The organism is Pantoea sp. CFSAN033090 (assembly GCF_001264395.1).
In the GTDB taxonomy this organism is placed as follows: Bacteria; Pseudomonadota; Gammaproteobacteria; order Enterobacterales; family Enterobacteriaceae; genus Pantoea; species Pantoea agglomerans.
This window is the reverse complement of record NZ_LGYX01000018.1, coordinates 1-45,816: the sequence shown is the minus strand read 5'-3', so window position 1 is coordinate 45,816 and position 45,816 is coordinate 1. Positions and strand designations below refer to the sequence as shown.

At 54.6% G+C, this 45,816-nt stretch carries 43 protein-coding genes; 27 read left to right on the top strand and 16 right to left on the bottom strand.

Translation table 11 applies throughout. The features are described 5' to 3' along the window. Positions 1 to 222: 222 nt before the first annotated feature. Positions 223 to 1,503: a glutamate-1-semialdehyde 2,1-aminomutase gene (hemL, locus tag AFL22_RS16155; protein ID WP_010254062.1), complete on the bottom strand. Its 1,281-nt coding sequence runs from the start codon at positions 1,501 to 1,503 to the stop codon at positions 223 to 225. Between the two features lie 203 nt (positions 1,504 to 1,706). Here hemL and erpA point away from each other — a divergent pair, with 203 nt between their 5' ends. Then, on the top strand, positions 1,707 to 2,054 hold the full coding sequence (gene erpA, locus AFL22_RS16150) for an iron-sulfur cluster insertion protein ErpA (protein WP_010254064.1): 348 nt from the start codon (positions 1,707 to 1,709) through the stop codon (positions 2,052 to 2,054). Positions 2,055 to 2,084: 30 nt separating this feature from the next. On the opposite strand, the gene AFL22_RS16145 is transcribed toward erpA, so the two are convergent. The 3 genes from AFL22_RS16145 to mtnN all read right to left on the bottom strand — a co-directional run bounded on the left by AFL22_RS16145 (position 2,085) and on the right by mtnN (position 3,942). Continuing rightward, positions 2,085 to 2,336: a hypothetical protein gene (locus tag AFL22_RS16145; RefSeq protein ID WP_010254068.1), complete on the bottom strand. Its 252-nt coding sequence runs from the start codon at positions 2,334 to 2,336 to the stop codon at positions 2,085 to 2,087. Between the two features lie 123 nt (positions 2,337 to 2,459). Beyond that, positions 2,460 to 3,251, bottom strand: a complete 792-nt coding sequence (btuF, locus tag AFL22_RS16140; protein WP_022625449.1) for a vitamin B12 ABC transporter substrate-binding protein BtuF — start codon at positions 3,249 to 3,251, stop codon at positions 2,460 to 2,462. Continuing rightward, positions 3,244 to 3,942 (bottom strand): 5'-methylthioadenosine/S-adenosylhomocysteine nucleosidase, encoded by a 699-nt coding sequence (gene mtnN / locus AFL22_RS16135; RefSeq protein ID WP_010254075.1) that lies wholly within the window; start codon positions 3,940 to 3,942, stop codon positions 3,244 to 3,246. The genes btuF and mtnN overlap by 8 nt, the downstream gene beginning before the upstream one ends. Positions 3,943 to 4,034: 92 nt before the next feature. Here mtnN and dgt point away from each other — a divergent pair, with 92 nt between their 5' ends. From dgt to AFL22_RS16120, 3 genes are all read left to right on the top strand, one after another. Then, positions 4,035 to 5,525 carry a dGTPase gene (dgt, locus tag AFL22_RS16130; RefSeq protein WP_010254077.1) on the top strand — a complete coding sequence of 497 codons (1,491 nt, stop codon included), beginning with the start codon at positions 4,035 to 4,037 and terminating at the stop codon, positions 5,523 to 5,525. A gap of 134 nt (positions 5,526 to 5,659) precedes the next feature. After that, on the top strand, positions 5,660 to 7,105 hold the full coding sequence (gene degP, locus AFL22_RS16125; protein ID WP_033756626.1) for a serine endoprotease DegP: 1,446 nt from the start codon (positions 5,660 to 5,662) through the stop codon (positions 7,103 to 7,105). 184 nt (positions 7,106 to 7,289) lie between these two features. Then, positions 7,290 to 8,447, top strand: coding sequence for a CdaR family transcriptional regulator (locus AFL22_RS16120; RefSeq protein ID WP_052271759.1), 1,158 nt, complete (start codon positions 7,290 to 7,292; stop codon positions 8,445 to 8,447). A gap of 60 nt (positions 8,448 to 8,507) precedes the next feature. Here AFL22_RS16120 and AFL22_RS16115 read toward each other — a convergent pair whose 3' ends face one another. The 4 genes from AFL22_RS16115 to map all read right to left on the bottom strand — a co-directional run bounded on the left by AFL22_RS16115 (position 8,508) and on the right by map (position 13,548). Beyond that, the gene (locus tag AFL22_RS16115; protein WP_010254085.1) at positions 8,508 to 8,900 is read right to left on the bottom strand and encodes a DUF3461 family protein; all 393 of its coding nucleotides are present in this window, start codon (positions 8,898 to 8,900) and stop codon (positions 8,508 to 8,510) included. Between the two features lie 224 nt (positions 8,901 to 9,124). Further along, entirely contained in the window at positions 9,125 to 9,949 is an 825-nt protein-coding gene (dapD, locus tag AFL22_RS16110; RefSeq protein ID WP_052271760.1) for a 2,3,4,5-tetrahydropyridine-2,6-dicarboxylate N-succinyltransferase, read from the bottom strand. 83 nt (positions 9,950 to 10,032) lie between these two features. After that, the gene (gene glnD / locus AFL22_RS16105; RefSeq protein WP_052271758.1) at positions 10,033 to 12,687 is read right to left on the bottom strand and encodes a bifunctional uridylyltransferase/uridylyl-removing protein GlnD; all 2,655 of its coding nucleotides are present in this window, start codon (positions 12,685 to 12,687) and stop codon (positions 10,033 to 10,035) included. Positions 12,688 to 12,753: 66 nt separating this feature from the next. Beyond that, entirely contained in the window at positions 12,754 to 13,548 is a 795-nt protein-coding gene (gene map, locus AFL22_RS16100) for a type I methionyl aminopeptidase (protein WP_010254092.1), read from the bottom strand. A 318-nt stretch (positions 13,549 to 13,866) separates the two neighbouring features. On the opposite strand from map, the gene rpsB reads away from it, so the two are divergent. From rpsB to AFL22_RS15995, 21 genes are all read left to right on the top strand, one after another. Then, entirely contained in the window at positions 13,867 to 14,592 is a 726-nt protein-coding gene (gene rpsB / locus AFL22_RS16095; RefSeq protein WP_008925636.1) for a 30S ribosomal protein S2, read from the top strand. A gap of 181 nt (positions 14,593 to 14,773) precedes the next feature. Then, positions 14,774 to 15,625, top strand: coding sequence for a translation elongation factor Ts (tsf, locus tag AFL22_RS16090; RefSeq protein WP_010254097.1), 852 nt, complete (start codon positions 14,774 to 14,776; stop codon positions 15,623 to 15,625). Positions 15,626 to 15,782: 157 nt separating this feature from the next. Then, a complete protein-coding gene (pyrH, locus tag AFL22_RS16085; protein WP_010254099.1) occupies positions 15,783 to 16,508 on the top strand; it encodes a UMP kinase in 726 nt (241 codons plus the stop codon). Positions 16,509 to 16,651: 143 nt separating this feature from the next. Further along, a complete protein-coding gene (gene frr / locus AFL22_RS16080) occupies positions 16,652 to 17,209 on the top strand; it encodes a ribosome recycling factor (protein WP_010254103.1) in 558 nt (185 codons plus the stop codon). 111 nt (positions 17,210 to 17,320) lie between these two features. Beyond that, positions 17,321 to 18,517 (top strand): 1-deoxy-D-xylulose-5-phosphate reductoisomerase, encoded by a 1,197-nt coding sequence (gene ispC, locus AFL22_RS16075; RefSeq protein WP_022625453.1) that lies wholly within the window; start codon positions 17,321 to 17,323, stop codon positions 18,515 to 18,517. A 181-nt stretch (positions 18,518 to 18,698) separates the two neighbouring features. After that, positions 18,699 to 19,451 (top strand): (2E,6E)-farnesyl-diphosphate-specific ditrans,polycis-undecaprenyl-diphosphate synthase, encoded by a 753-nt coding sequence (gene ispU, locus AFL22_RS16070; protein ID WP_010254107.1) that lies wholly within the window; start codon positions 18,699 to 18,701, stop codon positions 19,449 to 19,451. Positions 19,452 to 19,469: 18 nt separating this feature from the next. Beyond that, on the top strand, positions 19,470 to 20,327 hold the full coding sequence (cdsA, locus tag AFL22_RS16065) for a phosphatidate cytidylyltransferase (RefSeq protein ID WP_010254111.1): 858 nt from the start codon (positions 19,470 to 19,472) through the stop codon (positions 20,325 to 20,327). 12 nt (positions 20,328 to 20,339) lie between these two features. After that, positions 20,340 to 21,686 carry a sigma E protease regulator RseP gene (rseP, locus tag AFL22_RS16060; RefSeq protein WP_010671861.1) on the top strand — a complete coding sequence of 449 codons (1,347 nt, stop codon included), beginning with the start codon at positions 20,340 to 20,342 and terminating at the stop codon, positions 21,684 to 21,686. 51 nt (positions 21,687 to 21,737) lie between these two features. Continuing rightward, positions 21,738 to 24,149 carry an outer membrane protein assembly factor BamA gene (bamA, locus tag AFL22_RS16055; RefSeq protein WP_010254119.1) on the top strand — a complete coding sequence of 804 codons (2,412 nt, stop codon included), beginning with the start codon at positions 21,738 to 21,740 and terminating at the stop codon, positions 24,147 to 24,149. A 110-nt stretch (positions 24,150 to 24,259) separates the two neighbouring features. Beyond that, positions 24,260 to 24,757 carry a molecular chaperone Skp gene (gene skp, locus AFL22_RS16050; protein WP_010254125.1) on the top strand — a complete coding sequence of 166 codons (498 nt, stop codon included), beginning with the start codon at positions 24,260 to 24,262 and terminating at the stop codon, positions 24,755 to 24,757. Positions 24,758 to 24,760: 3 nt separating this feature from the next. Next, on the top strand, positions 24,761 to 25,786 hold the full coding sequence (gene lpxD, locus AFL22_RS16045; RefSeq protein WP_010254128.1) for a UDP-3-O-(3-hydroxymyristoyl)glucosamine N-acyltransferase: 1,026 nt from the start codon (positions 24,761 to 24,763) through the stop codon (positions 25,784 to 25,786). Between the two features lie 152 nt (positions 25,787 to 25,938). After that, positions 25,939 to 26,394 carry a 3-hydroxyacyl-ACP dehydratase FabZ gene (gene fabZ / locus AFL22_RS16040; protein WP_003852639.1) on the top strand — a complete coding sequence of 152 codons (456 nt, stop codon included), beginning with the start codon at positions 25,939 to 25,941 and terminating at the stop codon, positions 26,392 to 26,394. A 3-nt stretch (positions 26,395 to 26,397) separates the two neighbouring features. Beyond that, entirely contained in the window at positions 26,398 to 27,186 is a 789-nt protein-coding gene (gene lpxA, locus AFL22_RS16035; RefSeq protein WP_010254134.1) for an acyl-ACP--UDP-N-acetylglucosamine O-acyltransferase, read from the top strand. Between the two features lie 3 nt (positions 27,187 to 27,189). Further along, positions 27,190 to 28,338: a lipid-A-disaccharide synthase gene (lpxB, locus tag AFL22_RS16030; RefSeq protein ID WP_010254138.1), complete on the top strand. Its 1,149-nt coding sequence runs from the start codon at positions 27,190 to 27,192 to the stop codon at positions 28,336 to 28,338. Then, positions 28,331 to 28,957, top strand: a complete 627-nt coding sequence (rnhB, locus tag AFL22_RS16025) for a ribonuclease HII (RefSeq protein WP_022625455.1) — start codon at positions 28,331 to 28,333, stop codon at positions 28,955 to 28,957. The genes lpxB and rnhB overlap by 8 nt, the downstream gene beginning before the upstream one ends. 31 nt (positions 28,958 to 28,988) lie before the next feature. Continuing rightward, positions 28,989 to 32,471 (top strand): DNA polymerase III subunit alpha, encoded by a 3,483-nt coding sequence (gene dnaE / locus AFL22_RS16020; RefSeq protein ID WP_033756640.1) that lies wholly within the window; start codon positions 28,989 to 28,991, stop codon positions 32,469 to 32,471. Positions 32,472 to 32,483: 12 nt separating this feature from the next. Further along, a complete protein-coding gene (accA, locus tag AFL22_RS16015; protein WP_010254150.1) occupies positions 32,484 to 33,440 on the top strand; it encodes an acetyl-CoA carboxylase carboxyl transferase subunit alpha in 957 nt (318 codons plus the stop codon). A 169-nt stretch (positions 33,441 to 33,609) separates the two neighbouring features. Further along, positions 33,610 to 35,760 (top strand): lysine decarboxylase LdcC, encoded by a 2,151-nt coding sequence (locus AFL22_RS16010; protein ID WP_033756642.1) that lies wholly within the window; start codon positions 33,610 to 33,612, stop codon positions 35,758 to 35,760. A gap of 64 nt (positions 35,761 to 35,824) precedes the next feature. Next, positions 35,825 to 36,214 carry a VOC family protein gene (locus tag AFL22_RS16005; protein ID WP_010671867.1) on the top strand — a complete coding sequence of 130 codons (390 nt, stop codon included), beginning with the start codon at positions 35,825 to 35,827 and terminating at the stop codon, positions 36,212 to 36,214. Positions 36,215 to 36,266: 52 nt separating this feature from the next. Beyond that, positions 36,267 to 37,586 (top strand): tRNA lysidine(34) synthetase TilS, encoded by a 1,320-nt coding sequence (gene tilS / locus AFL22_RS16000; protein ID WP_052271757.1) that lies wholly within the window; start codon positions 36,267 to 36,269, stop codon positions 37,584 to 37,586. Next, complete coding sequence (locus AFL22_RS15995) at positions 37,586 to 37,894, top strand: cytochrome c (RefSeq protein WP_052271756.1); 309 nt, start codon at positions 37,586 to 37,588, stop codon at positions 37,892 to 37,894. The genes tilS and AFL22_RS15995 overlap by 1 nt, the downstream gene beginning before the upstream one ends. 40 nt (positions 37,895 to 37,934) lie before the next feature. Here the strand turns inward: AFL22_RS15995 and rof are convergent, their stop codons facing one another. Both rof and AFL22_RS15985 read right to left on the bottom strand, forming a co-directional pair. Next, entirely contained in the window at positions 37,935 to 38,195 is a 261-nt protein-coding gene (gene rof, locus AFL22_RS15990; protein ID WP_010254167.1) for a Rho-binding antiterminator, read from the bottom strand. Further along, positions 38,182 to 38,382: a YaeP family protein gene (locus tag AFL22_RS15985; RefSeq protein ID WP_010254172.1), complete on the bottom strand. Its 201-nt coding sequence runs from the start codon at positions 38,380 to 38,382 to the stop codon at positions 38,182 to 38,184. Before AFL22_RS15985 ends, rof begins: the two co-directional genes overlap by 14 nt. Positions 38,383 to 38,599: 217 nt before the next feature. Here AFL22_RS15985 and arfB point away from each other — a divergent pair, with 217 nt between their 5' ends. Then, complete coding sequence (arfB, locus tag AFL22_RS15980; RefSeq protein WP_010254175.1) at positions 38,600 to 39,010, top strand: alternative ribosome rescue aminoacyl-tRNA hydrolase ArfB; 411 nt, start codon at positions 38,600 to 38,602, stop codon at positions 39,008 to 39,010. 232 nt (positions 39,011 to 39,242) lie between these two features. Here the strand turns inward: arfB and proS are convergent, their stop codons facing one another. The 6 genes from proS to metN form a co-directional block, all read right to left on the bottom strand. Continuing rightward, positions 39,243 to 40,961: a proline--tRNA ligase gene (proS, locus tag AFL22_RS15975; protein ID WP_022625458.1), complete on the bottom strand. Its 1,719-nt coding sequence runs from the start codon at positions 40,959 to 40,961 to the stop codon at positions 39,243 to 39,245. An 89-nt stretch (positions 40,962 to 41,050) separates the two neighbouring features. Continuing rightward, the gene (gene tsaA / locus AFL22_RS15970) at positions 41,051 to 41,755 is read right to left on the bottom strand and encodes a tRNA (N6-threonylcarbamoyladenosine(37)-N6)-methyltransferase TrmO (RefSeq protein WP_052271755.1); all 705 of its coding nucleotides are present in this window, start codon (positions 41,753 to 41,755) and stop codon (positions 41,051 to 41,053) included. Next, entirely contained in the window at positions 41,752 to 42,150 is a 399-nt protein-coding gene (rcsF, locus tag AFL22_RS15965; RefSeq protein WP_010254182.1) for an Rcs stress response system protein RcsF, read from the bottom strand. The genes tsaA and rcsF overlap by 4 nt, the downstream gene beginning before the upstream one ends. Before the next feature lie 128 nt (positions 42,151 to 42,278). Beyond that, positions 42,279 to 43,094 carry a MetQ/NlpA family lipoprotein gene (locus AFL22_RS15960; protein WP_010254184.1) on the bottom strand — a complete coding sequence of 272 codons (816 nt, stop codon included), beginning with the start codon at positions 43,092 to 43,094 and terminating at the stop codon, positions 42,279 to 42,281. A 34-nt stretch (positions 43,095 to 43,128) separates the two neighbouring features. Further along, positions 43,129 to 43,782: a methionine ABC transporter permease MetI gene (locus AFL22_RS15955; RefSeq protein ID WP_003852613.1), complete on the bottom strand. Its 654-nt coding sequence runs from the start codon at positions 43,780 to 43,782 to the stop codon at positions 43,129 to 43,131. Continuing rightward, positions 43,775 to 44,806 (bottom strand): methionine ABC transporter ATP-binding protein MetN, encoded by a 1,032-nt coding sequence (gene metN / locus AFL22_RS15950; RefSeq protein ID WP_010254188.1) that lies wholly within the window; start codon positions 44,804 to 44,806, stop codon positions 43,775 to 43,777. The genes AFL22_RS15955 and metN overlap by 8 nt, the downstream gene beginning before the upstream one ends. Before the next feature lie 189 nt (positions 44,807 to 44,995). Between metN and gmhB the strand changes: the two genes are divergently transcribed. Continuing rightward, complete coding sequence (gmhB, locus tag AFL22_RS15945; protein WP_031591190.1) at positions 44,996 to 45,556, top strand: D-glycero-beta-D-manno-heptose 1,7-bisphosphate 7-phosphatase; 561 nt, start codon at positions 44,996 to 44,998, stop codon at positions 45,554 to 45,556. Positions 45,557 to 45,816: the final 260 nt, after the last annotated feature.

Below are 45,816 nucleotides of genomic sequence, written 5' to 3'. Positions count from 1 at the left end.
GGTAGCTGACACGCTCGGCCCGCGCTATTACGCACCTCATCCTTGAGGTGCGCCCGTAAACGGGCCAACGCTTTGCGTTGTTCAAAAGCGCTCCCGGCGCTGTTGTCCCTGGCGCGGGACGCTTTCCTCCTCTGCCCGTGTTCCCTGCGCGTTGAGTTTTATGTTGCTGTGAGATCCTGGACCGGGTGCTGCTGCCGGTCTTTGCCTCTAACGCTGCCGCAATTACAGCTTCGCGAAACAACGACGCGCGGCGTCGACAGTGCGCTGAATATCCTCTTCGCTGTGCGCCAGCGACATAAAGCCCGCTTCATAGGCTGAAGGCGCAAAGTAAACGCCCTCTTCAAGCATCAGGTGGAAGAAGGTTTTAAAGCGCTCCACATCGCAGCGGGTCACATCGGCGTAACAGGTCACACTGTCAGCATCGGTGAAGAAGAGACCGAACATCCCGCCAACATGGTTAATCACCAGCGGGATATTTTGCTGTTGTGCTGCTTCACGCAGACCCTCTGCCAGCTTGCGGGTCAGGGCATCCAGCTTCTCATGGGTGCCCGGCTGCGCGATCTGCGTCAGGCAGGCGAAACCCGCCGCCATGGCGATTGGGTTACCAGAGAGCGTTCCCGCCTGATAAACCGGACCGGTCGGGGCCAGCGCTGCCATCACTTCGCGACGGCCACCGAACGCACCGACGGGCATTCCGCCACCAATGATTTTCCCAAGGCAGGTCAAATCAGGGCGCACATTGTAATGAGCCTGCGCGCCACCCAGCGCGACACGGAAACCGGTCATCACTTCATCAATAATCAGTAGTGCGCCGAACTCATCACACAGTGAACGCAGACCCGGCAGGAACTCCGGCTGAGGTGGGATGCAGTTCATGTTGCCAGCCACCGGCTCAACGATGATGGCCGCAATCGACTCGGGATATTGCTCAAAAGCGCTGCGCACTGAGTCGAGATCGTTAAAGGTGCAGGTCAGGGTATGTTTAGCGAAATCGGCCGGTACGCCCGGCGAGTTCGGCTGACCCAGTGTTAACGCACCGGAGCCGGCTTTCACCAGCAGATGATCGGCGTGGCCGTGGTAGCAGCCTTCAAACTTGATGATTTTATCGCGGCCGGTAAAGCCACGCGCCAGGCGGATAGCGCTCATGGTCGCTTCGGTGCCGGAGTTGACCATCCGCACCATCTCCATGCTCGGCACCAGCTCACACACCAGCTGCGCCATGGTCACTTCCATTTCGGTCGGTGCGCCAAAACTTAAGCCGCGCTGTGCCGCTTCAATCACGGCGTTACGAATCGCCGCGTTGTTATGACCCAGCACCATCGGACCCCATGAGCCGACATAGTCGATATAGGCTTTGCCGTCAGCGTCATAGAGATAGGCGCCATCAGCGTGTTCAATAAACAGCGGAACGCCGCCCACACCGGTAAATGCGCGTACTGGCGAGTTTACCCCACCCGGGATCAGGCGTTGTGCCTCGGCAAACAGTTGTTCGGACTTACTCATTTTCGGCTCCAGCGGTTCAGAAAAATATTGCGCCATTCTACGGAAGAGGGGCAGCAGACGAAAGGTGGATTCGCCCCCTGTGCCCTTAACAGGAGTGAAAGCGGCACAGAGTGCGAAGGGCAGAGCTTGATTGCGCTGAGGTGCTGGCTGATAATAGTGTAATTAAGGTCGTTTTCTGACCTGGGCGTTTACCGGAGTAAAACATGAGTGATGAAGTAGTAGCACTGCCGTTGCAGTTTACCGACGCCGCAGCCACCAAGGTGAAGAACCTGATTGCCGACGAAGAGAACCCGGCGCTGAAACTTCGCGTCTATATCACCGGTGGCGGTTGCAGTGGTTTCCAGTACGGCTTCACCTTTGATGACCAGATGAATGATGGCGACATGACGATTGAAAAGCAGGGCGTCTCACTGGTGGTTGATCCGATGAGCCTGCAATATCTGGTGGGCGGTTCAGTGGATTACACGGAAGGTCTGGAAGGCTCACGCTTTATCGTGACCAACCCGAATGCCAAAACCACCTGTGGCTGTGGCTCTTCCTTCAGTATCTGATAATGCAGGCCGTCATACAGACGGCCTCGTTTACCATTCTATTGTGACCAGCCGGTTACTTTGCTTCACACTTCCCTGCGATTGAATCTGGCCGTTTGTTACGCGCGGCTGCGCGCTTGCCTGTCTGCCGCAGTTGATCTGCGGCGCGGGCTGGCCGTTAGCCGTGTTGATTTCACAGCGTGAATAGATGACAAGTCTGGCGCCAATAGAGCCATTTATCGATCCTGCAAAGGCAGAACCGGCGATCGACAGCCCTATGGCCAGCAGCAGTGCTCTGGTCATATAAGGTTCCTGGTGTTTTAAAAAAGCGCCGGAGCGCTAAAAGGACGGCGAGCATACGTGGCGCGTTCGTCTCTGGTATTGATCAACGGCAAAAATCGCAGTGACTTTAATCAATTCGCCGATTTATTCATCGGGATGCAGGGCCGCACAGAGTTGCTGCGCGGCCAGCAGCAGTCGCGGGCCTGGCCGGCTAAGCCAGTCCTCGTTGATGGCAATCACCGGTACATCCAGCTGCGGTCGCCAGAACACCCGGATGTTTTCCGCCTGCTGCGCACTGCCACCCGTCACAACGGCCTGAGGATGGCGCATCAGCACCTGCTCACGGCTGACCTGCGGCCAGCTGACGCGGCTGTCAGCAAAGATGTTCCTGCCGCCACATAACGTAATAATTTCATTCTGCAGCGTGGCTCTGGCGGCGGTAAACAGGGGCTGCTGACCAAATTGCAAAAAAAGCGGAACCGCAGTCAGATGAGCATAGCGCTGACGCAGCGCGGCTTCCTGCTGACGTAACTGGCGGGCAGCGCGAGTTGCCTGCTCCGGTCTGGGGCTCCAGTGGCCCAGATCGGCCAGCGCCGTGAACATCTCATCCAGCGTCAGCGGATCAATCCATTTAACCGGCACGCCGAGCTGCTGTAGCTGGTCAATCTGCCGCTGCGGATTACCGCCTCGCCAGGCTAACACCAGATCCGGCTTAAGCTGCAGAATACGTTCAGCCTTGATGCCCTGCCAGTTTGCGACCTGCTCAATCTGTTTCGCCTGCGGCGGATAGTCGGACCAGGCGCTGACCGCAATCGGGGTAATCCCGGCAGCAAAGGCGAGTTCGGTAAGGTGAGGGGAGAGGGTAATCACGCGTGGCGGTGAAGCCAGCAGGCTGCCGCTCAGCAGCAGCCAGCAGAGGAGTAGCGTTTTAGCCACGCGCCAGATGCGCCAGCAGGTTCTCCACCATCAGCGAAGATTGCTTCGCCGCAACGCTTAAGAACTCATCAAAGCTGAGGTGAGATTGCTTATCGGCCACGTCGGAAATGGCGCGGACTACTACAAAAGGCACCTGGAATTGATGACAGACATGGCCGATAGCGGTGGCTTCCATCTCAACGGCAATCGCCTGTGGGAACAGATTACGAATGCGCGCCAGCGGTTCGGCACCATTGATAAAGGCATCACCGCTGACCACCAGACCGCGTACGGCATTCAGATCCAGCTGCTGAATACAGGCTTCTGCAGCGGCGATAAGCTTGCTGTCTGCCACAAACGCGGCCGGACAACCCGCCATCTGACCCGGCTCATAACCAAAAGCGGTGACGTCAGCATCGTGATAACGCACTTCTTCTGACACCACGATATCACCGACGCTGAGCGACGGCGCTAAACCGCCAGCCGAACCGGTGTTGATCACCACATCCGGCTTGCAGAGCTGCAGCAGCAGCGTGGTACCCAGCGCTGCAGAGGTTTTACCAATGCCCGATTTCAGCAGAGCCACCTCAACGCCCTGCAGGGTGCCGGTATAAATTTCACAACCCGCCAGCGACAGCGTTTGACGGTTTTCAATTTTGTCGCGCAGCAGTGTGACTTCCTGCTCCATCGCGCCAATAATGCCTGCTTTCATAGTGAGTTCCGCTAATGTAAAGAATCAAAATTTAGGGCATAGTCTACCATGGCATTCAGGGGATTAATTCACGAAAAAATAAGGGGTAATCCATGTCAGCGATCAATTTCAGGAAGAAGATCAGCTTCTCGCGCCCTTATAACAGCCGCAAGGAACCGGAAGGCGAATATTACATTACGCGCCATTTTGAGAGCGATCGCGGACGGATTATAAACTCCGCCGCTATCCGGCGTTTGCAGCAAAAAACGCAGGTGTTTCCGCTGGAGCGTAACGCTGCCGTTCGTTCCCGCCTGACGCATTCGCTGGAGGTGCAGCAGACCGGGCGTTACATCACCAAAGAGATTCTGCAAACCCTGAAGATGCAGGGCGGGCTGGCGCAGTATGGTCTTGATGAACTGGAAGGCGCGTTTGAAAGTCTGATTGAGATGGCCTGTCTGATGCATGATGTCGGTAATCCACCTTTTGGCCATTTTGGCGAGGCGGCGATTAATGACTGGTTTGAAGAGAACCTCTCTGCCGAGCTGGTTGATCCGCTGGTGGCCGGCGTGGAAGGAGAAGCACAGCGTAAAGCCTTTGATCAACTCAACGCCATGATCCGCCAGGATCTCTGTCACTTTGAAGGCAATGCGCAGGCGATCCGGATGGTGCATACGCTGCTGCAACTGAATCTCAGTTATTCTCAGGTCGCCTGCATCCTGAAATATACCGCGCCTGCCTGGTGGCAGGGGGAAAAGCCCGCCGAATTTAGCGTACTCATGAAGAAGCCTGGGTTTTATCTCTCTGAGCAGGATTATATTGCCGACCTGCGTGCTGCCACCAATATGGAAGAACACCACCGTTTTCCGCTGACTTATATAATGGAAGCTGCGGATGATATCTCCTATTGTATTGCCGATTTGGACGACGCTGTAGAAAAAGATATCTTTAATGTTGAAAGTTTGTATGAGTTTCTCAATAAAGCCTGGGGGCCGGTTAAAAATAATGACGCTTTCAGCCGGACTATTGGCGAAGCCTGGCGTGAAGCCTGCAGTAAAAAACGCCGAAGCCGCAGCGATCAATTTTTTATGTCACTCCGCGTAAATGTTCAGAGCGTACTGGTAAGCTATGCGGTGAAACGTTTTGTTGATAATCTCCCTGCTATATTCGATGGAAGTTTTAACCATGCACTACTGGAAGATGAGGGTGAAGAGGGCCGCTTACTGCAATTGTTTAAAACCGTTGCGCGCCAGCAGGTCTTTAATCATTCTGAAGTAGAGCAGCTGGAGTTGCAGGGTTACCGGGTGATTAAAGGGCTGCTGGAGATCTATCAGCCGCTGATGCGCCTTAATTACGAAGCCTTTACCACGCTGATAAATGAAGATTTCCTGCGTCAGCATCCGATCGAAACCCGGCTTTTTCATAAGCTCTCGGGTAAACACCGTAAAGCCTATTTGCATAAGATGCGTAATCTGGTTGTAGAACATAAATATCAGCGTCTGTTGTGGGAACGTTATTATCGCTTCCGGCTCATTCAGGATTATATCAGTGGTATGACCGATCTCTATGCCTGGGATGAGTACCGGCGACTGATGGCGGTAGAATAAGCCGCCAATTGTAAAGAGCGCGAATAAATTTTTACTTTTGCCTTAAACTTTTAAAGGAACTTCGCGCTAAAACATTTATCTCACCTTTCGACCACAGCAATGGTCTGAACAGTAATCTTATTGAGAAACGAAAAATGAAAAAAAAGACCTTAATGTTAAGTGCGCTGGCGTTGAGCCTGAGCATGGCGCTCGCCCCTGTTACTGTTTCTGCTGCGCAAACGGCCTCTTCCGATAGCCTGCAACAGCCAAGTCTGGCACCGATGCTGGAGAAGGTGATGCCGTCTGTGGTCAGTATCAGCGTCGAGGGGACCACCACGGTGAAAACCCCGCGTATGCCGCAGCAATTTCAGCAATTCTTTGGCGACAATTCGCCATTCTGCCAGGATGGTTCCCCGTTCCAGGGTTCACCGATGTGCCAGAACGGCGACGGTGCAGGCGGTAACGGCGGCGCGCCAGTGCCTGATACCCAGCAGGAAAAATTCCGTGCTCTGGGATCGGGCGTCATCATTAACGCTGAAAAAGGCTATGTGGTAACTAATAACCACGTCGTGAATAATGCCACCAAAATTCAGGTACAGCTCAGCGACGGTCGTCGCTATGACGCCAAAGTCATCGGTAAAGATCCCAGCTCTGACATTGCCCTGATTCAGCTGCAGGAAGCCAAAAATCTTACCGCAGTCAAAATCGCTGATTCTGACAACCTGCGCGTCGGCGATTATACCGTGGCGATCGGCAACCCTTATGGTCTGGGTGAAACGGTCACCTCAGGTATCGTCTCCGCGCTGGGACGCAGTGGCCTGAACGTGGAAAACTACGAAAACTTTATCCAGACAGATGCGGCCATTAACCGGGGCAACTCCGGTGGTGCGCTGGTTAACCTCAACGGTGAACTGATCGGGATTAACACCGCCATTCTGGCGCCCGATGGCGGCAACATCGGTATCGGCTTTGCTATCCCCAGCAACATGGTGAAAAACCTGACGGCACAGATGGTCGAGTTTGGTCAGGTGAAACGCGGCGAGCTGGGCGTGCAGGGGACTGAGCTGAACTCCGAGCTGGCAAAAGCGATGAAGGTCGACGCACAACGTGGTGCCTTTGTCAGCCAGGTGCTGCCAGACTCAGCGGCCGCCAAAGCCGGTATTAAAGCGGGCGACGTCATTGTCTCGATGAACGGTAAACCGCTGAGCAGCTTTGCTTCGCTGCGTGCGGAAGTGGGCTCACTGCCGGTTGGCACCACCCTGAAACTGGGGCTGCTGCGTGACGGCAAACCGGTCGATGTCTCTGTTAAGTTGCAGCAGAGCAGCCAGTCAAAAGTGCAGTCCGCGACCATCTACACTGGCATTGAAGGCGCCGATCTCAGCAATATCGAAGCGGGTACCAAAGGTGTCCGGGTTGATAACGTGAAACCGGGCAGTGCTGCGGCGCGTATCGGCCTGAAAAAGGGCGATGTGATCCAGGGTGTTAACCAGCAGGTAGTGACCAACCTGGGTGAGCTGCGCAAAGTTCTCGACAGCAAGCCGTCCGTTCTGGCGCTGAATGTGAAACGCGGCGACAGCAGTATCTATCTGCTGATGCAGTAAGCGAACAGCAACGGATGAAGAGGCGGACTGCGGTCCGCCTTTTTTATGTCCACTTTCTGCCTCGTCAGAGTGTGATGCTCACCGCAAATTCGGCAAATGACGGCCTGGCTCTGTGCAATTGCACAATGTTCTGCGTGCTGTGCATGCGTATTCTGTTTCTCCCCCCTCTTTTCAGGAGTAATGGATGGCTACCTATCACCTTGATGCCCGGCTGGCACAGGATATCGTGGCGCGCACCATGAAAATTATTGACAGCAATGTCAACGTGATGGATGCGCGGGGCCGGATTATCGGCAGCGGTGACCGGGAACGTATTGGGGAGTTGCACGAAGGTGCACTGCTGGTGCTCTCTCAGGGGCGCGTTGTCGACATCGATGAGGCCGTGGCTAAACATCTTCATGGTGTGCGGCCTGGCATTAACCTGCCGCTGCGCATCGATGGTGACATCGTTGGAGTGATCGGCCTGACCGGTGAGCCGCTGGCGCTGCGGCATTATGGCGAGCTGGTCTGCATGACCGCGGAGATGATGCTGGAGCAGGCCCGGCTGCTGCATATGCTGGCGCAGGACAGCCGTCTGCGTGAAGAGCTGGTACTGAACCTGATCCGCAGCGATACCCTCTCGCCACAGCTGACCGAATGGGCGCAGCGGCTCGGGATCGATCTCAATCAGCCGCGTGTGGTCGCCGTAGTGGAAGTGGATAGTGGTCAGCTCGGCGTCGACAGCGCGATGTCCGAGCTACAGCAGTTGCAAACGCTGCTGACCACGCCGGAGCGGGACAATCTGATCGCGATTGTGTCACTGACCGAAATGGTGGTGCTGAAACCGGCCCTTAATGGGCATGGGCGTCACGATCAGGAAGATCATCGCCGCCGCGTAGAGCAGCTACTACAGCGGATGAAAGAGAGCGGTCATCTTCGGATGCGTATCGCGCTGGGCAACTTCTTTACCGGACCCGGCAGCATCGCACGCTCTTACCGGACGGCGCGCACCACGATGATGGTGGGCAAGCAACGTATGCCCGAGGTGCGCAGCTATTTTTATCAGGATGTGGTACTGCCCGTGCTGCTCGACAGCCTGCGGGGTGGCTGGCAGGCCAATGAGCTCGCCCGGCCACTGGCGAAGCTCAAGAGCATGGATAACAACGGCTTGCTGCGCCGCACGCTGATCGCCTGGTTCACCCATAACGTCCAGCCGAGCGCCACCGCGCGTGCGCTGTTCATTCATCGTAATACGCTGGAATACCGGCTGAACCGGATTTCTGAACTGACCGGACTGAATCTTGGCCATTTTGATGACAGGCTGTTGCTCTATGTCGCTTTGCAACTGGATGAGCAGGGCTGAAGTGCAGATTTGCGGCATAAAAAAGGCCAGCAATGCTGGCCTCTCTGGTCGGGCAGGAAATTAACGACCGTTACGGGTTAATTTTTCCAGATCCGATTCAATTTCAGTGATCTTGTGAGAAACCACGCTTTCCAGGTGACGCAGGTCATCCAGAATTTTGCGTTTCAGATCCACTTCAACCTGATCGCGCTGGCAAATCTGGTCCAGTTCATCGATGACATAACGCAGATTCGGGCTGATTTCCTGAACTTCTTTGTAGCCCTGGGTCGCGTGATCGGCAACAACCGTTTTGCGCTGGCGCGGATATTTGAATTTGACGCTCTTCGCGAAAAACTCACCTTTATCTTTGCGGAAGTAGATTTTCAGAATGTCGTTATTGGCTTCCTGACGCAGGCTATAGCGGTCAATGTCGTCCGGGTTACTGATACCTAAGCTTTTCAGATTGTCATACATAGCGTTGTTTCCATCAAAAGTGAGAAGCGCGCAGACTTGTTCATGACGTCCGTCAACTGTAGACATAAATAAGCGGGATGAACATTGCGCGACAGGATTTAACTGGCGCGGATTATGACCTGGATAAAAACTAAACGCACCAGTTAATTCGCGACGCGAAGCATGTTGTTCAGGAATCACTGTAAAGAAAAGATGACGGGCTGGAAACCAGCCCGTCGCTTAAATCAGTCGATGGTGCGCAGCAGCTCGTTAATACCTGTTTTGCCAAGCGTTTTCGCATCCACTTTCTTCACGATTACGGCACAGTAGAGGCTGTAGCTGCCATCTTTAGAGGGCAGGTTACCTGAGACCACCACGGATCCCGCAGGAACACGGCCGTAATGCACTTCGCCGGTCTCGCGGTCATAGATTTTGGTGCTCTGACCGATGTAAACGCCCATTGAGATCACGGAACCTTCTTCAACAATCACGCCTTCAACGATTTCAGAGCGCGCGCCAATGAAGCAGTTATCTTCGATGATGGTCGGGTTCGCCTGCAGCGGCTCCAGCACGCCACCGATACCCACGCCGCCAGAAAGGTGAACGTTTTTACCAATCTGTGCACAGGAGCCAACGGTCGCCCAGGTGTCCACCATGGTGCCTTCATCCACAAAGGCGCCAATGTTGACGTAAGAAGGCATCAGCACCGTGTTGCGGGCGATATAGGCACCCTGACGCACAGCCGCAGGCGGCACGACGCGGAAACCGGCTTCTTTGAAACGCGCTTCATCCCAGCCTGCAAACTTCATCGGCACTTTGTCGTAAAAGCGGGTTTCTGCACCTTCCATCATCTGATTGTCATTGATGCGGAAAGAGAGCAGTACGGCTTTCTTCAGCCACTGATGCGTTACCCACTCGCCGTCGATCTTCTCAGAAACGCGCAGTGCACCGCTGTCCAGCAGGGCGATCACCTGGTTGATGGCATCACGGGTTTCGCTGTCGACGCTGGCGGGTGTGATGTCAGCGCGACGTTCGAAGGCGGATTCAATAACGCTCTGTAACTGTTGCATATTTTTTTCCTGATCTGTCATGTGCGATGCCGGGCAATACCCCGACACAAGTAAAGAGATTAATGTTTACAAATCGAGTCTGGTCACACTTTATCGTTTGGATTAAGGGCCTCTGTCAACCGTTGTCGCAACGCTTTTCGCATTTCTTCGTCCAGTGCCTGACGTTCGCTGTTGGCCAGAATAAACAAATCTTCGACCCTCTCGCCGATGGTGCTGATGCGTGCGCCATGCAGTGAGACCCCGAGATCGGCAAAGACTTCACCGACCCGCGCCAGCAGGCCTGGCTGATCCAGCGCCACCAGTTCCAGATAGCTGCGACGATCGGTATGCGTCGGCAGGAAATTGACCTCGGTATCGACGCTGAAATGCCTGAGTTTGGCCGACGGACGGCGGGTACGCGGCGGCGCCCACTCTGACTGGGTTATCGCCTGCTCCAGCGCCTGAATGATCATCGGATGGCGATCCGGAGAGAGCGGGCTGCCATCCGGCTCCAGCACAATAAAGGTATCCATCGCCATGCCGTCGCGGCTGGTAAAGATTTGCGCATCGTGCACGCTGAGATTACGGCGATCGAGTTCACCCGCAACGGCGGCAAACAGGTGCGGGCGATCGGGACTCCAGATAAAGATTTCGGTCCCGCCGCGCGTGGCCTGCGGACTGACCAGCACCAGCGGTTTTTTCAGGTCGTGAACCAGTAAGTGGCGGGCATGCCAGGCGATCTGATTCGGCGTATGGCGCAGGAAATAGTCAGCGCGGCAGCGATTCCAGATCTGGTGCAGACGCTCTTCATCAATGTTGTCCATCCGAAGCAGCGCCAGCGCCTGCAGGCGATGATGACGCACCCGCTCTCGCAGATCCGGACTGTTTTCCATGCCGCGTCGCAACTGCTTCTCGGTGGCGAAAAAGAGCTCACGCAACAGGCTCTGCTTCCAGCTGTTCCACAGACTTTCATTGGTGGCACAGATATCGGCTACGGTCAGGCAAACCAGATAGCGCAGCCGGTTCTCATTCTGCATCACCTCGGCGAACTGCTGTATCACCGTCGGGTCCTGAATATCGCGCCGCTGTGCTGTCACCGACATCAGCAGATGATGACGCACCAGCCAGGCCACCAGCTGAGTTTCTCGCGAGTTGAGACCGTGCATTTCAGCAAAGTCGAGCGCATCCTGCGCGCCGAGAATAGAGTGATCGCCGCCGCGCCCTTTGGCAATGTCATGCAGCAGCGCGGCCATCAGCAACAGCTCCTGTTGCGGCAGGCGCGGCCATAACTCGACGCACAGTGGATGCTGCGGGCGGGTGCTTTCATTGGCAAAACTTTCCAGCTTCTGCAACACCCGAATGGTGTGCTCATCTACGGTGTAGGCGTGAAACAGATCGAACTGCATCTGTCCGACGATATGGCCCCACAGCGGCGTATAAGCCCACAGCACGCTGTAGCGATGCATCGGCACCAGCGCCCGGCTGACCGCGCCGGGATGGCGCAGAATCGACATAAAGGTGCGGCGCGCTTCCGGGATCTGACACAACGGCTGTTTAAGATGACGACGCGCATGGCGCAGGTGACGCAGGGTGGTGGAGTAGATCCCTTTGATGCTGTCGTTACGCACCATGACGTAGAACATGCGCAGAATCGCCTGCGGCTCTCGCCAGAACAGCGTTTCGTCGCGCAGGTCGATCAAATCGCCACGCAGCTGAAAATCGTCATCGATAGGCCTGGGCTTTTCGCTGGTGGAGAGCGCCAGAATCGCCTCATCAAACAGCTGCAGCAGCATCTGATTCAGTTCGCCGATACGCCGCGTGACCCGATAGAAATCTTTCATCATCCGCTCGACCGGCTCATTGCCCTCGCCCTGATAATTCAGGCGTTGTGCCACGCTGAGCTGGCGATCGAACAGCAGGCGATTATCGTAACGGGGCAGGGAGAGGTGCAGGGCAAAGCGGATGCGCCAGAGAAATGCCTGACATTCGTTGAGTTCGCTGCGCTCCGCGTCGGTGAGGAAACCAAAGCCGACCATCTCATCCAGCGTGGTGGCGCCAAAATGGCGTCGGGCGACCCACTGCAGCGTATGGATGTCCCGCAGGCCACCGGGGCTGCTTTTAATGTCCGGTTCAAGGTTATAGCTGGTGCCGTGGTAACGCTTGTGGCGCTCCTGCTGCTCTTCAATTTTGGCGGCGAAAAAGCAGGATGAGGGCCAGAAACCATCGCTGAAGATGTTTTTCTGTAATTCCAGAAACAGCGCCACATCGCCGGTCAGCATGCGTGACTCAATCAGATTGGTGGCAACGGTCAGGTCAGATAACCCCTCCAGCAGGCACTCTTCCAGCGTGCGGACGCTGTGACCCACTTCCAGCTTAAGGTCCCACATCAGCGTTAACAGATCGCTGGTGCGCTGCGCAGCCTGTTCATTCAGCGGCTGGCGGCTCAGGATCAGAACGTCAATATCAGAGAGTGGATGCAGCTCGGCACGGCCATAGCCGCCAACGGCGACCAGCGCGATAGCCGGCATCTCATCAAAGCCAAAAAAGCGCCACAGGCGACGCAGCAGCCGATCGATAAACAGCGTGCGGGCATCAATCAGCGGCTCAACGGGTTCACCGGCATCAAACGCGGCGGCCAGATGTTGCTGAAACTGCTCCAGCCGCGGCTTCAGAATGTCACGTGTCAGCTGGTCGTCACCCCATTCGGCTGGCGAATCGACCAGACCGTTTTTCACATCTTCTGACAGACTCACGCTCATGCAGCTCTTCTCTTTTTTAGCCAAAAAAAAGCCGGCTCAGCGCCGGCTTGATCTGTAATGGGGGAATTACCCTTCGGCGACAAGCACAGCGGGCAGCGTGTCGTCTTTGCGCAGGGTTAAAATCTCACAGCCGTTCTCCGTCACCACAATAGTATGCTCATACTGCGCGGACAAGCTGCGATCTTTGGTTTTTACCGTCCAGCCATCTTTCATGGTGCGGATGCGGTAATCCCCGGCGTTGACCATCGGTTCTACCGTAAAGGTCATACCTGCCTGGAGTACCACGCCGCCATCATCGGCATCGTAATGCAGCACCTGAGGCTCTTCATGGAAACCCTTGCCGATACCGTGGCCGCAATATTCGCGCACCACAGAGAAGTCGTTGGCTTCAACATATTTCTGGATGGCGCGGCCCAGTTCGCGCAGGCGGATGCCGGGCTTGATCAGACGCAGTGAGAGATAGAGGCTCTCCTGCGTGACACGGCACAAGCGTTCGCCCTGAATGGTCGGCTTACCGACGATAAACATCTTTGAGGTATCGCCGTGGTATTCATCTTTAATTACGGTGACATCGATATTCACTACATCGCCATCTTTTAACGGACGATCATCGCTGGGGATCCCGTGGCACACCACTTCATTCACCGAGATGCAGACCGACTTCGGAAAGCCGTGATAGCCGAGGCAGGCGGAGACGGCCTGTTGCTTTTGAGTAATGTGATCGTGGCAGATGCGGTCCAGTTCACCGGTGGTCACACCCGGTTTTACGTAAGGCTCGATCATCTCCAGCACTTCGGCGGCCAGTCGGCCCGCGACGCGCATTTTTTCGATTTCTTCAGGGGTTTTAATTGAAATTGCCATTAAATTAATCCGCAGTTGTCGAAATTTTCGACAATAATAAGTTCTGTGCTGTCATGTTAGCAGCCAGCAAATGGGCTGCCAAATAGAGAACGCGCTGACCTCCGTCAGCGATCATTTATTGGCGTCCCTGGGCTGGTTGTGGTATAAAGCGCGCCGACGATTCTCTGTATGGCCGTTTCGGTCAGCAGGAAACGCATAACTCTCATTATGTGTAATAAAACACACATGTATCGACACATACGCCGGGGTGCCTTGAAAGAGGTCGGTCGTATGGGATACATGGAGGCCCAACCCCAATCAAACTTTAGAGGTTTTATCATGGCAACTGTTTCCATGCGCGACATGCTCCAGGCTGGTGTTCACTTCGGTCACCAGACCCGTTACTGGAACCCAAAAATGAAGCCATTCATCTTTGGTGCTCGTAACAAGGTTCACATCATCAACCTGGAAAAAACTGTACCTATGTTCAACGAAGCTCTGGCTGAACTGAACAAGATCTCTTCCCGTAAAGGTAAGATCCTGATCGTAGGTACTAAGCGTGCTGCTGCTCAGGCGGTAAAAGAGTCTGCACTGAGCTGCGACCAGTTCTTCGTAAACCACCGCTGGTTGGGTGGCATGCTGACTAACTGGAAAACCGTGCGTCAGTCAATCAAGCGTCTGAAAGATCTGGAGATTCAGTCTCAGGATGGTACTTTCGACAAACTGACCAAAAAAGAAGCGCTGATGCGTGCGCGTGAGCTGGCCAAGCTGGAAAACAGCCTGGGCGGTATCAAAGATATGGGCGGTCTGCCAGACGCGCTGTTTGTTGTCGATGCTGACCACGAACACATCGCAATCAAAGAAGCAAACAACCTGGGTATCCCGGTATTTGCTATCGTTGATACCAACTCAGATCCAGATGGCGTTGATTTCGTTATCCCAGGTAACGACGATGCGATCCGTGCTGTAAACCTGTACCTGACTGCCGTTGCGACCACCGTTCGCGAAGGCCGCTCTCAGGACCTGGCTGAGCAAGCTGAAGAAGCGTCTTTAGAAAACGCTTAATAAGGTTTGCTCTGCATAAGAGCCCTTAGCATTCAGATGTGATCTGTAAGGGGCCTATACTGGCCCCTTTATTTTATCTAAGTCTGTTACGCCCCCAACCGGACGGCGGGACAGAGTAAATTTTCCGCAAATAAGTGTCTGCTGGTGCAAACGTACACAGGCACGAACCGAGGATTCTGGAATGGCTGACATTACCGCTGCATTGGTAAAAGAACTGCGTGAGCGTACTGGCGCTGGCATGATGGATTGCAAAAAAGCGCTGACTGAAGCGAATGGCGACATTGAGCTGGCGATTGAGAACATGCGTAAGTCTGGCGCAATCAAAGCAGCGAAAAAAGCAGGCAACGTTGCTGCTGATGGCGTAATCAAAACCAAGATCGTTGGCGACTACGGCGTGATTCTGGAAGTAAACTGCCAGACTGACTTCGTTGCAAAAGATGGCGGTTTCCAGGCGTTCGCAGACAAAGTTCTGGATGTGGCTGCAGCTGATCGCGTTACCGACGTTGAAGTTCTGAAAGCGCAGTTCGAAGAAGAGCGCGTTGCACTGGTTGCTAAAATCGGTGAGAACATCAACATCCGTCGCGTTGCTATCCTGGAAGGCGCAGAGCTGGGCAGCTACCTGCACGGCGCACGTATCGGCGTTCTGGTTTCAACCAAAGGCGCTAACGAAGATCTGATCAAACAGATCGCGATGCACGTTGCGGCAAGCAAGCCTGAATTCGTTAAGCCAGAAGACGTTTCTGCTGACGTGGTTGATAAAGAGTACCAGGTTCAGCTGGACATCGCGATGCAGTCTGGCAAGCCAAAAGAGATCGCAGAGAAGATGGTTGAAGGCCGTATGAAGAAATTCACCGGCGAAGTCTCTCTGACTGGTCAGGCTTTCGTTATCGACCCAAGCAAAACCGTTGGCCAGGCTCTGAAAGAGCAGGGCGCTGACGTTATCAACTTCATCCGCTTCGAAGTTGGTGAAGGCATCGAGAAAGTTGAGTCTGACTTCGCTGCAGAAGTTGCAGCAATGTCCAAACAGTCTTAATGCTTTGAAAGAACCGCCAGATGGCGGTTCTTTTTTGTCTGTGAATCGCAACAGATACGTTTTCAGTTTCATCCCAATAGCAATTTCATTGCGGTAAGCGGATGATCGATCAGAATTTACTTCTCCTTTACACCCAATCTTCCAGGAAGAACTGACCATGGCGACCAACGCAAAACCTGTTTATCAACGTATCCTGCTTAAACTCAGCGGCGAAGCCCTGCAAGGCGCTGAAGGTTTTGGTATCGACGCGAGTGTGCTTGACCGCATGGCACAAGAGGTAAAAGAGCTGGTTGAACTGGGCATCCAGGTTGGCGTGGTGATTGGCGGAGGGAACCTGTTCCGTGGAGCGAGCCTGCAGCAGGCCGGCATGAACCGCGTTGTGGGTGACCACATGGGTATGCTGGCAACCGTGATGAACGGCCTGGCGATGCGTGATGCACTGCACCGCGCCTATGTGAATGCACGCCTGATGTCAGCGATTCCACTGAATGGCGTCTGTGACAACTACAGCTGGGCAGAAGCAATCAGCCTGCTGCGTAACAACCGCGTGGTGATCTTCTCCGCCGGTACCGGTAACCCGTTCTTCACCACTGACTCTGCAGCGTGTCTGCGCGGCATTGAGATTGAAGCGGACGTCGTGCTGAAAGCGACCAAAGTGGACGGCGTCTACTCTGCGGATCCGGTGAAAAGCCCGGACGCAACGCTGTATGAGCAACTGACCTATGCTGAAGTGCTGGATCAGGAGCTGAAAGTGATGGATCTTGCGGCCTTTACCCTGGCGCGTGACCACAAATTACCTATCCGTGTTTTCAACATGAATAAGCCTGGCGCACTGCGTCGCGTAGTGATGGGTGAAAAAGAAGGCACCCTGATTACGCATTAATACCCGAGGCGAGATAAAATAAGGTATATTCTGTCAGCGCGATGATAATGCATCGCGCACCAGTCAGGATTATCGATGATTATCGATCCCGCTTCCGGTTACGCCGGAACTGGCCAGGTCAAACCGAATCCAAGGGTTTCAACGTGATTAACGACATCAAAAAAGATGCTGACACGCGCATGGAAAAATGCGTTGAAGCATTCAAAACCACCATCAGCAAAGTGCGCACCGGTCGTGCTTCACCTTCGCTGCTCGACGGCATTGTCGTCGAATATTACGGCACGCCGACGCCACTGCGTCAGCTGGCTTCTGTCACTGTGGAAGATTCACGCACGCTGAAAATCAACGTGTTTGATCGTTCACTGAGTCCGGCAGTCGAAAAAGCGATCATGAAGTCCGATCTCGGTCTGAACCCAAGTTCAGCCGGTACCGACATCCGTGTTCCGCTGCCTGCGCTGACAGAAGAGCGTCGTAAAGATCTGATTAAAATCGTGCGCGGCGAAGCCGAGCAGGGCCGTGTGTCGGTACGTAACGTCCGTCGCGATGCCAACGATAAAATCAAAGCGCTGCTGAAAGATAAAGAGATCAGCGAAGACGACGAACGTCGTGCGCAGGATGAAGTGCAAAAAATGACCGATGCGTACATCAAGAAAGTTGATGCTGCACTGTCAGAAAAAGAGACGGAGCTGATGGATTTCTAATCCCATCACTGCCGGACAAAACGCCGTACAGAGAGGTATTCGTATGAATGCGACATCTGGCGGCGTTTTACATTGTGCCTGTGGGCACGCTGACTTCACACGGATAGCTTCATGAAGCGATTAACTCTGCTGGGATCCACCGGATCAATCGGCACCAGTACGCTGGCGGTGGTGCGCGCCAACCCGGCGCTTTATCAGATTACGGCGCTGGTTGCCGGCCATAACGTGGCGCTGATGGCCGAGCAGTGTGCGGCCTTTACACCGCGCTACGCCTGCATGGCAGATGAGGCATCCGCCGCTGCGTTGCGTGAGCGACTGAGAGCAATCAGGGTCAATACTGAAGTGCTCTCCGGCGTTCAGGCAGCCTGTGAGCTGGCCGCGCTGGATGAGGTGGATCAGGTGATGGCGGCGATCGTCGGCGCATCGGGTTTGCTGCCGACGCTGGCGGCCATTCGCGCCGGAAAAACGGTGCTGCTGGCCAACAAAGAATCGCTTGTCACCTGCGGCCGTTTGTTTATGGAGGCCGTGCGTCATCATAACGCACAGTTACTACCGGTCGACAGCGAGCATAACGCCATTTTTCAGAGTTTACCGGCTACCATCCAGCATCAGTTAGGTTACGCTGACCTGCGGGATAATGGCATTGAGTCGATTATCCTTACGGGATCGGGTGGTCCTTTTCGTGACACAGATTTAGCGGATCTCAGCGCCATGTCGCCAGATCAGGCCTGTGCACATCCGAACTGGTCGATGGGGAGAAAAATCTCTGTCGATTCGGCCACCATGATGAATAAAGGTCTTGAGTACATTGAAGCCCGTTGGTTGTTTAATGCCAGCGCAGCGCAGATGGAAGTGATACTCCACCCACAGTCGGTGATTCACTCCATGGTGCGATACTGCGATGGCAGCGTGCTGGCTCAATTAGGTTCTCCTGATATGCGTACGCCGATTGCCCACAGCATGGCCTGGCCTTCGCGCATCAATGCAGGCGTGACGCCGCTGGATTTTACCCGCATGTCGGCGCTCTCCTTTGCAGAACCTGATTTTAGTCGCTACCCCTGTCTGAAACTGGCCATTGATGCCTGTGATGCAGGGCAGGCGGCGACCACCACGCTAAATGCAGCCAACGAGGTTGCCGTCGCGGCTTTCCTGAATCACCAGATCCGCTTCACCGACATTGCCGCGCTTAATAGTGAGGTGATGGCGGCACAAGTGTGTCCGGAGCCGGATTCGGTGGACGCTGTCCTTGAAATCGATCGCACTGCGCGCGCGCTGGCGACAGAAATGTTGCCGCGTTTCACGTCGTGATGCCGATCGTTATGAGGCCATTTGTTCGCTTCAGGTGAAAATGATATAGTCGCTGGCTCGCGTTTCACGGTCTGTCACCGAATTCGGTGTGGCCCGGCACTGAGAGTGTGTCGGGATTTGAATCGGGCGCAATGTATTCAGAAACCACAGCATTTCTGATGAAAGGAATTGGTTAAGCGTTATGTCGTCTAACAATCACAACAACACTGATGACCAGCAGGGAAACGGTCCGCGCCACGTCGCTATCATCATGGATGGCAATGGCCGCTGGGCCAAAAATCAGGGAAAATTGCGCATTTCAGGCCACAAAGCTGGCGTTAAATCGGTACGCCGTGCCGTCAGCTTTGCGGTCAGTAACAATCTTGAAGCCCTGACGCTTTACGCCTTCAGCAGTGAAAACTGGAGTCGTCCGCCGCAGGAAGTCACCGCGTTAATGGAACTCTTTGTCTGGGCGCTTGATAGTGAAGTGAAGAGCCTGCACAAACACAATGTTCGCTTACGCGTCATTGGCGATACCAGCCGTTTCAGCCCGCGTATTCAGGAACGTATTCGCCGTTCTGAGACGCTGACCGCAAATAATAGTGGCCTGACGCTCAACATTGCTGCCAACTATGGCGGCCGTTGGGATATTATCGAAGGCGTGAAAAAACTGGCTGAACAGGTTCAGGAAGGATTACTGCGACCTGACCAGATTACCGAAGAGAGCCTGACGTCGCAGCTCTGTATGCAGGAGCTGGCGCCAGTGGATTTAGTGATAAGGACCGGGGGAGAGCATCGGATTAGCAACTTCCTGCTGTGGCAGATTGCCTATGCTGAATTCTATTTTACCGATGTGCTCTGGCCGGATTTCGATGAACACGTTTTTGAAGGTGCACTGAATGCATTCTCTCTGCGGGAGCGTCGTTTTGGCGGCGCTGCACCAGGCGGCGCCTGAGCAATCTGGGGGTAACCTTTGCTGAAGTCTCGTCTGATTACCGCGTTGATTTTAATTCCGCTGGTAATAGCTGCACTGTTCTGGTTACCGCCTGTTGGCTTCGCCCTGACAACCATCGTTATCTGTATGCTGGCAGCCTGGGAATGGGGCCAGTTTGCAGGGATGGCATCACGGCAACAGCGCGTCTGGCTGGCTGTACTTTGTGGTCTGCTGCTGGCGCTGATGCAGTTTACGCTGCCACCTTATCAACACACGGTGCATCTGCCACAGATCGCGACATCGCTTTGGGCGTCGCTGGTGTGGTGGGTCGTTGCACTGCTGCTGGTGCTCTCCTATCCCGCTTCTGCGGCCTTCTGGCGCCATTCGCGTCCACTTCGCTTACTGTTTGGCGTGTTAACGCTGGTCCCTTTTTTCTGGGGCATGGTGGCGCTGCGCCAGTATCACTATGACACCGACCACTTCGCCGGTGCCTGGTGGCTGCTGTTTGTATTGCTGCTGGTATGGGGAGCGGATTCAGGTGCCTATATGTTTGGCAAGATGTTCGGCAAGCACAAGCTGGCGCCAAAGGTCTCACCAGGCAAAACCTGGGAAGGCTTCCTGGGCGGTCTGGTCACCTCGGCGCTGATTGCAGTGCTGTTTGCGACGCTGGCGCCACTGACGGTTTCCACCGGTACGCTGGTGATTTGCGCGATTATCGCGACGTTGGCCTCCGTACTGGGCGACCTCACTGAGAGCATGTTTAAACGTGAAGCGGGCATCAAAGACAGTGGTAATCTGATTCCTGGTCACGGCGGCATTCTTGATCGTATTGATAGTCTGACTGCGGCGGTGCCGGTGTTTGCCTGTTTATTGCTGCTGGTGTTTCGCACCCTTTAAGGACAGGCAAAGATGTTGAGCATACTCTGGAGTTTCGTCGCCTTTATCGTTGCGCTGGGCGTATTAATTACCGTTCATGAGTTTGGCCATTTCTGGGTCGCTCGTCGCTGTGGCGTCAAAGTTGAGCGCTTTTCCATTGGTTTTGGTAAGTCGCTCTGGCAGCGCCGTGACCGCCACGGCACCGAATTTGTCATCGCGCTGATTCCCCTTGGCGGCTACGTTAAAATGCTCGACGAGCGTGTTGAAAGCGTGCCAGCCGAATTTCGTCATCAGGCTTTTAACAACAAAGCCGTCTGGCAACGCGCCTCCATCATTGCGGCAGGTCCTGTCGCTAATTTCATCTTTGCCATCTTTGCCTACTGGGTTGTGTTTATTCACGGCGTGCCCGGCGTGCGCCCGGTAATCGGTGAAATTTTAAACGGTTCGGTGGCTGCGGAAGCTCAAATTACGCCCGGCATGGAACTTAAGGCTGTTGACGGTATCGAAACGCCTGACTGGGATGCTGTGCGTATGGCGCTGGTGGGTAAAATCGGCGACAGCAGCACCACCTTAACGGTGGCTCGATTTGGCGAGGACGCGACCCAGCAGAAACAGCTGGATTTGCGTAACTGGCAGTTTGAGCCTGATAAGCAGGATCCGGTCGTCGCGTTAGGGATTCAGCCACGCGGTCCGCAGATTGAGACCACGCTGGCAGAAGTGCAGGCGAACTCGCCAGCCAGTGAAGCCGGTTTGCAAGCAGGCGACAGGATCGTTAAAGTCGATGGTCAGCCATTATCGCAGTGGCAGACTTTTGTCACGCAGGTCCGGGATAACCCCGGCAAAAGCATGGCGCTTGAGGTGGATCGCGGCGGTGAGTCTATTGCGCTGACGATGACGCCAGAAGCGAAATCTGGCAGTAAAGCGGGATTTGCGGGTGTCATTCCGCGCATTGTTCCTCTGCCAGAAGAGTACAAGACGGTAAGACAGTATGGCGCGTTTGCGGCTATCGGTGAGGCTAGTGTAAAAACCTGGCAACTGATGAAGCTCACCGTCTCCATGCTGGGCAAGTTAATAACCGGTGATGTGAAGCTGAACAACCTGAGCGGGCCAATTTCGATTGCGCAGGGTGCAGGGTTGTCAGCAGAGTATGGGTTGATTTACTACCTGATGTTCCTGGCGTTGATTAGCGTCAACCTGGGCATCATCAACCTGTTCCCTCTGCCGGTTTTAGATGGTGGGCACTTGCTCTTCCTGGCGATCGAAAAGATCAAGGGTGGACCGGTGTCCGAGCGAGTTCAGGACTTTAGTTATCGCATCGGTTCAATTTTACTGGTGCTGTTAATGGGGCTTGCACTTTTCAATGATTTCTCACGTTTGTAACCGCTGGAACGCGAACATTCGAGGGATGTGTTAGGAAAACGCATAACAACGATGGCGATGAAAAAGTTGCTCATAGCGTCGCTGCTGTTTAGCAGCGCCACCGTTTACGGTGCAGACGATTTCGTAGTGAAGGATATTCATTTCGAAGGGCTGCAGCGAGTCGCCGTCGGCGCGGCTCTGCTGAGCATGCCAGTACGGGTTGGCGATACGGTGAATGACGATGATGTCAGAAATACCATTCGCTCGCTGTTCGCTACTGGCAACTTTGAGGATGTTCAGGTCCTGCGAGACGGTACAACGCTGATTGTCCAGGTCAAAGAACGTCCTACCATTGCCAGCATTACCTTCACCGGTAACAAAGCGGTGAAAGAGGATCAGCTCAAACAAAATCTGGAAGCCTCAGGTGTCCGTGTCGGCGAAGCGCTGGACCGTACCACCATCTCCTCTATCGAGAAGGGACTTGAGGATTTCTACTACAGCGTAGGTAAATATACCGCCAACGTGAAAGCCGTGGTCACGCCACTGCCGCGTAATCGTGTGGATCTGAAGCTGGTCTTTACTGAAGGTGTCTCTGCAAAAATTCAGCAGATCAACATCGTCGGTAATAAAGCCTTTAGCTCCGATGAGCTGATTTCCCGCTTCCAGCTGCGCGATGAAGTGCCATGGTGGAACGTGGTCGGCGATCGTAAATATCAGAAGCAGAAACTGGCGGGTGACCTCGAGACCCTGCGCAGCTTCTATCTGGATCGTGGCTATGCACGCTTTAACATCGATTCGACGCAGGTCAGCCTGACGCCTGATAAAAAAGGCATCTACATCACGGTGAACATCACCGAAGGTGACCAGTACAAAATCGCTGGCGTGATCGTCAATGGCAGCATGGCGGGCCATTCAGCAGAAATTGAACATCTGACCAAGATTCCGGCGGGCGAGCTTTATAACGGCGCCAAAGTCACGAAAATGGAAGATGACATCAAGAAACTGCTGGGCCGCTACGGCTATGCCTATCCGCGCGTGGCAACACAGCCAGAAATCAACGACGCCGACAAAACCGTAAAACTGCATATTAATGTGGATGCGGGTAACCGTTATTATGTCCGTAACGTCCGTTTCGAAGGCAATGACACGTCGAAAGACTCCGTGTTACGTCGCGAAATGCGTCAGATGGAAGGCGCGTGGCTGGGCAGCGATCTGGTTGAACAGGGTAAAGAGCGTCTGAACCGTACCGGTTACTTTGAAACCGTTGATGTGGATACTCAGCGTGTGCCAGGTTCGCCGGACCAGGTTGACGTGGTCTACAAGGTTAAAGAGCGTAACACCGGTACCTTTAACTTCGGCGTCGGCTACGGCACCGAAAGTGGTGTGAGCTTCCAGGTCGGTGTCACGCAGGATAACTGGCTGGGCACCGGTAATACCGTGGGCATCAGCGGGACCAAGAACGATTACCAGACCTATGCTGAATTCTCGCTGACTGACCCTTACTTCACCGTTGATGGTGTCAGTCTGGGTGGTCGTCTGTTCTACAACGACTTTAAAGCAGATAACGCGGACCTTTCTGACTATACCAACAAAAGTTATGGTCTGGATGGCACGCTTGGCTTCCCGGTTAACGAAAACAACACCCTTCGTGTCGGTCTGGGCTATGTCCACAATGACCTGTCAAACATGCAGCCTCAGGTGGCGATGTGGCGTTATCTTGACTCGGTCGGCAAGCCGCAGCAGCTCAATGATGAAGGTGATTTCTCAGCAGATGACTTCACCTTTAACTACGGCTGGACTTATAACACCCTGGACCGCGGCTTCTTCCCGACGTCCGGTAACCGTACCAACCTGAACGGTAAGGTGACGATTCCGGGCTCGGATAACAGCTTCTATAAGGCCACGCTGGATACTCAGCAGTATGTGCCGATTAACCAGGATCGTACCTGGGTGCTGTTAGGCCGTGGTCGCGTAGGTTATGGCGATGGTCTCGACGGCAAAGAGATGCCGTTCTACGAGAACTTCTACGCCGGTGGTTCAAGCACCGTGCGCGGCTTCCAGTCCAACACCATTGGACCGAAAGCAGCCTACTTAAATAACAACTCGTCGAACTGCCGAATCGCCGATCCAAATGGCGTCTGTAAGTCTGACGATGCGGTGGGCGGTAACGCCATGGCGATTGCCAGCCTTGAGCTGATTACGCCAACGCCGTTCCTGAGCGAGAAGTATGCTAACTCGGTTCGTACCTCGGTGTTTGTCGATGCCGGTACAGCGTGGGATACCCATTGGGAAAATACCGCGGAAACGCGTGCGGCGGGCATTCCTGACTACAGCGATCCAAACAATATCCGTGTATCCAGCGGTGTTGCGCTACAGTGGATGTCACCGCTCGGCCCGCTGGTGTTCTCTTACGCCCAGCCGATGAAGAAAGTCGATGGAGACAAGTCAGAGCAGTTCCAGTTTAACATTGGTAAAACCTGGTAATGTTCTGAGCATGGATGCATAGCTGAAGTATTGCTGCCGGACAGCACCTGTTGCTGTTCCGGGGCAAACACTGTGTCGCTGACACAAACGTTGATGGTAAGGAGTTTATAGTGAAAAAGTTGTTGTGTGCCGCAGGTCTGGGTCTTGCTTTAGCGGTCTCCGCTGGTGTTCAGGCTGCCGACAAAATTGCAGTGGTAAACGTGTCCAGCATTTTCCAACAGTTACCGCAACGTGCGACTGTTGCTAAACAGCTGGAAAACGAGTTCAAAGGCCGTGCAACTGAGTTGCAGAGCCAGGAGCGCGATCTGCAAACCAAAATGCAGCGTCTGCAGCGTGACGGTTCTACCATGAAGGCGAGCGAACGCAGCCGTATGGAAAAAGATGTCATGTCTCAGCGTGAAGCTTTCTCTACAAAAGCCCAGTCTTTTGAGCAGGATAATCGCCGTCGTCAGATGGAAGAGCGTAACAAGCTGCTGAGCCGTATTCAGGATGCCGTGAAGAAAGTCGCTGACAGCGATGGTTACGACGTCGTGATCGACGCTAACGCGGTGGCTTATGCGTCAAACGCAAAAGACATTACTGCTGACGTGCTGAAACAGGTTAAATAATTCATGTCATCTATTCGACTGGCTGATTTAGCCCAGCAGTTGGATGCAGAATTGCACGGAGATGGCGATATCGTCATCTCCGGCATTGCTTCTATGCAATCCGCCACAACTGGCCAAATCACTTTTCTTGCAAACAGCCGTTACCGCGAGCAACTCGCCCTGATTAAGGCCTCAGCCGTGGTGCTGACGGAAGCGGATCTGGAGTGGTGCAATACCGCAGCGCTGGTGGTCAAAGATCCCTACCTGACCTATGCGCGTATGGCACAAATACTCGATACCACGCCACAGCCAGCGCAAAATATTGCCCCCAGTGCAGTGATCGATCCCTCAGCCCGACTCGGCAGCAACGTCGCCATTGGCGCCAATGCGGTGATCGAAGCGGATGTTGAGCTGGGCGATAACGTGGTCATTGGTGCAGGATGTTTTGTTGGCAAAAAAACCCGTATCGGCAGCGGTACCCGTCTCTGGGCCAATGTCTCTGTTTATCACGAAATTGAAATCGGTCAGGATTGCCTGATTCAGTCAGGTACCGTCATTGGTTCTGATGGTTTCGGCTATGCCAACGATCGTGGTAACTGGGTGAAAATCCCGCAGTTAGGCGCGGTGATAATCGGTGATCGCGTAGAAATAGGTGCCTGCACCACTATCGATCGCGGTGCGCTGGATAACACTCTGATCGGCAATGGTGTTATCATAGACAACCAGTGCCAGATCGCTCACAACGTAGTTATTGGCGACAATACTGCGGTTGCAGGCGGTGTGATCATGGCGGGTAGTTTGAAAATTGGGCGTTACTGTATGATTGGCGGTGCCAGCGTCATTAACGGCCATATGGAAATCTGTGACAAAGTAACGGTGACCGGTATGGGTATGGTCATGCGTCCTATCACAGAGCCTGGTGTCTATTCATCAGGCATTCCGCTGCAACCCAACAAAACCTGGCGCAAAACTGCAGCGCTGGTGATGAACATCGATGACATGAGCAAACGCTTAAAAGCCATCGAGCGCAAGGTCGGCAAAGACGACTAACCGCCATCCCAAAACTGACCGGCTTTCATAATAAAAATGTTAAGCAGGGAAGCCCGGCGCCACAGAACCTATTTGCGGCCTGCGGAAGATCATTTTGATCTGTGCAGGCCGTGTTATTGATGTCATCAGATTTTTAGGACAGGAAGAGTATTTTGACTACTGAAACTCATACTCTGAAAATTGAAGAGATTTTAGAGCTGCTGCCGCACCGCTATCCGTTTCTGCTGGTAGACCGCGTGCTGGAATTTGAAGAGCACAAATACCTGCGTGCAGTGAAGAACGTTTCTGTTAATGAACCGTTTTTCCAGGGGCACTTCCCTGGTAAACCGATTTTTCCTGGCGTTCTGATCCTGGAAGCGATGGCGCAGGCTACCGGTATTCTGGCGTTTAAAAGCGTAGGTAAACTGGAGCCAGGCGAACTCTACTACTTTGCCGGTATCGACAGTGCCCGTTTCAAGCGCCCTGTGGTACCAGGCGACCAAATGATCATGGAAGTCACTTTCGAGAAAACCCGCCGTGGTCTGACCCGCTTTAAAGGCGTGGCGACTGTCGACGGTAAAATCGTTTGTGAAGCGACCATGATGTGTGCCCGCAGCCGGGAGGCATAATTCGTGATTGATCCAACAGCCACTATCCATCCCAGTTCTGTCATCGAAGAGGGCGCTATTATTGGCGCCCGCGTTCACATTGGCCCGTTTTGCTTTATTGGTGCGAATGTTGAGATCGGTGAAGGAACGGTACTGAAGTCACATGTTGTGGTGAACGGCCACACGCGCATCGGAAAAGATAATCAGATTTATCAGTTCGCCTCAATTGGCGAAGTGAATCAGGATCTGAAATATGCCGGTGAGCCAACACGGGTTGAGATCGGTGATCGTAACCGCATCCGTGAAAGCGTGACGATTCATCGCGGCACCACGCAGGGTGGCCAGGTCACCACAGTGGGCAGCGATAATCTGCTGATGGTTAATGCTCACATCGCGCATGACTGCGTGATTGGCAACCGCTGTATCTTCGCCAACAACGCCACCCTGGGTGGTCACGTGACGGTCGATGATTTCGCCATTATTGGCGGCATGACAGCGGTACATCAGTGGTGCATCATCGGTGCTCACGTGATGGTTGGCGGCTGTTCGGGCGTGGCGCAGGATGTGCCGCCTTACGTTATTGCGCAGGGCAACCACGCTACGCCGTTCGGGATCAATATCGAAGGTCTCAAGCGTCGTGGCTTCAGCAAAGAGTCGTTGCACGCTATCCGCAACGCCTACAAGTTGCTCTATCGCAGTGGCAGAACGCTTGAGGAAGTGAAACCGGAGATCGAAGCCATCGCACAGCAGCACAGCGAAGTGCAACCTTTCTACGATTTCTTCACCCGTTCAACCCGTGGATTAATTCGTTAATCCATGTCAGCGCGTCCCTTAACGATTGCCCTGGTCGCCGGAGAAACCTCCGGCGATATTCTTGGTGCAGGTCTGATCCGTGCCCTGAAAGCCCGTCATCCGGATGCACGCTTTGTCGGCGTGGCGGGTCCCCTGATGCAGGCTGAAGGGTGTGAAGCCTGGTATGAGATGGAAGAGCTGGCGGTGATGGGCATTGTCGAGGTGCTCGGTCGCCTGCGACGCCTGCTGACAATCCGTCGCGATCTCACCCGGCGTTTTACCGAACTCCGACCCGATGTCTTTGTCGGGATTGATGCGCCCGATTTCAATATCACGCTGGAAGGCAATCTTAAACGCACTGGCATTCGCACTATCCACTATGTCAGCCCCTCGGTGTGGGCATGGCGGCAAAAACGTGTCTTTAAGATTGGTCGTAACACCGACCTGGTGCTGGCGTTCCTGCCGTTTGAAAAAGCTTTCTACGATCGCTATAACGTTCCCTGTCGTTTTATCGGTCACACCATGGCGGATGCCATGCCGCTGCAACCCGATAAGCTGGCTGCACGCCGTCATCTGGGCATTGCCGATGATGCGCTCTGCCTGGCCTTGCTGCCCGGCAGCCGGGGTGCGGAAGTGGAAATGCTCAGCGCCGATTTTCTGAAAACCGCTCAGTTGCTGCGTCGTCACTATCCGGCGCTGGAAATCGTGGTGCCGCTGGTCAACGCCCGTCGCCGCGAACAGTTTGAGAAGATTAAAGCCGAAACCGCCCCCGAACTGCCGATGCATCTGCTTGATGGTCAGGGACGTGAGGCGATGATTGCGAGCGATGCCGCACTCCTGGCGTCAGGCACTGCCGCACTGGAGTGCATGCTGGCAAAATGCCCGATGGTCGTCGGTTATCGCATGAAGCCGGCCACCTTCTGGCTGGCAAAACGGCTGGTCAAAACCCCTTACGTCTCGCTGCCAAACCTGCTGGCAGGGCGTGAGCTGGTCAAAGAGTTACTGCAGGATGAGTGTCAGCCTGAAGCCCTAGCCGCAGCGTTAGATCCGCTGCTGCATGCCGGGCCTGAGCGAGAAACACTCCTGCAGACGTTTCATGAATTACATCAACAGATCCGCTGGAACGCCGATGAGCAGGCAGCGGATGCGGTACTGGAGCTGGTGAATGCCTGATTTTATCTATCCTGTCGCCAGACTGATTGCCGGTGTGGACGAAGTGGGCCGCGGTCCGCTGGTTGGCGCGGTCGTTACTGCCGCGGTGATCCTCGATCCGGCAAACCCGATTACCGGCCTGGCCGACTCGAAGAAACTGTCTGAAAAGCGTCGCCTCGCGTTGTATGACGAAATCAAAGAGAAAGCGCTGGCATGGAGTCTGGGACGCGCAGAGCCTGAAGAGATCGATCAGCTCAACATTCTGCATGCCACTATGCTGGCGATGCAGCGCGCCGTAGCTGGCCTCGGCATTCAGCCCGATTATGTGCTGATTGATGGTAATCGTTGCCCGGCACTGCCAATGCCTTCACAGGCGGTAGTTAAAGGGGATAGTCTGGTTGCCGAAATCAGTGCAGCATCGATCATCGCCAAAGTGTCGCGTGACCAGGAGATGACCGAACTCGATCTGCTGTTCCCGCAGTATGGTTTTGCGCAGCACAAAGGTTATCCGACGGCGCTGCATATGGAAAAACTGACGCAGTATGGCGTCACGCCGCACCACCGTCGCAGTTTTGCGCCCGTACGCAATGCGCTGCTCGATGCTGAAGTACTGGCTGCACGCCAGACCCTTACGCTTTAATAGCCTGACGCTGTTTTAACCGGAAACTGATATGGCTGAACCCCGTTTTATACATCTGCGTGTCCACAGTGACTATTCGATGATTGATGGCCTGGCGAAAACCGGGCCGTTAATCAAGAAGGCGGCTGCCCTTGGCATGCCGGCTATCGCGATTACCGACTTCACTAACCTCTGTGGCCTGGTGAAATTTTACGGTGGCGCACATAGCGCAGGGATAAAGCCGGTCATTGGTGCCGATTTCAACGTTGCCAGTGAGCTGATGGGGGATGAACTGACACAGCTTACCGTGCTGGCGTCCAGTAATACCGGATATCAGAACCTGACGCTACTGATCTCCCGTGCCTATCAGCGTGGGTATGGCGTGGACGGACCGATCATCGACCGCGACTGGCTGATTGAATTGCAGGAAGGATTAATCCTGCTGTCGGGCGGACGGCGCGGCGATGTGGGTCGCAGCCTGCTGCGCGGCAACAATGCCCTGGTTTCGCAATGCCTGTCGTTTTACCAGCAACATTTCCCCGATCGCTACTACCTGGAGCTGATTCGTACCGGCCGTCAGGACGAAGAGAGCTATCTGCATGCGGCCGTTGAACTGGCGATTGCAGAGGGAATACCGGTGGTTGCCACCAATGAAGTCTGCTTTATCAATGCAGAAGATTTCGATGCGCACGAAATTCGCGTTGCCATTCATGACGGCTATACGCTGGATGATCCCAAGCGTCCGCGTAACTACAGTCCTCAGCAATATATGCGCAGCGAAGAGGAGATGTGCGAGCTCTTCTCGGACATCCCGGAAGCGCTGGAAAACAGCGTAGAGATTGCTAAGCGTTGTAACGTCACGGTCCGACTGGGCGAGTACTTCCTGCCGCAGTTCCCGACCGGTGACATGACCACCGAAGATTATCTGGTGGTGAAATCCCGTGAGGGTCTGGAAGAGCGTCTCGAGTTCCTGTTCCCGGACGAAGCCGAACGCCTTGAGAAACGCCCGGAATATGATGAACGTCTGGAGATTGAACTCAACGTTATTAACCAGATGGGTTTCCCCGGCTACTTCCTGATCGTAATGGAGTTCATCCAGTGGTCCAAGGACAACGGCGTGCCGGTCGGGCCGGGGCGTGGTTCCGGTGCCGGTTCGCTGGTGGCCTATGCGCTGAAAATCACCGATATCGATCCGCTGGAATTTGACCTGCTGTTCGAACGCTTCCTGAACCCGGAACGCGTCTCGATGCCCGATTTCGACGTCGACTTCTGCATGGAGAAGCGCGATCAGGTGATCGAACACGTTGCAGATATGTACGGACGTGAAGCGGTTTCCCAGATTATTACCTTCGGCACCATGGCGGCGAAAGCGGTCATTCGCGATGTGGGCCGCGTGCTGGGACATCCTTACGGCTTCGTTGACCGCATTTCAAAACTGATCCCGCCCGATCCCGGCATGACGCTGGAAAAAGCTTTTATTGCTGAACCGCAGCTTCCCGCCATGTATGACGCGGACGAAGAGGTTAAAGCGCTGATCGACATGGCGCGCAAGCTGGAAGGGGTCACGCGTAACGCCGGTAAACATGCGGGCGGCGTGGTCATTGCGCCAACGAAGATCACCGATTTTGCGCCGCTCTATTGCGATGAGCATGGGCAGTTCCCGGTGACTCAGTTCGATAAAAATGATGTGGAATATGCCGGCCTGGTGAAGTTCGACTTCCTGGGTCTGCGTACGCTGACCATCATCGACTGGGCGCTGAAGATGATCAACCCGCGCCGGGAAAAGCAGGGGCTGGAGCCGATCGATATCGCCTCTATCCCGCTGGATGATAAGAAAAGCTTCGATATGCTGCAGCGCTCGGAAACCACCGCGGTGTTCCAGCTTGAATCGCGCGGCATGAAAGATCTGATTAAGCGTCTGAAGCCCGACTGCTTCGAAGATATGATCGCACTGGTGGCGCTGTTCCGTCCTGGCCCACTGCAGTCCGGCATGGTGGATAACTTCATTGACCGTAAGCATGGCCGTGAAGCGATCTCCTATCCCGACATTCAGTGGCAGCACGAGAGCCTGAAACCGGTGCTGGAACCGACCTACGGCATCATCCTCTATCAGGAACAGGTGATGCAGATCGCCCAGGTTCTCTCCGGTTACACGCTGGGCGGTGCGGATATGCTGCGTCGCGCCATGGGTAAAAAGAAACCCGAGGAGATGGCCAAACAGCGTTCTGTATTCCGCGACGGTGCTGAAAGTATGGGCATCGACGGGGAACTGTCGATGAAGATCTTCGATCTGGTAGAAAAATTTGCAGGTTATGGCTTTAACAAGTCACACTCTGCGGCCTACGCACTCGTCTCCTACCAGACGTTGTGGCTGAAGGCGCACTATCCGGCTGAGTTTATGGCTGCGGTCATGACCGCCGATATGGATAACACCGAGAAAGTGGTTGGCCTGGTCGATGAGTGCTGGCGGATGGGACTGAAAGTCCTGCCGCCTGATATCAACTCCGGTCTCTATCAGTTCCATGTTAATGACGCGGGCGAGATCGTTTACGGTATCGGCGCGATCAAAGGCGTCGGTGAAGGCCCGATCGAAGCGATCATCGACGCCCGTAACGAAGGCGGTTATTTCCGCGAGTTATTTGATCTCTGCGCCCGTACCGACACCAAAAAGATCAACCGTCGGGTAATGGAAAAATTGATCATGTCCGGGGCCTTTGATCGCCTTGGACCGCATCGTGCTGCGCTGATGAGTTCACTCAGTGACGCGTTAAAAGCGGCCGATCAGCACGCGAAAGCGGAAGCGATTGGCCAGGCTGATATGTTTGGCGTACTGGCGGAAGAGCCGGAACAGGTTGAGAAATCGTACGCCAGCGTCACGCCGTGGCCTGAGCAGGTGCAGCTGGATGGCGAACGGGAAACGCTGGGGCTTTACCTTACCGGCCACCCGATTAATCAGTACCTGAAAGAAATTGAGCGTTACGTTGGCGGGGTGCGGCTGAAAGATATGCATCCTACCGATCGGGGTAAAATTACCGTGGCGGCCGGTCTGGTGATCGCGGCACGGGTAATGGTCACCAAACGCGGCAACCGAATTGGTATCTGTACTCTGGACGATCGCTCCGGTCGTCTTGAGGTGATGTTATTTACCGATGCGTTAGATAAATACCAGCAGTTGCTGGAGAAAGACCGAATTCTGATCGTCAGCGGACAGGTCAGCTTTGATGACTTCAGTGGTGGCCTTAAAATGACCGCTCGTGAAGTCATGGACATCGACGAAGCTCGCGAAAAATACGCGCGCGGACTTGCTATCTCGCTGACGGACAGGCAAATTGATGACCAGCTATTAAACCGACTCCGTCAGTCTCTGGAACCTCATCGATCAGGGACTATTCCGGTGCATCTCTACTATCAGAGAGCCGACGCGCGAGCGAAGCTGCGCTTTGGTGCAGCGTGGCGAATTTCGCCCAGCGATCGTTTACTTAACGATCTGCGCTCGTTGATTGGATCGGAGCAGGTGGAACTGGAGTTTGACTAGAACAGGAACATTATGAGTCTTAATTACCTGGATTTTGAACAGCCAATTGCAGAACTGGAAGCGAAGATCGATTCGCTGACCTCAATTGGTCGTCAGGATGATAAACACGTTAATCTGGATGAAGAAGTTCAGCGTCTGCGTGAGAAAAGCGTTGAGCTGACCCGTAAGATCTTCGCCGATTTGGGCGCATGGCAAATCGCTCAGCTGGCGCGTCATCCTTTGCGCCCTTACACCTTTGACTACGTGCGCAACGCCTTCGACGATTTCGATGAGCTGGCGGGCGACCGTGCTTATGCCGATGACAAAGCGATTGTGGGCGGGATTGCACGTCTTGATGGACGTCCGGTGATGATCATCGGGCACCAGAAAGGCCGTGAAACCAAAGAGAAAATTCGCCGTAACTTCGGCATGCCAGCACCGGAAGGCTATCGCAAAGCGCTGCGCCTGATGGAGATGGCTGAGCGTTTCAAAATGCCAATCATCACCTTCATCGACACACCGGGTGCCTATCCGGGTGTGGGCGCGGAAGAGCGTGGGCAGTCTGAAGCGATTGCCCGCAACCTGCGTGAAATGTCTGGCCTGAAAGTACCGGTGATCTGTACGGTCATCGGTGAGGGTGGTTCAGGTGGTGCGCTGGCGATTGGCGTGGGCGACAAAGTGAATATGCTGCAGTACAGCACCTATTCAGTGATCTCGCCGGAAGGCTGTGCATCCATTCTGTGGAAAAGCGCTGACAAAGCGCCGCTGGCCGCTGAAGCGATGGGCATTACCGCTCACCGTCTGAAAGAGCTGAAGCTGATTGACTCGGTGATCCCTGAGCCGCTGGGTGGCGCGCATCGCCGTCCGGTTGATATGGCGCAGTCACTGAAGCAGCAGCTGCTGGCCGATCTGGCCGATCTCGATGGATTTAGCACTGAAGAGCTGCTGGATCGTCGTTATCAGCGCCTGATGAGCTACGGCTACGCCTGATTTAGCCCCATCCATAAAAGCGGACTCCGGTCCGCTTTTTTTATACCGCCGGTTTATCTCCGAACGCTATTCCCCTCTCTTTCAGCGCCATCCGATAGCCGCCTTGCTACACCTTCCGCGGGTTAGCGGTTATGCTTGTCCGGTTCCACAATAATCAGGGAGATGGGCATTGAATATTCTGGCGATCATGGGCGCGCACGGCGTGTTTTATAAAGATGAACCGTTACGCGAACTCGACGCGGCGTTAAATCTGCAAGGCTTCAGGCTGCTTTACCCGAAAAACAGTGACGATCTGCTGAAACTGATCGAGCACAATCCGCGTATCAGCGGCGTCATCTTCGACTGGGACGCGCACAACAGTCCGGAACTCTGCGGTGAGATTAATCAGCTCAACGAATACCTGCCGCTGTACGCCTTTATCAACACCCACTCGCAGATGGACATCAGCGTCAATGAGATGCGCATGCCGCTGCACTTTTTTGAGTACGCGCTGAATGCCGCCGACGATATCGCGCTGCACATCCGGCAATATACCGATGACTATCTCGACCACATTACGCCGCCGCTGACCAAAGCGTTGTTCACCTATGTGAAAGAGGGCAAGTACACCTTCTGCACGCCGGGCCATATGGCGGGTACCGCGTTTCAGAAGAGCCCGGTGGGCTGCCTGTTCTACGATTTCTTCGGGGCCAATACCCTGAAATCGGACATCTCAATTTCCGTTACCGAACTGGGTTCGCTGCTTGATCACACCGGTCCGCACCTTGAAGCGGAGGAGTACATTGCACGCACTTTTGGTGCCGAGCAGAGTTACATGGTGACCAACGGGACCTCAACGTCGAACAAAATTGTCGGCATGTATGCCGCACCGGCGGGCAGCACCGTGCTGATCGATCGCAACTGCCACAAGTCACTGACCCATCTGCTGATGATGAGCGATCTTATCCCCATCTGGCTGAAGCCGACCCGCAATGCGTTGGGTATTCTCGGCGGTATCCCGAAGCAGGAGTTCACCCGCGAGAGTATTTCGCTCAAGGTGGCTGCCACCGACCGTGCCACGTGGCCGGTTCATGCGGTGATCACCAACTCCACCTATGATGGGCTGCTCTACAATACCCAGTACATCAAAGAGACACTGGATGTACCGTCGATTCATTTCGATTCAGCCTGGGTGCCTTACACTAATTTCCATCCGATCTACGCCGGTAAAAGTGGCATGAGTGGCGACCGCATCCCGGGAAAAGTGGTGTATGAGACGCAATCGACCCACAAACTGCTGGCGGCGTTTTCGCAGGCATCAATGATTCACATTAAGGGCGACTACGACGAACAGACGTTTAACGAAGCCTACATGATGCACACCACCACCTCGCCCAATTACGCCATCGTCTCCTCTATTGAAACTGCTGCTGCCATGCTGCGTGGCAATCCCGGTAAACGACTGATCAATCGCTCGGTGGAGCGCGCGCTGCACTTCCGTCGGGAGATCCAGCGCCTGCGCGAAGAGTCTGACAGCTGGTTCTTTGATATCTGGCAGCCGGAAGAGGTTGATGAAGCGCAATGCTGGCCGATCCAGCCTGGCGACGAAGAGTGGCACGGATTTACTCAGGCCGATCGCGATCACATGTACCTGGATCCGATCAAGGTCACCATTCTGACGCCGGGCATGAGCGAACTGGGAAAGATGGCGGAAGAGGGGATCCCGGCGGCGCTAGTGGCGAAGTTTCTGGATGAGCGCGGCATCGTGGTGGAGAAAACCGGTCCCTATAACCTGCTGTTCCTGTTCAGCATCGGCATCGACAAAACCAAAGCAATGAGCGTGCTGCGCGGTCTGACCGAGTTCAAACGCGCCTACGATCTCAATCTGCGGGTGAAAAACATGCTGCCGGATCTCTATGCCGAAGATCCTGACTTCTATCGCAATATGCGCATTCAGACACTGGCGCAGGGGATCCATCAGCTGATCCGCCATCACGATCTGCCGCGTCTGATGCTGCAGGCATTTGATGTCCTGCCCGAAATGAAGATGACGCCGCATCAGGCATTTCAGCAGCAGGTGAAGGGCAACATCGAAACGGTGGATCTCAGCGAACTGGTCGGGCGGGTGTCGGCCAATATGATTCTGCCTTATCCGCCAGGCGTTCCACTGGTGATGCCAGGCGAGATGATTACTGAGAAGAGCCGCGCGGTGCTCGATTTTCTGCTGATGCTGTGCAGCATTGGACGGCATTATCCGGGCTTCGAAACGGATATTCACGGCGCCAGCCTGACCGAAGAGGGCGAGTATCGCGTCCGCGTGCTGAAAAACGACCTCGCATAAACCTTTAAACGACTATCAGCGGCAGGGTGTCTGCGGACAGCCTGCCCGAATCAGGGAATTGAACATGTTGCAGTTAACCGCTATTCACCACATCGCCATCATCGCCTCTGACTATCAGCGCAGCAAAGCATTCTATTGTGACGTACTGGGTTTCCGTCTGATGGGCGAATATTACCGCGAAGCGCGGGACTCCTGGAAAGGCGACCTTGCCCTACAGGATCGCTACACCATTGAGCTGTTCTCTTTTCCTGAGCCGCCGGCGCGGGTCAGTCATCCTGAAGCGTGTGGCCTGCGTCATCTGGCCTTTACCGTGCCGGATGTTGCCGCTGCCGTCGCGACGCTGGCCGATAAAGGCGTTATCTGCGAACCGATTCGCATTGATGACCTGACCGGTAAACAATGCACTTTCTTTGCCGATCCGGATGGTTTGCCGCTGGAGCTTTATCAGGCGTAAAATAGCGCGCTCAGCGGGCGACATTCAGTGGCCCGATTTTCTGGATTCTGCCATGTCTTTGCCCGCTTTTGACAACCTTTTGCAACCTGATGCCGCCCTGGTGGTCGCATTCAGCGGTGGACTGGATTCAACCGTGCTGCTGCATCAGCTTCGCGGCTGGCAGCAGCAGCATCCTCAGTTGCGCCTGCGGGCACTGCATGTTCACCATGGGCTTAGCCCGAATGCCGATCGCTGGGCAACCCATTGCCAGACGATTTGCGCGCAGTGGCAGCTGCCCTGTGAAGTGCTCCGCGTTAACGTTGATGGCAGGGAAAACGGCATTGAAGCAGCCGCCCGCACTGCCCGTTATCAGGCGCTGAGTGCGGCACTGCAGCCGGGCGAAGTGTTACTCACAGCGCAGCACCTCGACGATCAGTGCGAAACATTCCTGCTGGCGCTGAAGCGCGGCAGTGGTCCCGCCGGGCTGGCAGCGATGCCCGCGACACGCACGCTGGGTTCTCATCAGCTGGTGCGTCCGCTGCTGAATCAGACGCGACAGTCGCTTGAAGCCTATGCCGACGCGCATCAGCTGGCGTGGATTGAAGATGAGAGCAATCAGGATCTTCGCTACGACCGCAACTTTCTGCGTCAGCGGCTGCTGCCTGAGCTTTACCAGCGCTGGCCCCATTTTGCCGAGGCAACGGCCCGTAGTGCGGCGTTATGCAGTGAGCAGGAGCAGTTGCTGGATGAACTGCTCACCGGGCAACTGGCAGAGCTGATCCAGCCTGATGGCAGCCTGCACTTTCCACCCTTAATGGCCATGAGTGAGCTGCGTGCTAATGCCTTATTGCGGCGCTGGATCGCCGGACAGGGTGGGGCGATGCCGTCCCGTGAAGCGCTGAAACGCATCCACGACGAAGTGATGGCGAGCCGGGAGGATGCGCAGCCCCGGCTGCGATTCGGTCAGGCTGAACTTCGTCGTTACCGTCAGCAGCTCTACTGGCTGCCGTTGTTCAGTTCACTGCGCGACACCGAGCTGGCATGGCCCGATCTCTGCCAGCCGCTGGCGTTACCGCAGAATCTTGGCACGCTGCGTGCCAGCCAGTCGCAGAGTCTGTTGCGCTATCCTGAGCCGGATGAGCAGGTCAGCGTGCGGTTTCACGCACAGGGTCATGTCCATCTGGTGGGCCGTCGTGGCGGAAGGGAAATGAAAAAACTGTGGCAGGAGTTGCAGATACCGCCGTGGCAGCGTGAACGGCTGCCGTTAATTTTTTATAACCAGACGCTGGTCTGCGTTCCGACTCTCTTTGTCACCCGTGATGGCGCGGCCCCTGATCAGCAGGGCTGGCAGATAGTCTGGGACGGGGCATCCGGCGCAGGAGAACAACAATAATGAAACAGTGGCTTATCGCCTGTTTAGCGGTCACCGTGTTACCGGCATGGGCAGCGGGTGATGCGCAGCGCGGCGCACAGAAAGCGGGCAGTTGCATGGCCTGTCATGGCGCAGCAGGAAAAGCGGCGGTGCCGCTCTATCCTGACCTGGCCGGGCAGCACGCACCTTATCTGGAACATGCGCTGCAGGCCTATAAAAAGGGCGAACGCAATGGCGGGCAGGCTGAAGTCATGAAGGCGTTTGTGGCGGGATTGAGTGACAGCGATATGGCGGATTTAGCGGCGTACTACAGTTCGTTGCAGCCCTGAAGTTTAACAGGGCGGAAAGGTCCCGCCCTGAATGCGTAGGTTACTCTGCGCTGACAACCACCGTACCCAACTCGGGATGGGTGAAGCTGGCGATATGGTCGAGACGTAATTCGCGATGTTCACCGGAAAGATCGATAGCCAGATATTCAACGTTCTTACGTGAAAAGATCTCTTTGGCTTTTGCCTTAAGCTGCTCGCCATCTTTCATTTCCAGCGACAGCATCCAGTTGTTCTGGCAGGCGAGTTCCAGATTATCGTAATCATCGCAATTGATAGGTTGGTACGCTTCATTTATCAACATAGTCGCTCACCAATAAGTTAGCAGCGGCGTAGGCCGCCTGTTCCCTGACAGAAGAGTTTAGCTCAGTATTTGCGGCAACATCATTAAGTGCCTTCAATGCGCAGCCAATCGCATCCGGTATGTAACCTAAATCCCCGCTGCCGATTTCGGCATACTTCCGGCGAACTAACTCACAATAATTTTGCACGTGGCCCTCCTCGGCAGAGCGTAAATACTCTGGTTAACTGGCGACTATATCATAGCCATTTAGAGGAAATCAGCCTGCGTAAAGCAGGAACAGTGCGCGAATCACTGCTAAAGTGACAGATTCCGCTGTCTGAGGCGGAATAAATCAGAGCACAAAAGGTTAATTTGATGAACAGGTTATCGGAGGTCAACGTGGTTAAGGTGTGGGGAGCGAGCTTATGATTATGCTATCCCGTTCGGTTGAGATTCCGGAAAGTGAGATCGAGCTGACGGCGATTCGTGCTCAGGGCGCAGGCGGACAACATGTCAATAAAGCCAGCACCGCCATTCATCTGCGCTTCGATATTGCTGCCTCTTCACTGCCCGCGTTTTATAAAGAGCGGCTGCTCACCGCCACTCATCATTTGATTACCGGTGATGGCGTTGTAGTGATCAAGGCGCAGGAGTATCGCAGTCAGGAGATGAATCGTGAAGCGGCGCTGCAACGTCTGGTTAATCTGATCCAGGAGCTGAGTACCGTGGAAAAAGCCCGGCGCGCCACGCGGCCGACCCGCGCCTCAAAAGAGCGCCGTCTGGAAGGAAAAGCCCGCCGCAGTTCAACTAAATCGATGCGCGGCAAGGTGCAATAAAAAACGCCCCGCAGGCGGGGCGTTTGAGTACTTACAACGTCAGGGGCGAGCGGAGAAGAGATCGAGCCTGCTCAGGGAACGGGGTCAGATCGGAAAGTCGCTAACGCCATCCATGGCCGCTCGGCCCGCACCGTCCCTGGCGCGGGACGCTTTCCTCTCCTGACCCGGTTCCCTTCGTGTTGAGCTCATCTGTTGCGGCCAGATTCAGCCCGCTTTGATTAACGCTAAGAACTTACTTATTCAGAGCCTTCAGCAGGAATTCAACAATTTCATCCTGCTTAATCATCTGCTTCTCACCGGCACGACGTGATTTGTACTCAATCTCCTGATTATCGAGATTGCGGTCACCAATGACGATGGTGTGTGGCACACCGATCAGTTCCATATCAGCGAACATCACGCCCGGACGCTCTTTACGGTCATCCAGAATAACCTCAACGCCTTTAGCACGCAGGGTGGCATACAGCTCTTCCGCCAGCTCTTTAACCCGGAACGATTTCTGCATATTCATTGGCAGAATCGCAACTTCGAAAGGTGCCAGTGCGGCTGGCCAGATAATGCCGCGGTCGTCATGGTTCTGCTCAATGGCTGCCGCAACAACGCGGGTGATGCCGATGCCGTAGCAGCCCATGCTCATCACCTGATTGCGGCCATCTTCGCCCTGAACAGACGCTTTCAGCGCGTCAGAATACTTGGTGCCGAGCTGGAAAATATGACCGACTTCGATGCCGCGCTTAATCTGCAGCGTGCCTTTACCATCCGGGCTTAAATCGCCTTCGACCACGTTACGGATATCCGCAACGCTGGCCAGTGGCAGATCGCGCTCCCAGTTAATGCCGAAGTAGTGCTTACCATCGACGTTGGCACCGGCGCTGAAGTCGCTCATCTTCGCCACGGTACGGTCAGCAATCACAGGCATCTGCAGACCAACCGGGCCGATTGAACCCGGTCCGGCACCCACTGCAGCGCGAATCTCTTCTTCGGTCGCGAACACCAGCGGTGACGCAACGATCTCTGACTTCTCCGCTTTGATCTCATTAAGCTGATGATCGCCGCGTACCAGCAGGGCAACCAGCGCGTGGCCGCTCTCTTCAGCACCTTTAACAATCAGCGTTTTCACTGTTTTTTCAACAGGCACATTGAATTGCTCAACCAGCTCCGCGATGGTTTTTGCGTCTGGCGTCTCGACCAGTTGCATCTCCTGCGACGGCGCTGCGCGCTCACCGGCGGGTGCGACGGCTTCGGCCAGCTCAATATTGGCCGCGTAATCAGAATCGGTAGAGAAGATCACATCATCTTCACCGCTCTGCGCCAGAACCTGGAACTCATGGGAGGCGCTGCCGCCAATCGAGCCGGTGTCGGCCTGCACGGCGCGGAAATCCAGACCCATACGGCTGAAGATCTGGCTATAGGCGCGGTACATCGCGTCATACGTTTCCTGCAGCGACTCCTGCGAAACGTGGAACGAGTAAGCATCTTTCATGATGAATTCACGTGAACGCATCACGCCAAAGCGCGGACGGACTTCATCACGGAATTTGGTCTGGATCTGATAGAGGTTGAGCGGCAGTTGCTTATAAGAGCTCAGCTCATTGCGGATCAGGTCAGTGACCACCTCTTCATGCGTCGGACCCAGCACGAACGGACGCTCGTGGCGATCTGCAATACGTAACAGTTCCGGGCCATACTCCTCCCAGCGACCGCTCTCCTGCCACAGGTCGGCGGGCTGCACAACCGGCATTAAAATCTCAACCGCGCCCGCGTTGTTCATCTCTTCGCGCACGATGTTTTCGACTTTTTTCAGCACGCGAACCCCGGTCGGTAACCAGGTGTACAAGCCAGAAGCCAGTTTGCGGATCATACCGGCGCGCAGCATCAGCTGGTGGCTGATCACTTCAGCGTCGGAAGGCGTCTCTTTCTGAGTAGAGAGCAGATATTGAGTAGTACGCATTGATTACGGTTCCAGTTGATCGGAAAGTCACAGACAGAATTTTGCTGGCGGCTAGTGTACCAGTGAGATCACCGGCTCAAAAGCGGGTTTTAACGCGGGTCGATGGCGATCACTTCAGTACCGGCATCGTCAATGCGCCAGCGTACATTAAAATCCATCAGCCAGGCCGCATATTCCCGCGCCTGTGTCTCGCCCTGACGGTAAGCGGGACGGGGATCCTGTGCCAGCACTTCACTGATAAAGCGAGCCAGATTGGGATAGCGCGACTGCTGGTGGAGCTGCTGTTGTGCCAGCGCGGAGAAGCGAACCGGCATATCAGCCGCAGGTGCCGCCTGAGCAAAACCCGCCTGGGCATGGGGCAATGCTTCGGCAAAGGGCAGATAAGGTTTGATATCCACCACCGGGGTGCCATCGACCAGATCCAGACTGCCAAGCTGCAGGATCACCTGCTGTTTTTCAATCCTGATACCTTTTAGCTCAACCAGCGACATGCCAATGGGATTGGGACGGAACGTTGAACGTGTCGCAAATACACCTATGCGCGCATTGCCGCCCAGTCGGGGAGGGCGAACCGTGGGACGCCAGCCGCCTTCCATCGTCTGATGGAAGACAAACAGCAGCCAGAGGTGGCTGAACGCTTCCAGTCCACGCACCGCTTCCGGCTGATTGTAAGGTGGCTGCAGGTGCAGTTCGCCGCCGCCATCCTGCACCAGCCCTGGCTGGCGCGGCACGGCAAACTTCTCCTTCCACGGTGAGCGGATTACCCCAATTTGCGCAAAGGCGAATTCACTCATTGATTGCTGACTTTCAGTGCCGAACCCTGACACACCGCCTGACGATAGCAGCCTGGCGTGCCGGTGACGATTTCACACTGATGCAGCAGCACCGCATTGGCTTTCATCTGTGACGCTTTGATCTGCAGGCGTTTACGTGCAGTAGCGATGTTGGCTGGGGAGTTCTGATTACTCATCTGGCAATCTTCAGCGGAGACTTCACCCAGATCGCGGAACGGCTTGCTGACCAGATCGGCGGCATCAGTATAGAGCTTAACCGGTGCCGGTCGTGACACAGGCTTGCGGGTGGGTTCACTGGATTGCTGCGGCCGGGACGGTGCGCTGCTTATCGGGTGATACTCATGAACACACCCTGTCAGCATCAATGCTAACAAGCAGAGCGGTAAAAAACGCATGGCAACATCCTCAGGTTTCAAAAAGTGGCGTTATTGAAACAAGGACAAGAATAAATAACAAGTCGGGCAGGGCACCCAATAACAGAAAGGGCGGCATAGCGCCGCCCTTAAGGAGATGAACAGCTGAATTACCAGCCTTTAACCGCGCCGCCGTTAAAGACTTTGTTAGCGGCATCGTAGACTTCGTCAGACTGGTAAGCCTTGACAAATTTCTTCACGTTTTCCGCATCTTTATTATCTTCGCGCGCCACAATCAGGTTCACGTACGGTGAATCTTTATCTTCGACGAAAATACCATCTTTGGCTGGTGTCAGGCCAATCTGGCTGGCGTAGGTAGTGTTGATAACCGCCAGCGCGATCTGCTGATCGTCCAGTGAGCGTGGCAGCTGCGGCGCTTCCAGCTCAACAATTTTCAGATGCTTAGGGTTTTCAGTGATATCCAGCGAGGTTGGCAGCAGGCCCACGCCATCTTTCAGCTTGATCAGACCCACTTTCTGCAGCAGCAGCAGCGTACGGCCCAGGTTGGTCGGGTCGTTTGGAATAGCAACCTGAGCGCCATCCTGCAGCTCATCCAGTGACTTAATCTTTTTCGAATAACCCGCAATTGGGTAGACGAAGGAGTTACCCACTGAAACCAGCTTGTAGCCACGATCTTTGATCTGCTGATCCAGATACGGTTTGTGCTGGAAAGCGTTGACGTCGATATCGCCTTTGCTCAGCGCTTCATTCGGCAGTACGTAATCGTTGAAGGTGACCAGCTCAACGTCCAGACCATATTTCTCTTTGGCAACTTTCTGCGCTGCTTCAGCAACCTGCTGCTCAGCACCGACAATCACACCCACTTTGATGTGGTTAGGGTCTTTCTCTTTTTGATCGCATCCTGCCAGCGCAATCGCGCCAATCAGTGCACCCACAGCGGCAATTTTCTTGAATCTGAAAGACATATCCTTTCCTTCTTAATAATGTGATATTGCTGGCTTATTTATGGGACACCGCATGCACGATGCGGTCGCCACAGAATTGAATGAGATACACCAAAACCACTAACAACACCAATACCGTATTCATCACAGTGGCGTTATATCCGATATAACCATACTGATAACCGATCTGGCCCAGACCACCGGCACCCACCGCGCCACCCATGGCGGAGTAACCAACCAGGGTAATCAGGGTGATGGTCGCAGCATTCACCAGGCCAGGCATCGCTTCCGGCAGCAGAACCTTACGGATGATCTGCATTGGCGTAGCGCCCATGGCACGTGACGCTTCAATCAGTCCGGTTGGCAGTTCCAGCAAGGCATTTTCAACCATACGTGCGATAAACGGTGCCGCGCCTACGGTCAACGGCACGATGGCCGCCTGCAGTCCGATTGAGGTGCCAACGATTACGCGAGTAAAAGGAATCATCCAGACCAGTAAGATAATGAAAGGAATGGAGCGGAAGATATTCACCAGCGCGGAGAGCACGCGATAAAGTCCCTGATTCTGCAGAATCTGGCCCGGACGGGTGACATAGAGTAAAACGCCGACCGGCAGACCCAGCACAAAACCGAAAAAGCCCGAGACGAAGGTCATCATCAGCGTTTCCCACACGCCCCGTCCCAGCAACCACATCATCGCTTCAGACATAACCTAACACCTCTACTTTCACATGATTCTCCTTCAGCCAGGCTATCGCCTCGCGGGTATCGCTTTCTGTGCCGTGCATTTCGGCCAGCATGATGCCGAACTTCACGCCACCGGCGTAATCCATCTGGGCACTGATAATGTTGTTATTCACGTTGTAACGGCGGGCAGCTTCAGACAGCAGCGGCGCATCAACCGATTTACCGGTGAATTCCAGTCGCAGCAGGGGCACGGTGCCTTCAGCGGCGGTGGCAGAAAGGCGCTGCTGGTAATCATCCGGAATATCCAGATGCAGCGTAGACTGAATAAACTGCTGCGCCAGCGGTGTCTTAGGATGAGAGAAGACCTCACTGACGCTATCTTTCTCAATCAGCTCACCGTGACTGATGACCGCAACCTGATCGCAGATGCGTTTCACTACATCCATTTCATGGGTGATCAGCAGAATCGTCAGCCCAAGCCGGCGGTTAATGTCTTTAAGCAATTCCAGAATAGAGCGGGTCGTCGCGGGATCCAGTGCGCTGGTGGCTTCATCACAGAGCAGAACCTTGGGATTGCTGGCCAGGGCGCGGGCAATCGCGACACGCTGCTTCTGTCCGCCCGACAGATTGGCGGGCCAGGCATCATGCTTGTCTGATAATCCCACCAGTTCCAGCAGCTCAGTTACGCGAGCCGTGATCTGAGCGCGGGAGAGATTACCGAGTTCCAGTGGAAGAGAAACGTTGCCCGCGACGGTACGGGAGTTCATCAGATTAAAGTGCTGGAAGATCATGCCGATCTGGCGGCGCGCCTGAGTTAACTGACGTTCGTTGAGTGCGGTTAAATCAGCACCGTCTACCAGTACGCGGCCCGAAGTAGGGCGCTCCAGCAGGTTAACGCAACGAATCAACGTACTTTTACCGGCACCGGAAGCACCGATAACGCCATAAATCTGTCCGGCAGGCACGTGCAGGCTGACATCCGTTAACGCCGGAACAGACCGCGTGCCTTGCTGAAACACCTTGGTAATATTTTCTAGTTTAATCATTATGTTATTTATTATCGTGTTGCGTTGTCCGTGGTGTGGGAAGCCTCGTCGCTTTTATTCGGTATAAAAGCTGGATGGATGTTAAGGCATCCAGACGTCTAAATCAATGGAAGTGATTCAATCTGACATTCTCCCTTTTATAGCAATCATGCGATACTGATCGGCAATTTTTACAGCAGGAGTTTCTACGTGGCGAATAAAGTCCCCGCTATTTTTCTTGATCGTGATGGCACCCTTAATGTCGACAATGGCTATGTCCATGAGATCGATGACTTCCAGTTTATTGACGGCACGATTGAAGCGCTGCAACAACTGAAGGCAATGGGTTTTGCGCTGGTGGTCGTGACCAATCAGTCTGGCATCGCGCGCGGTATGTTTACTGAAGATACCTTTATGCGGCTGACAGAATGGATGGACTGGTCGCTGGCCGATCGCGATGTTGATCTTGATGGCATCTATTTCTGTCCTCACCATCCTGAAGCAACAGTAGCAGAGTTCCGTCAGGCCTGTGACTGCCGCAAGCCTCAGCCGGGTATGCTGCTGACGGCGCAGGAAGAACTGAATATTGATATGGCCGCTTCTTATATGGTGGGTGACAAGCTGGAAGACATGCTGGCAGGGCAGGCTGCCGGTGTCGGCATGAAAGTACTGGTGCGCAGCGGCAAACCGGTCACTGCTGAAGGTGAAGCAGCAGCAGATTGGGTGATTAATAGCCTGGCAGAGCTTCCGGCGCGCATTAAAAAGGGGTAAAACGGCGCTTTTGTGCAAATTTCAGACGAACAGAAAAAAAGTCTCAATTTGCACTTGCGCTATCTGAGCCGTTCCCTATAATGCGCCTCCACTGACACGGCAAACCGGCAACGGAAAACGGGTCAGGAGGCACAGGAGACTGCGCCGCCGGAGAAAAACTTCTGAAATAGAGGTTGACTCTGCAGGAGGAAAGCGTAATATACGCCACCTCGCGACAGGACGCTAACGCACTGTTCGCACTGCTCTTTAACAATTTATCA

Excerpts from the sequence above, each read along its gene's own strand:
- rof (WP_010254167.1), bottom strand. The coding sequence starts at position 38,195 with ATGTTGATAAATGAAGCGTACCAACCTATCAATTGCGATGATTACGAT.
- rpsB (WP_008925636.1), top strand. The coding sequence starts at position 13,867 with ATGGCAACTGTTTCCATGCGCGACATGCTCCAGGCTGGTGTTCACTTC.
- ispU (WP_010254107.1), top strand. The coding sequence starts at position 18,699 with ATGTCGTCTAACAATCACAACAACACTGATGACCAGCAGGGAAACGGT.
- AFL22_RS16115 (WP_010254085.1), bottom strand. The coding sequence starts at position 8,900 with ATGTATGACAATCTGAAAAGCTTAGGTATCAGTAACCCGGACGACATT.
- map (WP_010254092.1), bottom strand. The coding sequence starts at position 13,548 with ATGGCAATTTCAATTAAAACCCCTGAAGAAATCGAAAAAATGCGCGTC.
- tilS (WP_052271757.1), top strand. The coding sequence starts at position 36,267 with ATGTCTTTGCCCGCTTTTGACAACCTTTTGCAACCTGATGCCGCCCTG.
- arfB (WP_010254175.1), top strand. The coding sequence starts at position 38,600 with ATGATTATGCTATCCCGTTCGGTTGAGATTCCGGAAAGTGAGATCGAG.
- erpA (WP_010254064.1), top strand. The coding sequence starts at position 1,707 with ATGAGTGATGAAGTAGTAGCACTGCCGTTGCAGTTTACCGACGCCGCA.
- AFL22_RS15955 (WP_003852613.1), bottom strand. The coding sequence starts at position 43,782 with ATGTCTGAAGCGATGATGTGGTTGCTGGGACGGGGCGTGTGGGAAACG.
- lpxB (WP_010254138.1), top strand. The coding sequence starts at position 27,190 with ATGTCAGCGCGTCCCTTAACGATTGCCCTGGTCGCCGGAGAAACCTCC.
- dapD (WP_052271760.1), bottom strand. The coding sequence starts at position 9,949 with ATGCAACAGTTACAGAGCGTTATTGAATCCGCCTTCGAACGTCGCGCT.
- AFL22_RS16145 (WP_010254068.1), bottom strand. The coding sequence starts at position 2,336 with ATGACCAGAGCACTGCTGCTGGCCATAGGGCTGTCGATCGCCGGTTCT.
- accA (WP_010254150.1), top strand. The coding sequence starts at position 32,484 with ATGAGTCTTAATTACCTGGATTTTGAACAGCCAATTGCAGAACTGGAA.
- degP (WP_033756626.1), top strand. The coding sequence starts at position 5,660 with ATGAAAAAAAAGACCTTAATGTTAAGTGCGCTGGCGTTGAGCCTGAGC.
- ispC (WP_022625453.1), top strand. The coding sequence starts at position 17,321 with ATGAAGCGATTAACTCTGCTGGGATCCACCGGATCAATCGGCACCAGT.
- proS (WP_022625458.1), bottom strand. The coding sequence starts at position 40,961 with ATGCGTACTACTCAATATCTGCTCTCTACTCAGAAAGAGACGCCTTCC.
- pyrH (WP_010254099.1), top strand. The coding sequence starts at position 15,783 with ATGGCGACCAACGCAAAACCTGTTTATCAACGTATCCTGCTTAAACTC.
- AFL22_RS16005 (WP_010671867.1), top strand. The coding sequence starts at position 35,825 with ATGTTGCAGTTAACCGCTATTCACCACATCGCCATCATCGCCTCTGAC.
- tsaA (WP_052271755.1), bottom strand. The coding sequence starts at position 41,755 with ATGAGTGAATTCGCCTTTGCGCAAATTGGGGTAATCCGCTCACCGTGG.
- mtnN (WP_010254075.1), bottom strand. The coding sequence starts at position 3,942 with ATGAAAGCAGGCATTATTGGCGCGATGGAGCAGGAAGTCACACTGCTG.
- AFL22_RS15960 (WP_010254184.1), bottom strand. The coding sequence starts at position 43,094 with ATGTCTTTCAGATTCAAGAAAATTGCCGCTGTGGGTGCACTGATTGGC.
- rseP (WP_010671861.1), top strand. The coding sequence starts at position 20,340 with ATGTTGAGCATACTCTGGAGTTTCGTCGCCTTTATCGTTGCGCTGGGC.
- dnaE (WP_033756640.1), top strand. The coding sequence starts at position 28,989 with ATGGCTGAACCCCGTTTTATACATCTGCGTGTCCACAGTGACTATTCG.
- metN (WP_010254188.1), bottom strand. The coding sequence starts at position 44,806 with ATGATTAAACTAGAAAATATTACCAAGGTGTTTCAGCAAGGCACGCGG.
- hemL (WP_010254062.1), bottom strand. The coding sequence starts at position 1,503 with ATGAGTAAGTCCGAACAACTGTTTGCCGAGGCACAACGCCTGATCCCG.
- bamA (WP_010254119.1), top strand. The coding sequence starts at position 21,738 with ATGGCGATGAAAAAGTTGCTCATAGCGTCGCTGCTGTTTAGCAGCGCC.
- tsf (WP_010254097.1), top strand. The coding sequence starts at position 14,774 with ATGGCTGACATTACCGCTGCATTGGTAAAAGAACTGCGTGAGCGTACT.
- lpxD (WP_010254128.1), top strand. The coding sequence starts at position 24,761 with ATGTCATCTATTCGACTGGCTGATTTAGCCCAGCAGTTGGATGCAGAA.
- rnhB (WP_022625455.1), top strand. The coding sequence starts at position 28,331 with ATGCCTGATTTTATCTATCCTGTCGCCAGACTGATTGCCGGTGTGGAC.
- rcsF (WP_010254182.1), bottom strand. The coding sequence starts at position 42,150 with ATGCGTTTTTTACCGCTCTGCTTGTTAGCATTGATGCTGACAGGGTGT.
- AFL22_RS15995 (WP_052271756.1), top strand. The coding sequence starts at position 37,586 with ATGAAACAGTGGCTTATCGCCTGTTTAGCGGTCACCGTGTTACCGGCA.
- AFL22_RS16120 (WP_052271759.1), top strand. The coding sequence starts at position 7,290 with ATGGCTACCTATCACCTTGATGCCCGGCTGGCACAGGATATCGTGGCG.
- dgt (WP_010254077.1), top strand. The coding sequence starts at position 4,035 with ATGTCAGCGATCAATTTCAGGAAGAAGATCAGCTTCTCGCGCCCTTAT.
- glnD (WP_052271758.1), bottom strand. The coding sequence starts at position 12,687 with ATGAGCGTGAGTCTGTCAGAAGATGTGAAAAACGGTCTGGTCGATTCG.